This is a genomic window from Pseudomonas sp. LG1D9 (genome assembly GCF_002949995.1).
Lineage (GTDB): Bacteria > Pseudomonadota > Gammaproteobacteria > Pseudomonadales > Pseudomonadaceae > Aquipseudomonas > Aquipseudomonas proteolytica.
The window spans coordinates 6,049,750-6,106,991 of sequence record NZ_CP026881.1 but is presented as its reverse complement, the minus strand read 5'-3'; the positions used below and the strand labels follow the sequence as shown (position 1 = coordinate 6,106,991).

General features: G+C 63.0%; 49 protein-coding genes and 1 pseudogene (2 of these 50 only partly in view). 30 read left to right on the top strand and 20 right to left on the bottom strand.

Annotated features, from left to right (window positions below):
• Together C5F71_RS27950 and C5F71_RS27945 are read left to right on the top strand one after the other, a co-directional pair.
• Positions 1-226, top strand: the 3' end of a protein-coding gene (locus tag C5F71_RS27950) for a PLP-dependent aminotransferase family protein (RefSeq protein ID WP_104912543.1). It extends 1,223 nt beyond the left edge of the window; 226 of the gene's 1,449 nt are visible here — the last part of the coding sequence; its start codon lies off the left edge, out of view; the stop codon is at positions 224-226.
• Positions 227-389: 163 nt separating this feature from the next.
• A complete protein-coding gene (locus C5F71_RS27945) occupies positions 390-908 on the top strand; it encodes a cysteine hydrolase family protein (protein ID WP_104912542.1) in 519 nt (172 codons plus the stop codon).
• Positions 909-1,034: 126 nt separating this feature from the next.
• Here the strand turns inward: C5F71_RS27945 and C5F71_RS27940 are convergent, their stop codons facing one another.
• Together C5F71_RS27940 and C5F71_RS27935 are read right to left on the bottom strand one after the other, a co-directional pair.
• Positions 1,035-1,559 carry a ClbS/DfsB family four-helix bundle protein gene (locus C5F71_RS27940; RefSeq protein WP_104912541.1) on the bottom strand — a complete coding sequence of 175 codons (525 nt, stop codon included), beginning with the start codon at positions 1,557-1,559 and terminating at the stop codon, positions 1,035-1,037.
• 55 nt (positions 1,560-1,614) lie between these two features.
• A complete protein-coding gene (locus C5F71_RS27935; protein ID WP_104912540.1) occupies positions 1,615-2,604 on the bottom strand; it encodes a LysR substrate-binding domain-containing protein in 990 nt (329 codons plus the stop codon).
• Between the two features lie 305 nt (positions 2,605-2,909).
• Between C5F71_RS27935 and C5F71_RS27930 the strand changes: the two genes are divergently transcribed.
• Both C5F71_RS27930 and ycaC read left to right on the top strand, forming a co-directional pair.
• Positions 2,910-3,599, top strand: a complete 690-nt coding sequence (locus tag C5F71_RS27930) for an isochorismatase family protein (RefSeq protein ID WP_104912539.1) — start codon at positions 2,910-2,912, stop codon at positions 3,597-3,599.
• A 63-nt stretch (positions 3,600-3,662) separates the two neighbouring features.
• The gene (ycaC, locus tag C5F71_RS27925) at positions 3,663-4,289 is read left to right on the top strand and encodes an isochorismate family cysteine hydrolase YcaC (RefSeq protein WP_029300559.1); all 627 of its coding nucleotides are present in this window, start codon (positions 3,663-3,665) and stop codon (positions 4,287-4,289) included.
• A 158-nt stretch (positions 4,290-4,447) separates the two neighbouring features.
• Here the strand turns inward: ycaC and C5F71_RS27920 are convergent, their stop codons facing one another.
• The 11 genes from C5F71_RS27920 to C5F71_RS27870 form a co-directional block, all read right to left on the bottom strand.
• Entirely contained in the window at positions 4,448-5,785 is a 1,338-nt protein-coding gene (locus C5F71_RS27920; protein WP_070995695.1) for a cation:proton antiporter, read from the bottom strand.
• A gap of 23 nt (positions 5,786-5,808) precedes the next feature.
• Positions 5,809-7,290, bottom strand: coding sequence for an amidase (locus C5F71_RS27915; protein WP_104912538.1), 1,482 nt, complete (start codon positions 7,288-7,290; stop codon positions 5,809-5,811).
• A complete protein-coding gene (locus C5F71_RS27910; protein WP_104912537.1) occupies positions 7,287-8,957 on the bottom strand; it encodes an NAD(P)/FAD-dependent oxidoreductase in 1,671 nt (556 codons plus the stop codon). The genes C5F71_RS27915 and C5F71_RS27910 overlap by 4 nt, the downstream gene beginning before the upstream one ends.
• 63 nt (positions 8,958-9,020) lie before the next feature.
• The gene (locus C5F71_RS27905) at positions 9,021-9,662 is read right to left on the bottom strand and encodes a peroxiredoxin-like family protein (RefSeq protein WP_104912536.1); all 642 of its coding nucleotides are present in this window, start codon (positions 9,660-9,662) and stop codon (positions 9,021-9,023) included.
• A 19-nt stretch (positions 9,663-9,681) separates the two neighbouring features.
• Positions 9,682-10,446 (bottom strand): DNA alkylation repair protein, encoded by a 765-nt coding sequence (locus C5F71_RS27900; protein ID WP_104912535.1) that lies wholly within the window; start codon positions 10,444-10,446, stop codon positions 9,682-9,684.
• Complete coding sequence (locus C5F71_RS27895) at positions 10,443-12,080, bottom strand: FAD-binding oxidoreductase (protein WP_169870650.1); 1,638 nt, start codon at positions 12,078-12,080, stop codon at positions 10,443-10,445. Before C5F71_RS27895 ends, C5F71_RS27900 begins: the two co-directional genes overlap by 4 nt.
• A complete protein-coding gene (locus C5F71_RS27890) occupies positions 12,070-12,936 on the bottom strand; it encodes a class I SAM-dependent methyltransferase (protein WP_104912534.1) in 867 nt (288 codons plus the stop codon). Before C5F71_RS27890 ends, C5F71_RS27895 begins: the two co-directional genes overlap by 11 nt.
• 34 nt (positions 12,937-12,970) lie before the next feature.
• Positions 12,971-13,900, bottom strand: coding sequence for a GNAT family N-acetyltransferase (locus tag C5F71_RS27885; protein WP_070995700.1), 930 nt, complete (start codon positions 13,898-13,900; stop codon positions 12,971-12,973).
• 50 nt (positions 13,901-13,950) lie between these two features.
• Positions 13,951-14,463, bottom strand: coding sequence for a MarR family winged helix-turn-helix transcriptional regulator (locus C5F71_RS27880; RefSeq protein ID WP_070995701.1), 513 nt, complete (start codon positions 14,461-14,463; stop codon positions 13,951-13,953).
• Positions 14,464-14,582: 119 nt separating this feature from the next.
• Positions 14,583-16,328, bottom strand: a complete 1,746-nt coding sequence (locus C5F71_RS27875) for an ABC transporter ATP-binding protein (RefSeq protein WP_104912533.1) — start codon at positions 16,326-16,328, stop codon at positions 14,583-14,585.
• Positions 16,325-18,046 (bottom strand): ABC transporter ATP-binding protein, encoded by a 1,722-nt coding sequence (locus C5F71_RS27870; RefSeq protein WP_029300573.1) that lies wholly within the window; start codon positions 18,044-18,046, stop codon positions 16,325-16,327. The genes C5F71_RS27875 and C5F71_RS27870 overlap by 4 nt, the downstream gene beginning before the upstream one ends.
• Before the next feature lie 552 nt (positions 18,047-18,598).
• On the opposite strand from C5F71_RS27870, the gene C5F71_RS27860 reads away from it, so the two are divergent.
• The 3 genes from C5F71_RS27860 to C5F71_RS27850 are packed head-to-tail and all read left to right on the top strand — an operon-like array spanning position 18,599 to position 24,759.
• Complete coding sequence (locus tag C5F71_RS27860) at positions 18,599-19,483, top strand: ABC transporter ATP-binding protein (RefSeq protein WP_029300575.1); 885 nt, start codon at positions 18,599-18,601, stop codon at positions 19,481-19,483.
• Positions 19,480-22,584, top strand: coding sequence for a hypothetical protein (locus C5F71_RS27855; RefSeq protein ID WP_104912531.1), 3,105 nt, complete (start codon positions 19,480-19,482; stop codon positions 22,582-22,584). The genes C5F71_RS27860 and C5F71_RS27855 overlap by 4 nt, the downstream gene beginning before the upstream one ends.
• A gap of 33 nt (positions 22,585-22,617) precedes the next feature.
• Positions 22,618-24,759, top strand: a complete 2,142-nt coding sequence (locus C5F71_RS27850; RefSeq protein ID WP_104912530.1) for a TonB-dependent receptor — start codon at positions 22,618-22,620, stop codon at positions 24,757-24,759.
• 210 nt (positions 24,760-24,969) lie between these two features.
• On the opposite strand, the gene C5F71_RS27845 is transcribed toward C5F71_RS27850, so the two are convergent.
• On the bottom strand, positions 24,970-26,973 hold the full coding sequence (locus tag C5F71_RS27845; protein ID WP_256588036.1) for a TonB-dependent receptor: 2,004 nt from the start codon (positions 26,971-26,973) through the stop codon (positions 24,970-24,972).
• Positions 26,974-27,253: 280 nt separating this feature from the next.
• On the opposite strand from C5F71_RS27845, the gene C5F71_RS27840 reads away from it, so the two are divergent.
• Entirely contained in the window at positions 27,254-28,237 is a 984-nt protein-coding gene (locus tag C5F71_RS27840) for a helix-turn-helix transcriptional regulator (protein WP_104912529.1), read from the top strand.
• Between the two features lie 6 nt (positions 28,238-28,243).
• Here the strand turns inward: C5F71_RS27840 and tatC are convergent, their stop codons facing one another.
• Genes tatC through tatA form a run of 3 tightly spaced genes read right to left on the bottom strand, consistent with a single transcriptional unit; the run spans position 28,244 to position 29,498 of the window.
• The gene (gene tatC, locus C5F71_RS27835) at positions 28,244-28,990 is read right to left on the bottom strand and encodes a twin-arginine translocase subunit TatC (RefSeq protein ID WP_104912528.1); all 747 of its coding nucleotides are present in this window, start codon (positions 28,988-28,990) and stop codon (positions 28,244-28,246) included.
• Positions 28,987-29,283: a Sec-independent protein translocase protein TatB gene (gene tatB, locus C5F71_RS27830; protein ID WP_104912527.1), complete on the bottom strand. Its 297-nt coding sequence runs from the start codon at positions 29,281-29,283 to the stop codon at positions 28,987-28,989. Before tatB ends, tatC begins: the two co-directional genes overlap by 4 nt.
• Positions 29,283-29,498 carry a twin-arginine translocase TatA/TatE family subunit gene (gene tatA / locus C5F71_RS27825; protein ID WP_070995708.1) on the bottom strand — a complete coding sequence of 72 codons (216 nt, stop codon included), beginning with the start codon at positions 29,496-29,498 and terminating at the stop codon, positions 29,283-29,285. Before tatA ends, tatB begins: the two co-directional genes overlap by 1 nt.
• Before the next feature lie 161 nt (positions 29,499-29,659).
• Between tatA and gspK the strand changes: the two genes are divergently transcribed.
• From gspK to C5F71_RS27810, 3 genes are all read left to right on the top strand, one after another.
• Positions 29,660-30,625: a type II secretion system minor pseudopilin GspK gene (gspK, locus tag C5F71_RS27820; protein ID WP_104912526.1), complete on the top strand. Its 966-nt coding sequence runs from the start codon at positions 29,660-29,662 to the stop codon at positions 30,623-30,625.
• Between the two features lie 199 nt (positions 30,626-30,824).
• Complete coding sequence (locus C5F71_RS27815; protein WP_104912525.1) at positions 30,825-32,654, top strand: hypothetical protein; 1,830 nt, start codon at positions 30,825-30,827, stop codon at positions 32,652-32,654.
• Positions 32,655-32,664: 10 nt separating this feature from the next.
• Positions 32,665-32,976 (top strand): hypothetical protein, encoded by a 312-nt coding sequence (locus C5F71_RS27810; protein ID WP_104912524.1) that lies wholly within the window; start codon positions 32,665-32,667, stop codon positions 32,974-32,976.
• Between the two features lie 61 nt (positions 32,977-33,037).
• Here the strand turns inward: C5F71_RS27810 and C5F71_RS27805 are convergent, their stop codons facing one another.
• Positions 33,038-35,068 carry a PhoX family phosphatase gene (locus C5F71_RS27805; RefSeq protein WP_104912523.1) on the bottom strand — a complete coding sequence of 677 codons (2,031 nt, stop codon included), beginning with the start codon at positions 35,066-35,068 and terminating at the stop codon, positions 33,038-33,040.
• Between the two features lie 232 nt (positions 35,069-35,300).
• On the opposite strand from C5F71_RS27805, the pseudogene C5F71_RS27800 reads away from it, so the two are divergent.
• From C5F71_RS27800 to C5F71_RS27725, 16 genes and pseudogenes are all read left to right on the top strand, one after another.
• Positions 35,301-36,952, top strand: a pseudogene (locus tag C5F71_RS27800) (lipoprotein UxpA).
• Positions 36,949-37,377: a pilus assembly protein PilZ gene (locus tag C5F71_RS27795; protein ID WP_240160286.1), complete on the top strand. Its 429-nt coding sequence runs from the start codon at positions 36,949-36,951 to the stop codon at positions 37,375-37,377. Before C5F71_RS27800 ends, C5F71_RS27795 begins: the two are co-directional and overlap by 4 nt.
• Before the next feature lie 7 nt (positions 37,378-37,384).
• A complete protein-coding gene (gspD, locus tag C5F71_RS27790) occupies positions 37,385-39,334 on the top strand; it encodes a type II secretion system secretin GspD (RefSeq protein ID WP_104912521.1) in 1,950 nt (649 codons plus the stop codon).
• Between the two features lie 5 nt (positions 39,335-39,339).
• Positions 39,340-40,788, top strand: a complete 1,449-nt coding sequence (locus C5F71_RS27785) for a GspE/PulE family protein (protein ID WP_104912683.1) — start codon at positions 39,340-39,342, stop codon at positions 40,786-40,788.
• Entirely contained in the window at positions 40,788-41,990 is a 1,203-nt protein-coding gene (gene gspF / locus C5F71_RS27780; protein WP_104912520.1) for a type II secretion system inner membrane protein GspF, read from the top strand. Before C5F71_RS27785 ends, gspF begins: the two co-directional genes overlap by 1 nt.
• A gap of 29 nt (positions 41,991-42,019) precedes the next feature.
• Positions 42,020-42,478, top strand: a complete 459-nt coding sequence (gspG, locus tag C5F71_RS27775; RefSeq protein ID WP_371128903.1) for a type II secretion system major pseudopilin GspG — start codon at positions 42,020-42,022, stop codon at positions 42,476-42,478.
• A 2-nt stretch (positions 42,479-42,480) separates the two neighbouring features.
• Positions 42,481-42,930, top strand: coding sequence for a type II secretion system minor pseudopilin GspH (gene gspH / locus C5F71_RS27770; protein WP_070994188.1), 450 nt, complete (start codon positions 42,481-42,483; stop codon positions 42,928-42,930).
• Positions 42,927-43,292: a type II secretion system protein gene (locus C5F71_RS27765; RefSeq protein WP_029291117.1), complete on the top strand. Its 366-nt coding sequence runs from the start codon at positions 42,927-42,929 to the stop codon at positions 43,290-43,292. The genes gspH and C5F71_RS27765 overlap by 4 nt, the downstream gene beginning before the upstream one ends.
• Entirely contained in the window at positions 43,289-43,879 is a 591-nt protein-coding gene (locus tag C5F71_RS27760; RefSeq protein WP_070994189.1) for a type II secretion system protein J, read from the top strand. Before C5F71_RS27765 ends, C5F71_RS27760 begins: the two co-directional genes overlap by 4 nt.
• A 14-nt stretch (positions 43,880-43,893) precedes the next feature.
• Positions 43,894-45,003, top strand: coding sequence for a type II secretion system protein GspL (locus tag C5F71_RS27755; RefSeq protein WP_104912519.1), 1,110 nt, complete (start codon positions 43,894-43,896; stop codon positions 45,001-45,003).
• Positions 45,000-45,431 carry a type II secretion system protein GspM gene (gene gspM / locus C5F71_RS27750; RefSeq protein ID WP_104912518.1) on the top strand — a complete coding sequence of 144 codons (432 nt, stop codon included), beginning with the start codon at positions 45,000-45,002 and terminating at the stop codon, positions 45,429-45,431. The genes C5F71_RS27755 and gspM overlap by 4 nt, the downstream gene beginning before the upstream one ends.
• Positions 45,428-46,090 carry a type II secretion system protein N gene (gspN, locus tag C5F71_RS27745; RefSeq protein ID WP_104912517.1) on the top strand — a complete coding sequence of 221 codons (663 nt, stop codon included), beginning with the start codon at positions 45,428-45,430 and terminating at the stop codon, positions 46,088-46,090. Before gspM ends, gspN begins: the two co-directional genes overlap by 4 nt.
• 117 nt (positions 46,091-46,207) lie before the next feature.
• On the top strand, positions 46,208-48,772 hold the full coding sequence (locus C5F71_RS27740) for an EAL domain-containing protein (RefSeq protein ID WP_104912516.1): 2,565 nt from the start codon (positions 46,208-46,210) through the stop codon (positions 48,770-48,772).
• 80 nt (positions 48,773-48,852) lie between these two features.
• Entirely contained in the window at positions 48,853-49,794 is a 942-nt protein-coding gene (gene feaR, locus C5F71_RS27735) for a transcriptional regulator FeaR (protein ID WP_104912515.1), read from the top strand.
• Positions 49,795-49,907: 113 nt separating this feature from the next.
• On the top strand, positions 49,908-52,007 hold the full coding sequence (locus C5F71_RS27730; protein WP_070994195.1) for a PQQ-dependent dehydrogenase, methanol/ethanol family: 2,100 nt from the start codon (positions 49,908-49,910) through the stop codon (positions 52,005-52,007).
• A gap of 86 nt (positions 52,008-52,093) precedes the next feature.
• Complete coding sequence (locus tag C5F71_RS27725) at positions 52,094-52,948, top strand: transporter (RefSeq protein ID WP_029291130.1); 855 nt, start codon at positions 52,094-52,096, stop codon at positions 52,946-52,948.
• A 52-nt stretch (positions 52,949-53,000) separates the two neighbouring features.
• Here C5F71_RS27725 and C5F71_RS27720 read toward each other — a convergent pair whose 3' ends face one another.
• Complete coding sequence (locus tag C5F71_RS27720; RefSeq protein ID WP_029291131.1) at positions 53,001-53,336, bottom strand: helix-turn-helix transcriptional regulator; 336 nt, start codon at positions 53,334-53,336, stop codon at positions 53,001-53,003.
• Between the two features lie 58 nt (positions 53,337-53,394).
• On the opposite strand from C5F71_RS27720, the gene C5F71_RS27715 reads away from it, so the two are divergent.
• From C5F71_RS27715 to C5F71_RS27705, 3 genes are all read left to right on the top strand, one after another.
• Entirely contained in the window at positions 53,395-54,486 is a 1,092-nt protein-coding gene (locus C5F71_RS27715; protein ID WP_029291132.1) for an NADH:flavin oxidoreductase/NADH oxidase, read from the top strand.
• A 377-nt stretch (positions 54,487-54,863) separates the two neighbouring features.
• Entirely contained in the window at positions 54,864-56,033 is a 1,170-nt protein-coding gene (locus C5F71_RS27710; RefSeq protein WP_104912514.1) for a p-hydroxyphenylacetate 3-hydroxylase oxygenase component, read from the top strand.
• 63 nt (positions 56,034-56,096) lie between these two features.
• Entirely contained in the window at positions 56,097-57,038 is a 942-nt protein-coding gene (locus tag C5F71_RS27705; RefSeq protein ID WP_070994197.1) for a p-hydroxyphenylacetate 3-hydroxylase reductase component, read from the top strand.
• Between the two features lie 135 nt (positions 57,039-57,173).
• Here the strand turns inward: C5F71_RS27705 and nfsB are convergent, their stop codons facing one another.
• A protein-coding gene (gene nfsB / locus C5F71_RS27700) for an oxygen-insensitive NAD(P)H nitroreductase (RefSeq protein ID WP_104912513.1) crosses the window boundary here: on the bottom strand, positions 57,174-57,242 show its final stretch. 585 nt of this gene lie beyond the right edge of the window; 69 of the gene's 654 nt are visible here — the last part of the coding sequence; its start codon lies beyond the right edge, outside the window — the gene reads right to left on this strand; it ends in the stop codon at positions 57,174-57,176.

Here is a 57,242-nt window from a genome sequence, read left to right as displayed (position 1 = left end):
CGACGGCGATGATGTTGAACTGGCCCAACGTGCCCGGGCCATTGGTATCGCCGTCGAGCCACTGTCACAGTGGTACCTGGAGGCCAAGCCCAGGCACGGGTTGGTACTGGGCTTTACCAACATCGCCACTGCCGAGCAGGCGGCGACGGTGGCGCTTCGATTGGCTCAAGTGATCCAGGTTTGTGCACACGATCCCGAGAGGATCTGTGCTAGTGTCGACCCATGACCGACTATTGCCTGACCTCGACCACGACCACCACCACCGCTGAAGGCGGAGCGTGCGAGGTGTCGTGAGCCAATAGCCAACGAACTTCAAAGGCCCGCCAGCGATGGACAGGGCCTTTTTTCATGCCCTTGTGTCGCTGGTTCACACGCAAGGAGATGCACCTATGTACGCCCTTTTAGTACTCGATATGCAAGTGGGGTTGGTTCACGGCCCGCAAAAGCCATGGCGCTGCGAAGCGCTGCTGGACACGGTGAACGCCTTGATGGACAAGGCGCGCAACGCGGGCGCGCCGGTTTTTCTCGCTCGCCACACCGGGCCGGTGGGTTCAGCCATCGAACCCGGTAGCCCGTTGACCGAAGTCGTGCAGGAATTGAAGCTGCTGGGTGATGAAACGGTGTTCGATAAACAGCGCCCCAACGCCTTTGCATCAACTGGCCTGGCGGACAATTTGCGCGCCTGCGGTGCTACGGGCGTGGTGATCACTGGGCTGAAAACTCAATACTGCGTCGACAGCACCTGCCGTGCAGCACGCGATCTTGGTTTTGACGCCGTACTCATCGCCGACGGCCATAGCTGTTCAGACACGCCAGAGATCAACGCCCAGGACATCGTCGCGCACCACAATGCCACGCTCGACGGGCCGTTCTGCCGGGTGGTCCGGGCTGAGGAGTGGTGGTTCTAGCCGAGCCGCGCAGGGCGGGGTGTGGCGTACACCCATTCAGGGTCGTGGGTGAGCACTAGGACCCCGTCGCACTGCTGAGCTTCGACGGCCACCAGGCATTGCCGCCGTGGCCACGAATTACCGTCCTTATGCAGATTCAGGAGGTGGGCCTTGTGCTTTCAGCCATTTTCGCAAGCGCCCGCGTGCATTCTCATAAGTAGACGCGGTGTTGAACTGGATCATCCGCCCCATCGTCCAGTGCTCGTACCACGGGCATTCATAAAGCTCGGTATTGTCGCGGCTCTGGATGATGGAGACGATGCGCTGCTTTGCTGTGTCGAGTCGATCAAGCAGTGGCTCAAAAGCGATGCCCTCGTAGTCGCGGTAAAACTTCTGCGCAAGCTGGCCCAACTGGTTCCACTTGAAGCCGGTTTCCGGGAAGTCTATGGCGTTGCCAGCGGCGTCTGCGTCCAGCCACTTGAGCACCAATTCGTTCCAGCCCACCAGGTACGCGAGCAGGTTGGCGACGCTCATCTGCGTCCCCTTGGCATGCCCCTCCAGGCTGCATTCGTTGACCCGTTGCGTCGGCACCTGCTGGATGACGCTGAGCAGTTTTTCGTACTGGGTATTGATGGCATCAAGCAGTTCTTGTTTGTTCTGAGGGACCGCCATATATCACCTGTCATGCAGAAAATTCTATTCGTCAGAAGTGTGTCCAGCACGGGTATCAGCCATTCGGGGCGATCTTCCTGGGGGGATCGGCGGGCGGACCATTCAGAGGGGTGACGGCTGCTAGTGTTCGTTCGTGCGCCTGGCTTTGTTGTTGTGCCTCAAACGCCTGGGCCAGGAAGTCGATCAAGGTCCGTACTGAAGGCAGCAGCCCCCGCCGTGAAGGGAAGACGGCGCTGATCACGCCTTCGGTGGGTTGCCATTGCGCGAGCACGTGGACCAGCAGGCCCTGTTTTAACTCATCCTCGACCACCGCCAGCGGCAGGTTGGCGATCCCAACGCCCAGCAGCACCGCGCTCTTCAAGGTGGGCATGTCATCGCTGATCAGCCTGGGCACGTGGCTGATCTCAGCCGTCACACCTTCTGGGCCGGTCAGCGCCCACACGTACTGCAGCATCGGGTTGCCCCAACTGATGGTCGGCAGCCCTGATAAGTCAGTGGGGTGTTGCGGCAGTGGGCGCTCCTGCAAAAAACCTGGGCTTGCCACCAGTACCTGGGAACTCCTGGCGAGCAACTTCATCACCAGGTCACTGCTTTCCAGGGGGGGAAAGCACAGGTTCAGCGCAATGTCATAGCCCTCGCTGATCACATCCACCTTACGGTTGAAGCTCTTCACGTTGAGTTCGACGCTGGGGCACTGGGCCATGAACTGGCCCAACATCGGCGCCACCCAGTAATTGAGCAGTGCGGTGGTGCAGCTCAGGCGAATCACCCCACGCGGCTCTGCTTTGTTGAAGGCGATCAGGTCTTCGGCGGACTCGGCTTCGGCGGTCATCGCCACGCAGTGGCGGTAGTAGGCCAGGCCAATGTCGGTCACTTGGAACTGACGGGTGGAGCGCTGGATCAGGCGTGCCCCCAGCCGCGCTTCTAGCTGGCTGACCCGGCGGCTCAGGGTCGACTTGGGCATGTTCAGCGCCCGACCGGCCGCCGCGAAACCACCATGCTCAACCACCTTGGCGTAGAGGAAGAGTTCATTGAGGTCGAACATGGGGATCGTTCCATTTTTGAGATTCTGAAGTTTAATTCAACCACTACCGGATACCTAGCGTGATGACTAAGGTGGAGCGGCTGTTTCTTCCCGGCTGCCGATGTGCGGTGAAGACGGCAGCGGGCGGGGGCGTTCCATTGTTGGAATTGTCAGCTGTGGTCAGGCGCTTTGAAGCCAGAGGCCCCGGTAGCGAACTGATCTGTCGAGTCACAACCCATTCGTATCTGCACAGGACGTGCAGAGCTTGCCGGGAATTTGGCAGGCAATGACACCAGGGAGGTTCATCCACGCAAGAGGATATGCAAATGAGCGCTTCAGGTAACGCTGCAAACTTTAATGGTCAGAAGCCGACGATTGATCCCACCGACACCGCCATGTTGCTGATCGACCACCAGAGTGGCCTGTTCCAGATCGTCAAGGACATTGATGTTCCTCAATTGCGCGCCAACGCCATTGCCTTGGCCAAGGCGGCGACGCTGTTGAAAATCCCGGTGATCACCACTGCTTCGGTGCCTCAGGGACCGAATGGCCCGCTGATCCCGGAAATCCATGAATCGGCGCCCCACGCCCAATACGTTGCCCGCCGTGGCGAGATCAACGCCTGGGACAACCCTGAATTCCATGCCGCCGTCAAAGCCACCGGCAAGAAGACCCTGGTGATTGCCGGCACCCTGACCAGCGTGTGCCTGGCGTTCCCGTCCATTGCCGCAGTGCATGAAGGCTACAAGGTATTCGCCGTGGTCGACGCCTCGGGCAACCACTCGAAACTGGCCACCGACCTGACTGTCGCACGCCTGGCCCAGGCCGGCGTGGTGCCGATCGACATCATGGGCACGCTGTCGGAGCTGCAAGGCTCGTGGAACCGTCCGGATGCCCAGGAGTGGGCGAACGTCTATACCCAGGCGATGCCGCACTATCAATTGCTGATCGAGAGCTACATCAAGGCGCAGGAAGTGGCAAATAACCACGAAGAGCTAGACTCCCAGCGCAAGTAAATACGGCTGACCTTCCCCGGTGCGGCCCATTTCGGGACGCGCCTTTTTACCAGGAGCATCAAGATGTCTAAACCCTACGTTCGCTTGGACAAAGACAACGCAGCTGTCCTGCTGGTTGACCATCAGGCTGGCTTGCTGTCACTGGTCCGCGATATCGAACCCGACAAGTTCAAGAACAACGTTCTGGCCCTGGCTGACCTGGCCAAATACTTCAAGCTGCCGACCATCCTCACCACCAGCTTCGAAACCGGCCCCAACGGCCCGCTGGTGCCCGAGCTCAAGGCCCTGTTCCCGGACGCGCCGTACATCGCCCGCCCTGGTCAGATCAACGCCTGGGACAACGAAGACTTCGTCAAGGCCATCAAGGCCACTGGCAAGAAGCAACTGATCATCGCTGGCGTGGTAACCGAGGTGTGCGTAGCGTTCCCGGCACTGTCGGCCCTGGCCGAAGGCTATGAAGTATTTGTGGTGACCGATGCCTCCGGCACCTTCAACGAGCTGACCCAGCAATCGGCCTGGAACCGTATGTCGGCCAATGGCGCGCAGTTGATGACCTGGTTTGGCCTGGCCTGTGAACTGCACCGCGACTGGCGCAACGATATCGAAGGTCTGGGGACCTTGTTCTCCAACCACATTCCTGACTATCGCAACCTGTTCACCAGCTACAACGCGCTGACCGAAGGCAAATAGCCCCACCTCCTGTAGGAGCCGGCTTGCCGGCGAAAAACGTCAACGATAACGCGGGAAACCTGAAGAACCTCGGCGTGCTTGAGTTTTTCGCTGGCAAGCCAGCTTCTACAAAAGAGGCTGGCGAAAATCGTTAACGATAACGCGGGGTGTCTGGTCTCTTATTTCACCGCAGGCTGGCCCACCGGCACCCGTCGCTCCTCACTCGTCAGCAGGCGGATCAGCGGCGAGGCGATAAAGGTGCTGATAATGGCCATGATCACCAGCATGGTGAAGTACTCCTTGGGCAAAACACCCAGGTCATAGCCCACGTTAAGCACCACCAATTCCATCAGCGCCCGGGTGTTCATGCACACGCCGATCAGCGCGCTGTTGCGCGGTGTCTCGCCCAGCCAGCGGCTGGCGCCATAGGCGCCGAAAAATTTGCTGGCGAACGCTACCAGGCACACCAAAAAGCAATTGAGCAGCGCCGTGTCGCCGTTGAGCGAGCCGATGTCGGTGCGCAGGCCGGTGTAGGCAAAGAACACTGGCAGGAAAAACGCATTGACCAGGCCGCTGACCTTGGCATTCCACTGTGTGACAAAGGGCCGGTGGGTGTGCAGGGCGACGCCGATGATAAAACCACCAATGATCGAAAACACGCCGATCAGGTTGGTAATCACCGCACTGCCAAACAGCACGATCAGCATCAGGGATATGCCCTGGGCCGACAGTGGTTTGCGCTCCAGGTCGCCGATGATCCAGCGCAGCACCAAGGGCCGCACCACCCACAGCACCAACACGATAAACACCGCCAGCGCGAGGATCCTGCCCAGTGACGCCCACACGCTGAAGTTGGACGCGATGATCGACGTCACCCCACCGAGGATCAGCCAGCCGCACACATCATCGATGGCCGCCGCGCCAATCGTCAGGGTGGCCACGCGGGAGCGGGACAGCCCCAGTTCCATGAAGATCCGCCCGAGGATCGGCAGGGCCGTGATCGACAACGCCGTGGCAAAAAACAGTTGGAAGGCCAGCAGTGGCGGCTTGTCGCCGACGATCTGTTGCCAGAAATACTCGGCCACCAGGAAGCCACTGACAAACGGCACCAGCAGGCCACCCAAGCTGATGGCCATGATCGAGCGCTTACGCCCCTTGAGGTGGGCACCGAACTCAAATTCCAGGCCCACCTGGAACATCAGCAGAATCAGGCCGACCTGGGCCGTGGCGACAAAGGCGGTGGAGGTTTGCGGCACAAAAATGCTGCTCAGCAGCTCCGGGAAAAAATACCCCAGCAGGCTCGGGCCCAGGACCAGCCCGGCGAGAATCTCCCCGGCCACCGGGGTTTGCCCCAGGCAGCGGGTGCTGAGCCAGGAGATCAGGCGGCTGGCGCTGAAAATCACGATCAGTTGGATCAGGAACAACAGGGTCAAGTGCTCGGCCTGGGAACCCACGGCCGATTGTCCGCCCGCAGGCGCAGGGGGTTGGAGCGTGATAGCGCTGGTGTTGGTTTGCATGGGGTGTCCTAGTGCTTGAAGTGTTAGAGCGCAGGCTTGCGCCAACCGCCCAATTCCATTTCCAGAAAGCGCGCGGCTTCCAGTAACAACGCGTCCTGGCCCAGCCCGGCCACCAGTTGCACGGCCACCGGGCAGCCCTGGTCGAGGCGCCCGATGGGCACGCACAGGGCCGGAAAACCGAGAACATTGAACAGCGCGCAATAGCCGATATCGAACGGGTGCTTCAGGGCGCTGCCATGGGCCGGCGCCACGCTCGGGGTGGCCGGCAACACCAGAATGCTCTGGCCGTCGAACAGCCCGGCCAGGGCCTGCTGCAAGTGATCACGCTGCTTGAGGAACCGCGCGAGCCCCGGGTTGCCCAGCCGATCGCCGCAGCTGTCCATCAAGCTGGCAAGCAGTGGCCCCCGGGAGAACTGCGGCTTGCCCGCCAGGGCTGCAAAAAACGCCCGTGGATAATTCAGTGGCTGCCCATCCCCGAGGTAATCGGCCAGGTGAATGCGGGTCTCGCACTTGAGGACGGCCAGCCAGATAAAAAAGGCGTTGGTCAAACAGCCTTCATTCCAGGCTTGCACCTCCACACCCTGGTCCGCATAACGCTGGCCGGTCTCGATCACCCCGCCAGTCACGGCGGCCGAGAGTGGCGTGCCCCATTTGAGAGGGGCCGGCAGGCAGACGAATACACGCTTGAGCGGTGTCGCCTGGGCCGGTTGCTGGTAGCTCGAATGGATATTGCGGTCGATGCCGTCGCTGCCGGCGATGACCTCCAGCACTGCGCCCAGGTCCTCTGCGTACCGGCACAGGGGGCCCGCTGCAAAGTGGCTGGCAACGGCTTGGGACACCGGCAGTGACACACGCTGCTCATCCAGCGGCAGATGCCCGCTCAGCGGCACCAGCCCCCGCGACGGCTTCAAGCCAAAGATCCCATTGAACGCCGCCGGGATGCGGATCGAGCCGCCGCCGTCGGTGCCCAGGGCAAAGGGCACGCAACCGCTGGCGACCATCACAGAGTCGCCACCGCTGCTGCCACCGGCGGTGCGTGAGGGGTCGTAGGGGTTGAGCGTGCGGCCATACACCAGGTTGTCCGTCTCGGGCCACAACGCCATCTCGGCCTGATTGCCCAGGGCCAGGGGGATGGCGCCGGCCGCCAGCAGCCGCGTGGCGACCGTGGCGGTGCTGCGGGCGCGGCTGTTGCTGCGCAGGCGTGAGCCGCAGGTCTTGGGGTACCCCGCAAGGCCCAGGCCTTCTTTCATGGAGAAGGGCACACCGTGCAGGCGTCCCAATGGCCGCCCCTTGAGCACATCCTCTTCGGCCCGGCGTGCTGCGGCGCGGGCGTCGTCGAACAGGTCGACTGCCATGGCATTGCATAACGGCTGGACCTGCTCCAGGCGCGCAATGCATTGCTCGATCAGCTCCACCGGGGAGATCTGCTTGCCACGGATCAACCACGCCAGTTGCACGGCACTCAGTTCCAGCAGGTCTGTGCGGACCTGCGCCATGCCGTTCATGCGCGACGTACCAGGTCGAGGAAGCCACCGTCCTTGCCAAACGGCGACTTGAGCAACTCCGGCGACTCGCCATATTTGTAGAACAGCGAAGGGCGCAGGCGCAGGACCGCAGCCCGCGCCAGGTCCTGCACGGCGCCACAGCCATGGCGCAGCAACAACGTGAGGTGGCGCGTAGACAGCGACCACTTGACCATTTTCATCAGCCGCACCCGTAGCAAGGCCGAGCGCAGGTAATAGTTGGACGCGTAGATCGGCCGTGCGCGGTTGTCGGCCTTGTACAGGTCGAAGTTGATGGTGCGCGAATAGAGGTTGGGCATCATCGTCGGGCTCAAGCCCGGGTTGGAGCGGCGGATCTCTTGCAGCAGGCAGGCAAACGGCAGGGGCGAGGGTTGCATCTCGCGGGTGTAGCGCGGCAGCAGGTCGGCAAATTGCTGGGCCTGATGACCATCGAGAAAATCCCCGGTCATGTACATCGGCAACACCACATGGAAGTACGCCATGTTGGCGAACAGCAGGGTCCAGCCCATCATGAACGGGTCGTCCATCACCTCGTACCACTTGCTCCAGGTGTCCTGTAGGGCCAGTTGCGCCTGGATGTGCGATTCCAGGCAGTTGACGTAGGCGGGGGTCAGGCTGCCATGGATATCCTTCTCGATCATCGCCGCGACTTGCGGGATCTGCTGCGCCACATAGGCCAGCCCGGCGCTGTTGGCCGGGTCGAAGGTAAAGGCCGCGTCGCCCAGCAGGAACCAACCCTCGGTCGAGTAGTATTGCCGCGCCTCGTACATGTAGTTGTGCATGGCCTGGGTATCGACCAGCTGGCCCGACTCGATCAACTCGGTAATCACCGGATGGTCGGCCATGACCTTTTCCTTGAAGGCCTCCAGGGTGCTGATTTTCTGCTCGATCATGTCCGGCCGGTAGGTGATGCCGATGCTGATCATCTCGTTGCCATCATCGCTGCGCATCGGGATCATCCAGATCCAGTAGCCCTTGCCATAAAAATGATGGGTCACGTAGTACGGGTCGTAGCAGTGATGCTTGTCCTTGTGCGCGGTGATGCTGGACAAGATGCTGCGGTCGAAGTCCTTGAGCCTGAGCCAGAAGGTACTGCGCTGGTACGTCGCCTCTTTGTGCAGCTTGAGCTTTTTCGCCATGAAGCGATTGCGGCCGGTGGCGTCCACTACCCAATCGGCGGTCAGTTGCTGTTGCTCATCGGCGGCGCTGCGCAGGGTCAGCAGGTGGGTGGCGTGCTCACCGGCATTGAGGTCGACGGCGCTCACATCGGCCTCAATCATGTGGACCTGGTGATCACCGACAATCTTGCGCAGGTCCTTGTCGAAGCTGAAGCGGTTGAGGTTGTAGGCCGGCATGCGGATCACGCCCGGTGCCTCGTGCACCACGTAGTTGCGGCACTCGGGGTTGTTGCGCAGCTTCAGGTAATAGGTCAGGCCGTACTTGTGGTAGTGCTTTTCTTCCAGCAGGCGCCCCAGCCCCAGGCCCTTGAAGAAGTGGGTGGTCAACTCGACCGTGGACTCGCCGACGATCGGGCGCTTGCGGTCCGGGCGCCCGATCAGGATGACTTCGACACCCGGTAACCTTTTTTTGAAGTACAGCGCGGCCAGGTGACCGGCTACACCGGCCCCCATGATTGCGATTCGTTTCATGTCGTCAGTCCCTGAACAAGTGGGTTCGCCAAAGGCGTGGCTGCCTTCGGCGAGGGTTGCCGGTTATGCGCGGCTGGCGGCCGTGATCAATTGCTGTGGCTCTACCCGTTGCGAGTAGTCCACGTTGACGAAGGCAGCGCGGATCAGCCCGTCCTGGCCGATCACAAAGGCGCTGGCCATGGGCAAGGTCAGGGCGTCGGAGCCGTTGAATAGCTTGAGGTCGGCACCCAGGGAGCGGTAGACCTCATCCAGCTCGTCTTCGAGCTTGAACACGATGCCGTACTGGCGCGCCAGCTGGTTATCGGTATCGCTGAGCAACAGGTATTTGACGCCGAGGGCTTCGCGGGTCTTGCGCGAGAACTCCGGGGTCTGGGCCGACACCGCCACCAGGGTGGCGCCGGAGGCGGCCAGGTCTGCGACCATCTGTTGGTAGGCGGTCAATGCCTGGCCGCAGAAGGGGCACCACAGGCCTCGGTAGAACACCAGCACCAATGGGCCTTTATCCAGCAACTGACGCAGGTCCACATCCTGCTCGTCAGCATCCTTGAGCACCGCCAGGGGCGCCTTGTCGTTGGCCTTCAGGGCCTTGTCGCCCAAATGGCTGTCGAGCAGCGTCTGTAGCGATGCCTGGAACTTGTGCAGGACTTCGGCAGGCAACTGGGCCATCTGGTCCTTGACGGTTTGTAGCTTTTCCTTGAGCGACATTTGTGACTCCTGTTCACGTCTATTGAGAAAGGCTGCGGGTAGCCCGGGTAAAAATCCTGGTGGCGGCTTTGCCGCTGGGTGGGTGGCGCTCGAACAACTGCCGGACCCAATCCGGCCGGGTCTTGCTGGCGTCGTTGATCCAGTTGGCGACCGAGTCCTGGGCGTATTTGTCGGCTTCATCGAGCATGGCAATCAGCAAGGGTTCGGCCATCTGCGGCTCGGCTTTGAGCGGGGCGATGTGCTCGCACCAGACCCCACGCGGGCGCAGGATTTCAACGCAGAACCGGCGGATCAGCGGGTCATCGCTGTGGGCATGGCGGCGTAGCAGTTCCAGCGCGTGCGTCAGGTCCTGGGCCAGCAGCGGTCGCAAGGCAATCCAGGCCCATTCGCGCACGCCAAAATGCGCGTCGGTGGCGAACTGGAACTGGCTCAGCAAAGCCTGTTCCAGTTCGCTGTTGCGTTGGCAGTAGGCGTTGGCGAAAGCCGCCCAACTGCGCACGGTGTCCGACGGATGCTCCAGCAGCAGGCCCCAGGTGTGCCCGCGCAGGGGCAGGGCGGCGCTTTCCAGCCACTGCCCCAGTGCAAGGCCCAGGGCGGCGACTTTCTTGGAAATGCCCAGGGCCTGGCCGGCCTCGGCTGCGCTGTAAAGTGTTTGCGCCAGGGACGGTTCCAACTGCGCGCCAAGGGCCGTTGCCAGCGCTACCTGGTCAACGGCCAGGCACTCGCCCAGATTGCGGGTGGGCAGGCGGCCCTGGTCAATCAGGTCCTTGCGATCTTCACTCATCTCGATACCACCGACGCGGTCATGGCCTGGTCAGGCGTTGGGTTTGTGGCGCAGTAGCGCCCGGGTGAAAGCAGGTTGTCCGGATCCAATGCTGCCTTGATCCGCGCCCCGAGCTGCCAGGCAGGCCCCTGGGCGTCGGTCAGCAGGTGCATGAAGCGAGTGGGCACGCGATACGGCAGTACGCCCTGTGCCTTGCCTTGGGCGAACAGCTGGTGATAGCACTCATGGGCGCGGTTCGATGCCTGGGCATCCGAACGGTCGAACAGCAGCGGCACGGTGCAATCGATGGCACGGCTCGACAGGCTGGTCAGCGTCACCGGGCAAGGCATTTGCTGCTGGCGACACCGACGCTCCATGGCGTGCACAAAATCGGCGACTTCCTGGATTTTCAGCGGCAGGATCGGCGCGTACCAGATCAGCCCGCAGTTATCCCGCGCCGGGTTCAGGGGCGCAGCGGGCAGCGGCTTGGCGCCGGCGGTGTAGGCCAACGGCAGGGCCACTTCGCTGGGGTGGCCTTCCATCAAGTCGATGCCTTGCAGCATCTTGCCCAGGGTCCGTTGCCAGCGCTGGGACCAGCCGCCGGGCAGATGGCCCAGCAAGCGTCGGGCGGTGGTCAACTGACCACGGGTCTTGAACATCGATTTGCTGGCGAAAGCCTCAAGTTCACGGCTGATCATGTGTTTGAGCGGAGCGTGCTGGGCTTTCTGGCAATAGATCGAACCGACACCCATCCACGCGGGCAGGCCCAGGGCATCGGCGGCGGCCCGTTGCTGCTCTTCATTCATGCCCACCACCTGAGTGTCTTCGCTGGCCATGGTCAACAGCCGCGTACGGTTCATCAGGTTGATACCACCAATCTGCCCAGGGGCCAGATCCAGCATGCGCTTGATACCTGCCAACGCGGCTTCCAGCCCTTGCTCTTCATCCACCCAGAAATAAAACGGCTGGATAACCTCGGGCTTGCGCACCAGGGCAATCGACATCTGCGTCACCACCCCCAGCCCGCTCTGGCTGAACAGCCCGTCCAGGTACGGCCCCACACCCCATTTGAAGCAGGGCGCGGTGACCCCCAGGGCCATGGGCGAGCGGTACAGCGTACCGTCGGCCAGCACCGCCTCGATGCCGAGTACCGCCTGAAAGTGGTCGGTGTGGGGGGTGATGCCAAAACCGCGCTCCAGTGCATTGCCCAGCACGCTGCAGGTCGGGCCGGCACCGGTCACGGGTGTCAGCCAGGGCAAGTTGTGCTCTTGTAGATAACGGGCCAGATCGCCCTGGGTCACCCCAGGCTCCAGGGTCACCACCGACAGCTCCTCATCGAACCCCAGAATCCGGTTCATCCCGGATAAATCCATCAGCACACAGCGGGCGTCGCTGGTCGAGGCGCTGCCATAACCCCAGTTGTGCCCGGTGCTGATCGGATGCACGGCAACCCCATAGCGCCGCGCGATCACCATGCACGCCGAGACGTGCTCGGTTGAGCGTGGCGCAATCACCACGCGGGCATATGCGGGGGAGCACATGGTGTCTTGCGCGAAACGCTCGATGCTTGCCGGGTCGACGCGCACACCCGCGTCACCGAGCACCTCGCGCCATTGCTGCTGGGCAAGTGTCAGGTGGGCGGGTTCAAAAGGCACTGGCCAGGCCTCCCAGGCGCAGGAACAGGCGCAACTGGTTCACATCCGCCTGGCGACTGGCGGGCAGCGCAGTGTAGCGGCGGCGGAATTCGGGTTTCATCACCTTCACGCAGCGCCGCTTGGGCGTGCGAATCACCATCATCAACGGGCTGAACGCGGTGCTGTAGACCTTGGCACACGGGCCCAGGTAACTGGCGGCCAGGGTCTGGAACTCTTCCAGCGAGAACGCCGCGAGCAGTGAATTGCGATAGTCCAGCAGAGTTTCCGCGTCCGCACCGTCGCTGGCACGCTGGACAAAATAGTCGACGGACTCGATGGTTTTCAGGCGCCCAAAGTCATTCAGGTAAATCGCCCGGTCGTTGCGCAGTACCCGGGAGATATTGCGAAAAGTACCTTCCAACTGGCCAAGGTTTTCCAGGTGATGCAGGGCCATCGACGAGATCACTACATCCACGCTGCGGTCAGCGATCATGCTGAGCCGGGTCATGTCATCTTCAACCAGTTGCACGTTGTCGATGCCTTGCTGATGACACGCTTCGCGCGCCACTTCCAGCATCGACTGCGACAGGTCCATGCCAATGAACTCGGCCCGTGGGTTGAGCCGTGCGACTTGCAGCAACAGGGCCGCCGGGCCGCAGCCGATGTCCAGCACCACGTCGCCGGGCTTGATCAGCGCGCACATCTGCGCACAGTGATAAAGGTGGGTGCCGGACAAGGCCTGGCCCTGGGCGGCACTGTCGGCATAAGACGCCACACTCTGTTGTTCTTCCATGACCAGGGCCGGTTCGGGTATGCGCTCGAACGGTTGCTTGATCGTTATTTCCCTGAATATCGCGCGCAGCAATCCGCTGTCCATACTGCTTCCTCCATGAAATGACGTTTGAACGTGCTTACGCCAGGGCCAGTGCTCGCTGAACCCGTGGCGACAGGTTTCGGCCGTGCACGCCACAGCGCGCCATATGGGTCAGCACTTCTTGTGCGTCCCAGCGGCGTACGCTGCCGGTAGCGGGCAGGCGGATATGGGCGTAGTCACTGCGGCAGAAAAAATCGAAGAAATGCGTGCGCTGACCTTCGACGGCAAACCCCAGGGCAGGGCGCTCATAGGCCTGCTGGAAAATTGCCGGCGCGTTGCCCAGATCCAGACACAAGGGCAGCGACAGGGCATTGTTTAGCTTGGTGTAGGGCTGCACCCGGCCCATGGGCGAAAAGAACAATACATTGCGATAAAACGCCCCCGCCCGCGGATGCACGGCGATCAGCAAGCGCTGTACCCCGCGAAAATGCATGGCCCAGCGAAACATCGCGTTGTAGAGCATCAAGGGCACCCCTTTGCCCCGGTAACCTGCAGCCACCGCCAGGGTGCCGACCTCTGCCAGCCGGCCGCCGGCCAGGCGCTGCATGACGACCTCGTTGCCATGCACTTCTTCCAGGGGCAAACCGAGCATGGAGTCCTCGATCAACGAGACGGTGCCGACGATCTGTTGATCCTTGATCGCCACAAAGGTGGTGGTGCCCGGCAGCAGATGGAACGCCGAAAAGCGCATACCGGCCCGGCACACCGTGGAGATACCGCGCCGTGCATAGCTGTCGTTGACCAGGCGCAACGCCTCTTCCAGTTCGAACAGGCTTTGCACCGGGCGAAACTCAAAGCCTTCGATGGCCAGGGGATGACGGGCGATACGCTTGATAAACAAGCGCCGGTAAAGCGTGGGAGGGATATAGCGTTCCAGGGAAACCATGCTGTGGCGGATGACATCGACGCCACTGTGGATCCGTGGCTTCCTGCCGAAATTGGTCATCACTCGTTGACTGTGCAGCATCAAACACCTCCTTGTGTGACTACCGCGATTGAAGCAATTGAAACCCGGGCCTAATGCTCATCCGGCAGTTGCTGGGACAGTGCGTGGCTGGCCGAAATGCAATAGATCGACTCGGACAATGCCTGGCGCTGCTCAATGCTCAAGCCCTGGATGATGCCGCTGATCCAATCGGTGTGTTCGGCAAACACCTCATCGACCACGCGTTTACCGTCGGCGGTCAGGCTGATGATCAGCTTGCGCCGGTCGGTGGGGTCGGTCTTGCGCTTGATAAACCCGTCGCCCTGCAAGCCATCGAGCAAGCCGGTGACGGTGCCGGTGGTAATCGACAGGCGCGTCGCCAACTCCAGCGGCGACAGCTTGCCGCCGGCACTCTTGAGGGTGAGCATGATGACGAAGCGGCCCTCCGACAGGTTGTAGCGCGCCAGGCGGATGGCACACACACGATTGATCGCGGCCGCGGCCGACAGCAGCTCGAAGCACAGCTTGACACTGTCCCTGACCTCGGCTGGCACCCCATCAAGCTCGCGCAGCATGATGTGGTGTTTGTTCTCTAAAATATTCATAAGGCGCAGTTTATCTTGGCGCCTTACTAAGTCAACATTTTGTTTAATGTCGATGCTGGGCGCCTTCGTCATCGGGATGCGTGTCGCTTTATAGGGCGCCATCGCCGGCAAGCCGGCTTCTACAACGAGGGCCGCTCCTGTTTCAGTCGCCAGCCGCCGGCCCGTTGACGCTCGTGCCAAAAACCGGCGTAACGCCCGTTGTTAGTGAGCAACTGACGGTGGGTACCCGATTCCACGAGGCGACCTTCATCGAGCACCAGGATCTGGTCGGCAGCCATGATGGTCGGCAGGCGATGGGCGATCACCAGCACGGTGGCGCGCTGGATCAGCGTGCCAATGGCGGCTTGCACGTAAGCCTCATTCTGCGGATCGAGTGCCGCCGTGGCTTCATCCAGCAGCACAATCGGCGCGCGCTTGAGCAGGGCACGCGCCAGGGACACGCGTTGGCGTTCACCGCCGGACAGGCTGGCACCCCCTTCACCGACCGGGGTGTCCCAGCCTTGTGGCAGGCGCGCGACGATCTCATCGACGCCAGCCAATGTTGCCGCTTGCGCCAACTGCCGAGGGCTGGCATCCGGGTTGCCGACGCGGATGTTGGCCTCCAGGCTGTCGTCGAACAGATACACGTCCTGCATCACCAAAGACAGCTGCCCCATCAGGGCTTCGCTGGACAGCGCGCGCACATCCACGCCGCCCACCTTGACGCAGCCCGAGCTGGCATCGAAGAAGCGCATCAGCAGGCGGGTGACAGTGGTCTTGCCCGAGCCCGACGCGCCGACAATCGCGGTCATGGTGTTGGCCTGGGCGCTGAAACTCAGGTTCTTGAGCACCGGCGGGCCACTGGGGTAGGCAAAGCCCACGTGTTCAAATTCGAGGCTGCCGGGGGCGGTCATGGGTTGGCTGTGCGCCGGTTCCGCCAGCGGTGGTTGGTGCAGGATGCTCACCAGTTGCTCCAGGTCGTTGCCGGCCATACGCAACAAACCACTGCGCGCGGCGGCCTCCGCCAGGGGCCCGACAAACCGCGCGGCCAGGGCCAGCAAGGCCACCAAATCGATGGCGTCGATCTGTTGGGTCACGGCCAGGGCAATGCCCACGCCAACCAGCAGGGCGAACGCCAGTTGCACGCTCAGGCCTCCGGCCAGCAACTTGGGAAAGGTCTGCGCCAGCATCGAGCCCCCGGCCTGTTGTTGCGCGTGGTTGGCCGCCTGCAACGGCCGATAGCCGCCCTGGGCCTGGCCAAAGGCGCGCAGCACTTGCTGATAGCGGGCAAATTCCACCACGCGGTTGCCGGCTTCGCTGGCGGCGGCTTCGACCCGCGCGTCATTGGCGCCAATGGCATTGGCCGACCAGTGATGGGTGAAATAGATCAGCGGCGCGCACAGTACCGCCGTCAGCCCCAGTCGCCAGTCAAACACAAACAGGGTCAGCGCCACGGTGGCAGGTACCACCACGCCGGACACCACCGGGCCCAGATAATGGGCAAACAACCCGGTGACCATCAGCGTGCCGCTGGTGGCGCTGCGCGACAGTTGGCCGACCTTCTCGCTGTCGAACCAGCCCAGGGGCAGGCGCATCAGGTGCTGGCCAAGGCGCTCATGCAAAGTGGTAAGCACCAGCAGCGCCAGGGCGAACCCCTGCATCGCCTGCTGGTAGTGGGCAATGCAGGTCAGCACCACCATCGCCGCGAGGCCGGCGAGCCAGGTCATGGCCGTCGGCAGGTCGCCGGCAAACAGCGCGTGGAGGATCGGCACCAGTAACGCCACCGCCAAGCCTTGCAGCATGGCACTGGCCACCAGCCAGGCGAGGTAGCGATACAGGCGCGTGGCGTGGCCCGGGCCCAACAAGGTCGACAGGCTGCGGATCATAACGAGGCCTCCAGCGCGCTGGCGTGCCATAACCGAGAGTAGGCGCCGTTGGCCTGCAGCAGTTGCTGATGGCGACCACATTCCACAACGCGACCCTGATCGAGCACGACGATTTGGTCGACATCGCGAATACTCGCCAGGCGATGGGCAATCACCAGTACCGTGCGCCCTCGCGCCAGCGCAGAAAGCGCATCCTGGATCAGCGCCTCGGATTGCGGGTCGGCGTGGGAGGTGGCTTCGTCGAGGACCAGCACCGGGGTGTCCGCCAGCAGCGTACGGGCGATTGACAGGCGCTGGGCCTCGCCGCCGGAAAGAGTCGCGTCTTCGCCAATCACGGACTGATAACCCCGGGGCAGGGCCAGGATGCGCTGATCAATCTGCGCCGCGCGGGCGGCCGCCTGCAATTGCTCATCGCTGGCACCGGGGCAGCCCAGGCGCAGGTTATCGGCCACGCTGCCATGCACCAGTTGCGCATCCTGCAAAACAAAACCGACGTGCCGGTACAACTGGCCCGGGTCGATCTGCCGCACATCGACACCGCCCACCAGCACCCGGCCAGCGTTGACGTCATGAAAACGCGGCACCAACTTGGCCAGGGTCGATTTACCGGCACCGGAACTGCCCACTAAAGCGGTGATCGTACCGGCCGGGCAATACAGGTCGATGCCCTTGAGGATCGGGTGCGCTGCGTCGTAGCCAAACTCGACCTGTTCGAACCTCACATCGTGCCCCACCGGTTCGCGGCAGTGGTCCGGCGTGGGCAGTTCTTCTACGTTCAACAGGGCTTCGATTCGCCCGGCGGCGGCCTGGGCAGTGCGCTGGGCGGCCAGGCTCTGGTTGATCACCAGCAGGGACTGTGGAATGACCACCGCCACCAGCGTCTCGGCAAACAATTGCAGTGGGGTGATCCAGCCGCGACTCAACCACAGGCTGCCCACCCCCAGGCTCACCAGCAGAATCACCGGCACGCTCAGGGCCATGGACGAAATGGCCTCCAGGCGCAGCAAGGGCCGCACCCAGCCGGCGTACTGCTGGCTGAACTGGTTGACTGCCTGTTGATAGCCGCGATGGGCCTGGCCGACGCGACCGAATGCCTTGACTACGGCAATCCCGTGGACGAACTCGACAATGGCTGCGCTGATACGGGTCATGCTCTGGTCCAGCAACTGCATCTTGCTGCCGAAGCCGCGCATCATCAGGGCATAGGCCAGGCTATAGAGCGGCAGAGTCAGCACTGCCAGCAGCGCCAGTCGCCAGTTCAGGCTGGCCAGCCACACCAGCCCTGCCAGGGGTGTGACGATGGCGGCGGTACGTTCCACGGCGTGGTGGGCGATCAGGTGATGCAGGTCTTCAAGATCGTCCTGGACTACCTTGCGCACGGCGCCGGAACTCGACTCGGTGTACCAGCCCAGCGGCACGCGTGCGAGCTTGCCAACCAGCGCTTCGCGCAGGCTGGCTTGCAAGCGATGGTCGGCCAGGTGTGTCAGCCACAGGGCGGCGCCGCAGGCCATCCAGCCGACACTCAGGGCAATCACCACCCAGCCGGCGCACAGCCACAGGGCTTGCGGTTCGGCAGTGCCGGCCATTAGCAGGCGCGCCAGTTCGGTCAAGGCAACATAGGGCACCAGGTTCACCAAGGCCCCGACGGCGGCGAGCGCCACGCCAAGGCGAATCAGGTGGTTGACCGGGCGTTGCAGGGTGTCTAGGGCGCTAGTCATGGGGTTTCCGTTGGCGTTTACACGGGCACCGATGCTAATCGCTGTCACGTTGGCCGCTACCCGTATCGAGTCGATTGCCCCTCCAATCCGCATGCCGGTGTCGGGCTTGAGCACCGCTGCGGTGGGCCGCGGCGCTGGCGACTGCGCGATACGGTTGGAAATTGACTTGAATCGGGTAGAGCGCACCCGCGTGCGTGGCTACCGTCCCAGGCTGTCTCTCTCAAGCATAGGTATCTACACAACTTTGCCGTAACGCCTAAATCCAGGCAGATAGCCCAGTTGTGGCGAGCGGGCTCGCCCCGCGCTGGGCTGCGAAGCAGCCCCAAACCCGGCCATCGCGGTTTATCTGAAGAAACGCGGCGGGGCTTTTGGGGCTGCTTCGCAGCCCAGCGCGGGGCGAGCCCGCTTGCCACAGGGGAGTTCGTCAGTTTCTGAAAGTTGTGTCGATACCTATGCCTCTTAAGGGCAATCATTCCCAAACAAGTGCCGCCCGGCAGGCCCGCTGTCCCTGGATCGGGAGCCGGTATCGGCGCGCTGCCCATGGAGTTGCAGATGTCAGTCGATTCGGGTTTGCAGGTGCGCGGCCTGCGCAAGCGCTACAACAACGGCGTACAAGCGCTGCGCGGCGTGGACCTGAGCGTCGGCCCCGGTATGTACGGGTTGCTCGGCCCCAATGGCGCCGGCAAAAGTAGCCTGATGCGCACCTTGGCGACCTTGCAGCAGCCCGACGCGGGCAGCATCCATCTGGATGGCGTGGATGTGCTGGCCGACTCCAACCACCTGCGTCGCCGCCTTGGCTACCTGCCGCAACAACTGGGGGCATATCCGGGCGTCAGCGCACGCGACTTGCTGGACCGCTTCGCCTGGCTCAAGGGCCGTACCGATAGTCGCCAACGCCGCGCAGAAATCGAAGGCCTGTTGGCCAAGGTCAATCTGCAGGATGCCGCGCACCGTGCGCTAGCCACTTATTCGGGAGGCATGCTGCGCCGCTTTGGCATCGCCATGGCGCTGGTGGGTTCGCCGCGCTTGTTGATTGTCGATGAGCCGACGGCGGGCCTTGATCCGGCGGAGCGCAACCGGTTTCACCGGGTGTTGGCGGACGTGGCCGCTGAGTCGATTGTGTTGTTGTCGACCCATATTGTCGAAGACGTCGAGAACCTGTGCAGCCGCCTTGCGGTGTTGGCTGGCGGGCAGATCCTGGTGGAGGGTAGCCCTCAGGCGTTGCTGGGCGCGGAGCAGGGGCGCCTGTGGGCGGCGTCGTTTGGGCGCGGCGAAACCTTGCCGGCGGCCTTGCACGTGGCGGCCAGCCCCGAGGGCAGTCGGGTGATTGTGCAGGGTGAACGGCCGGCCGACCCACGCTTCATGCCCCACGCACCGCGCCTGGAAGATATTTATTACCTGGCGCTGGCCCAGGCCGGCGAGGCGGTCGACGCATGAGCACCTTCGCCCTGATGATGCGTGAAGCCTGGGTGGAAGTGCGCGCCGGGCTGCGCAGTGGTATTCCCTTGCTGGTGTTTCTGGGCCTGGCCGGCTACCTGTTGATGTCCCTGACCAATGCCGATTACGTGCAGAAAATGGGCGCCAGCGACATCCCGCGCAATGCCCCGAGCCTGATCTACTTGATGGCCTGCGGCTGTATGTTTTTCCTGTTTTTTGCCTGGGCCTGGGTGTTCGCCCAGCCCGCCCTGCGGGACCGCAAGGCGCAATTGGAAGAGGTGTTGCTGGCACTGCCGGTGTCGTTGCCGGCGTTGTTATGGGGGCGCTTCATCGGCGCCGCCGTGGTCGGTGGGCTGCTGGCCAGTTCGCTGATTGTCGGTTTCTTATTGAGCCCGGTCCTCGCCTGGCTGGGTTGGGTGCCGGCGGCGAGTATCGGCGCGCCGGCCTGGTCTGCGCTGGGTTTTGCCTGGGCCGCGTTGCTGTTGCCGGTCAGTACCGGCGTGGGCGCTCTGTATTACTGGCTGGCGCTGCGCAGTCGGGGCCTGGCCGCGCCGTTTGCCCTGGCGACGGTGTTGATGTTGCTGTGGATGTTCGCCGTGGTGGTGCTCAAGGGTGGGCATATCAACCCGCTGCTGGCGACCAGCCTCGATCCGTCGCTGTTCACTTTCGCCCAGGCCCAGGTGGAAACCTGGACCGCAGCGCAAAAATCCCAGGCACTGCTGGACCTCACGCCGGGGTTCTGGCTCAACCGGGGCCTGTGGTGTGTGCTGCCGCTGCTGCTGTTGGCCTGGTCCCTGGCCCGCGCGACGCGCCAGGGTTTGATGGGCCGGCGCAGCGGTGCGGTACTGGCAGAGCCACCGATGCAACTGGCCCTGGATGTGAGCTTGCCTGGTCCGGTGTTGGCCAGCCACTGGCCGCGGGCGCTATGGCTGGAAACCTGTTGGCAGACCCGCCAGGTGTTTGCACGCAAGGTCTGGTGGCTGGCCCTCGGCCTGCTGGTGGTGATGGGCGTGCTCAGCGGCCTTGTGCATGGGGTGTGGCATGCCCGTGGGCCGATGGTGCCGCGCGCTGACTTGACGTTGCCGCTGCTGGCCAGCGCGTTATTCCTGGTGATTGCCTTTATGGTGGCGGCGCTGGTGGGCCTGATCTGCCGGCGTGATGATGTACAGGGGCTGGGGGCAATGCTGCACGCCACGCCGGCGCCCGTGTGGTTGCGTACTTTCGGTCAGGTGCTGTGTGTGGTGCTCGCCACGCTGGCGCTGGCCTTGGTGCCTGGCATCGCCAGCCTGGTGATCAGCGCGGTGGTTGCGCCAGCCAGCCTGGCCCCAGGGTCTGCGCTGATCTACTCATTGTTGGTGTTCGCCCCGCCATTATTGGAGTTGGCGATGCTGACGGTGCTGGTGCATGCGCTGATCCGGCGGTCCGGCCTGGCATACGCCACGTCGATGTTGCTGACGTTTTTCCTGGTGCTCAATCACGAACTGGGACTGGTAAGTTACCCGGCCTATGAAATGGCGATCCCTGGCCACGTGGCGTTGTCGGCGTTGACCGGCTGGGCCCCATGGCTGGCCTATCTCGGCACGCTGGCCAGTTGGAAGCTTGCGCTGTGCCTGGTGCTGGTCGCACTGGCGGCGCTGGCAGTGCCCCGTGGACCGGAGCGGCGGCGTCTTGCCGACCTGGGGGCGCGGCTACGCGGCGTGCCCGGTGTGTTGCTGGCAGTGGGTGTGCTGGTGATGTTCGGCAGCGGTAGCGTGTTGCACCGCCAATTGGTGGTACAGGGCGATTACCAAACCGCTGCTCAGGCCCGTGCCGACAGCGCCGCCTGGGAGCAGCACTGGCTGGGCGGCGCCGGTGCCTTCCAGGTGGCCGGCGGGCAATTGCAGTTGCAGATCGACAGTGCCCAACGCCACGTGCAAGGGCAGTGGACCCTGGAAGGCGTGATCGCCGCCAATGGCCATCTGGATGCCGAGTTGCCAGCGGGTCTGCAGGTGACGGACGCCAGGGTGATGGGCCAGTCGGTGGTGGTTGAGCAAGCCCATGATCATCTGCGGCTGGCCCTGGGTGCCTGTGCGTCGAGCGGTTGCCAGGTGACCTTGCACTGGACCCTGAGTGCCAGCGGTTGGTCGAGCGAAGGCGAGGGGATCTGGCTGAGCCCTCAGGCGGTATGGCTGCAAGCGCGGCGGGTGGTACCGCGCCTAGGCCTGGACCCGGAACTTGGCTTGCGTGCGCCAGTTCAGCGTCTGGCTGCCGGCTTGCCTGCTGTGGCACCCGTGCTGCCCGAAGGGGCGGCCGTAGCCGCGCAAGCGGTTGCACCGGCCGGGGCCTGGCACTGGACCATCGACGCCCAGGGGCAGTCCCTCAGTGGTCGCAGTGAACAGCCGCTGGATTTCGCCTATGCCCTGACCTCGGCGACCGTGACCCATGAACTGGACGGTGTACGAGTACTGGCCGATGCCAGTCGCCAGACCACCGCCCGCGAGGTGCGCGAGGACCTCGCCGCCATGTCTGCCTGTGTCGCGCAGCATCTGGGCGCCAGTCCACCGGTCAGCGAGGTGAGCCAATGGCCCAGCGGCATGGGGGACAGTCGCCTGAGCAACGACCACCTGCTGCTGGCCCAGACCCCGGACTGGGACGTGGCGCCAGCCGGCGTCGGGCGCTGGGCACGACGCGCCCACATCGCCGAACTGTTGGCCCGCCAGCGACTGCTCAGCGCCAGCGACCTGCGCGAACAACCGGGTCATGTATGGCTGAGTCAGGGGGTTGCCGGAGCGCTGGGTTTGCTGTGTGTCGGCGAAGTCGACGGTCCCCAGGCCCGTGCCGCACTGATCGGGCTCAAGGCCGATGACCTGACCCGCTTGCTGGGCAGTGACGGCGAGCCGATCGGCACCCTGGCCAACGCCCGGCAGCAGGGCTGGGCCGCGCCTTATGCGGCCCTGGCCAGCCTCGACTGGGCTGCCAGCCAGAGCGCTGCCCAACTTCTGGACATGACTGCACAAATCCGTACAGGCCAGGGATGGCCCCCCTTGATTCAAGGGCTGCTGGGTGCGCCCTCGGATCAGGTGATCGCCCAGGCGCGCCAGCGTTGGGGCACGCCGCAATGAACCTATCCCTCTCTTATCTGCCTGGAGTTTTGCATGCTTGATCAGTGGCTACTCAAACCGTTACACCACCCGCAGGGTTGGCGCGCCAACGTCCTCACCCAAGCCCTGGCGCTGGCCTTGTCCAGCCAGGCGTGCAGCGCGTTTGCGGCCGACTACCAGCCTCCCGCGCAGGCCCTGGAGCTGGCACCGGTGACCGTCAGCGCGCGGTTGAACCAGGAAAGTGCCAGGGACATTCCCTTTGGCCTTTCGGTGCTTGACGAGCACACCCTGCAAACCCGGCGCCTGCGCACCCTGGAGGATGCGTTGCGCGGCACCCCGGGTGTGGATGTCAATTCCTGGGGTGGGGCGAATGACGCCAATGTGCGGATTCGTGGCGTGGGCTCGCTGAACCAGATGAGCATGGATGACGGCTCGGTGGTGCTGAACGTCGATGGCGTCCCGATGTCGGTGCGCAACGCAGCCATGGCCACCCTCGATGTGCAACAGGTCGAAGTGCTCAAGGGGCCTCAGGGCACCTTGCTGGGGCGCAACAGCGAGGCCGGGGCGATCAACGTCACCACCCGCAAGCCCACCCGTGAGGTCGAAGGCTATGTGCGGGGTGAAGTCGGCCAGCAAGGCCAGTTCATGAGCGAAGGCGCGGTGGGCGGTCCCTTGACCGAGACCCTGGCCGGGCGCATTGCGGTGCGTCGCAGTGGCTTCGATAACTGGGTCGACAACCAGCAGGATGGCGACCCGATGACCACGCCTCGCGACCTGGCCTTGCGTGGCAGCCTGCTGTGGGACAACGACGCCGGTACCACTGGGCTGCTGGTTGCCGAACGCCAGCGCGCCGAGCACTACGCCGGCCTGGAAATGCTGCGGCCCTTTGGCAACAGCCCACGCCTGGACTACACCCCCGGCGTATTTGACGGCAACCAGAAGACCAATGAGCGCTATTCCTTTGAGCTCAACCACGATCTGGCGCAAGCGCGGATCACCTCGATCACGGCCTACACCAGCACCGACTTCAAGGCCGTCAAGGGTTATGACCGCAACATCACCCGTGCACTGTACGGCTCACCCTTTGAATACCTCATTGAGGACTCGGCCCACGAACGGGTCTGGAGCCAGGACCTGCGCCTGGGCTCTCTGCCAGAGGCCGAAGTGTTCTGGGTGGGTGGGGTCAATCTGTCCCGTTCCGAGCGCAATTTCGACTCGAGCAACTTCACCAACGGCGCGCTTCAGCAACGTGAGTTCAGTACCAACAGCTACGCGGCGTATGGCGAGATCACCTTCCCGATTGCCGAGGACTGGAAACTCACCACCGGCCTGCGCCACACCTGGGATCGCAAGACCTACGGCGGTGAATATACGAGTGCAGGCAATCAGGCCAGCGACAGCCGCCAACTGCAAGACAACTACAGCACCGGGCGCGTGGCGCTGGCCTATGCGTTGACGCCGCAGACCAATCTCTATGCGGTGCTTTCCCGTGGCTACAAGTCTGCCGGCTTCAATGATTACGCGACCTCGGTCGCGGACAGTGAGCCGTACAAGGCGGCCAAGGTCAGTGCGGCCGAAGTGGGGTTCAAGCATGAAAGCGAGGGCGGTGCGTTGAGCCTGGAGGGCGCATTGTTCTTCACCCGGGTACGCGATGACCATTTGCTGGGGTATGACTTCAAGACCGTGGCCGTCAGTGCGGTGAATGCCGACACTCGCAGCAAGGGTGCCGAGCTGTCGAGCACCTGGCACGTTACTGATCAACTGACCCTGGGCAGTGCCGTGAGCTACACCAACGCGCTGGTGACCTCCGATGCGCCGGGTGTTTCTGGCGGCGACGTGGTGGCAGGCAGCCGGGTGCCGGACGTGCCGTTGTGGAGTGGCAATTTCAGCGTGGTCTGGCACAAGGATCTGCCCAACCTCCTGGGCCTGCCGGCACCGCAGCTCAATACATTGCTCAATTACCGCCTGCAGAAAAACCGCCCGGCAGACCCGCAGAACCACTATGACCTCAAGGGCTATGCCAAGCTGGACCTGCACCTGGGCCTGGAAAGCGGCGGCTCGGAAGTCTACCTGTGGGGCGACAACCTGCTGGATGCGCGCTATGACTTGTACGGTTCGTACTCCACCGACCAAGTACTGACCGGGATGCCGGCCAGGGGACGGTCGGCGGGCGTGGGTTACAGCTATTCGTTCTGACAGAGGCTTAGCCAACAAACCTTGTAGGAGCTGGCTTGCCCGCGGTGGCCATGAGTATCTACACAACTCTTTGATGGTTCTTGGGGTTGGGTACATATCCCCAGAAGAGAGAGTTGTGTAGATACTCATGCTGCGATGGCGTCGGCGCTGCCAAGGATGTTGGCTGACCTGCCGCCTTCGCAGGCAAGCCAGCTCCTACAAGGGGATTGATCAGAACTGATAGGTGTAGCCGACGCCCAGAGTACGACGGCGCGCGGGTGCGCCGTAGGCCACTGGGTCGCTGTAGAAACCATAGGTGTCGTAGGTCTGGTTCAGCAGATTGTCGGCATAGGCATATACCTCGCCGAACTTGCTTTGCAGGCCGGCGCGCAGGTCGAGTTTCTCGTAGTTATCCAGGTTGAAATGGTTCTGCGGATCGGCCGCCCGTTCGCCCACCAGGTGGTAGTTGAGGCTGGTGTTGAGGGTGGTGTCACCCAGGCCGGCGTAATTGCCCAATGGGTGCTCCCAGGCGACGTTGAAGTTGCCACTCCAGCGGGGTACATCCGGGGTCCGGTTGCCGGCGGCGACGTCACCGGCCTGGATGCCATTCACAGCACTGGTGATCTTCGCGTCGAGGTAGGTGGCACTGGCGGCCACGGTCAAGCCGTAGTCGAAGCGCCAGCTGCCTTCCAGTTCGGCGCCACGGCTACGGGTGTCGGCATTGAAGGCGTTGGTGGCGAAGGTTGCGGCGTCGTACCCCAGCAGATGGTCGTCGTGTACGCGAGTGAAGAACAACGCGCCGTTGAGGCTGCCACGATGGTCATCGGTTTGACTTTTGAAGCCCAGTTCGGCTGCCTTGCTGACAGCCGCCTTGTAGGGTTCGCTGTCGCTGACCTGTGACGCGTAATCATTGAAACCGCCGGATTTATAGCCTCGCGCCAATTGCACATACACGTTGGTTTGTGGGGTAAGCGCATAGCTCAGGGCGGCGCGACCGGTGCCGTAGTTGTCCGTGAGTTTGCGTGAGTCATTGACTGAAGCATTTGCAGAGAAATACTCGCCGTCATAGGTCTTGCGGTCCCAGGAGTGACGATAGCCGGTGGTCAGTTTCAACTGCTCGGTCAAGGGGAAAGTGACTTCGCCGTAGCCGGCATAGGTGGTCGTGGTGAAGTCGCGAAACTTGGCGCCCGAGGTGCCGTAGGTATTGCGCGGGGTGTCGTAGGTGCGCTCGTTGCGCGCGGCGGCCAGCCCTGTGACCCAGAACACCTCGGCGCCCGGCAGGGAGCTCAGGTGCACGTCCTGGCTCCAGGAGCGCTCAAAGGATTTGTCCACCACCCAGAACTCGCCGGGGGTGCCATAGAGAGCGCCCATCAGCTTGCTGTCATAGGCGATCAGCCCTTCGAAGTCGGCGGTGGAGGTGGCGCTGGTTGAGGTCAGGCGGCTGTTGGCGAAGTCATGTTCGACCTTGATCGCATAACGTTCGGTGGTCTTGTAGTTGTCGTCGAACAGGCCGGGAGTGAGGTCCAGGCTCGGGTCGCTGCCGTATGGGCGCAGCACCAGGGAATTGGTGGCGCGGGTGGTCTTCTGGCGCTCGGCGCTGAACAGCGCGCGGGTGTCGTCGTTGATATCCCACAGCAGGCTGCCCCGGTACGCTTCGTTGCGGGGTTTGGTCTGGGGGTGATGGGTCTGGTCGTTGTCGATCCAACTGTCGTACCCGGCCCGGCGCACCGCCAGGCGGCCGCTGACGTTGTCGGTAAGCGGCCCGCCCACTGCGCCTTCGGTGAGGAACTGGCCTTGCTGGCCGACTTCGCCGCGCACATAACCTTCCAATTCGCGAGTCGGCTGGCGTGTGGTGATATTCACCGCGCCGGCTTGGCCAATCGCTCCGGACAAGGTGCCCTGGGGCCCCTTGAGGACTTCGATGCGGTCCACATCCAGGGTTTCAAAACCCAGGCTGCGTGATGAAACCGGCACACCATCGATATTGAACGCCACCGAGCTGTCATCCATTGACATCTGGTACAGCGAGCCCACGCCACGGATCAGCACATTGAAATCATTGGGCCCGCCGGAGGAGTTGACGCTGACCCCGGACGTGTTGCGCAGGGCGCTCTCCAGGGTATCAAGGCGCTGGGTGCGCAACTGTTCGCCGCTGATTACGCTGAGGCTGATCGGTACTTCCTTGGGGTCCTCTTGCTCCATGCGCGCGGTGACGGTCGAAGCCGGCAACTGCACGGTTTGGCTGACCGTGTCGGCCAAGGCTGAATGAGTGAGTGTGCAACCGATAAGAGTTGTTATAGTATAACGAATGTACGGTGATCCACGGCTGGTCGTCGATGGGCTGGGTGCAGACATGATGGGGCCTTGACTGAGGTTTCGGGCAATGCGCGTCGCGGCGGGCGACGGCGGCTAAGGGAGCAACTGCAGCGCGTCAGATGCTAGTGATTATCAATTGCGCGCCTCTACCCCGATGTGGTCTGATTCGAGCCGTATCCGGTCAGCAAGGAGATCCAAGATGTCAGCCACTGAGGAAGAGGCGCGGGCGTTCATGCCGGTCTCGCGGATTATTGCCGACGGTTACGGGGGCGATTTCGGGCCCGGCAACCAGTGTCGGGTCACCCGCGTGACCTTGCAGGGCGGGCTGGATATCGTGCGCTGGCAAAGCACCTTCGAGCAGCCGGTAGAAATGCCCCTGCACGACGATAGCGAGCGCATCCACTTCAGTTTTACCAACCTGCTCAAGGGCAAGGCTTCCTGCAGCTTCCGCGATGGCAGGCGCCAGCGCCGCTATGTCATTGACCAGGGTTGCGGCAGCATCAGTTACGGGCGTTGCCGCGACGGCCTCTATCAGCAGCAGGGCGAAATCGACAACATCACGGTGATGATTCATCCCGACCTGTTGACCCAGTGGGACCTGGAGATCGATCCGAGCCTGTACAGCGCGCTGGCCTGTGACCATTGCTTTCTTGATGGCCACCGTAGCGGCGAAATGACTGCCACTGCCCACCAGTTATCCAATGCCCTGGCGTACGCGCCTGGCCAGCCTCGCAGCCGCTTGTGGCTGTATGGCCAGAGCGTGACTCTGGTCAGCCTGTTTCTGGAAGCGCGGCGTAGCGTGGACTGCGCCTGTCGCCTGAGCGCCCTTGATCGTCAACGCCTGCTGCGCGCCCGCGAGCGCTTGCTGCTTGACCTGGGCAAAGCGCCCAGCCTGTCTGAACTGGCCCGCGAATCCGGAATGAGTCAGCCCAAGCTGACACGCGGGTTCCGCCAGCTGTTCCTCAACAGTGTGTATGGGGTGTTCCAGCAAGCACGCATGACCCAGGCCCGCAGTCGCTTGCTGGAAGGTGACGAGTCGGTGATGCGCGTGGCCTCAGACCTGGGCTACGCCAACGCCAGCCACTTTGCCACGGCATTTCGCAAGCAATTCGGGATCAATCCATCCCTGCTCAAGCAAGGCGGGCGCAGCACCTCGTTGCTGCGGCCTTCCCCTGAGCCGTAAGGCGGCCTACGGCGCCTCTGTACGCGGCTTGTTCACGGACCGGCTGGCCAACAGCCCCAGCTCAAACAGAATCCACATCGGCACCGCCAGCATGGTTTGCGAAAACACGTCCGGTGGGGTCAGCAGCATGCCCACCACAAAGCAGCCGACGATCACATACGGCCGGCTTTTTTGCAGGGTCTGCACGTCCGTGATCCCGGCCCAGATCACCAGAAAGGTGGCCACCGGGATTTCGAACGCCAGGCCGAACGCCAGCAACAGCGCGAGGATGAAATCCAGGTACAGGGCGATATCGGTCATCATCGCCACGCCGTCCGGAGTCACGCTGGTAAAGAAACCGAACATCATCGGGAACACCAGGAAAAACGCGAACGCCATGCCCGCGTAAAACAGCACCACACTGGCGGCCAGCAACCAGGCGGCGGTGCGGCGTTCCTGGCGGTACACCGCCGGCGCGATCATGCCCCAGGCCTGGTGCAGCAACAGCGGGATGCTGATGAACAGGGCGATCATCATGGTCAATTTGAGCGGCGCCAGAAACGGCGAGGTCACCCCGGTGGCGATCATGGTTGCGCCGCTGGGCAGGAAGTCGCGCAACGGTTGCGAGACAAAGCTGTACAGCTGCTGGGCGAAGGGGAAGAGGGCGCAAAACACCAGGAGGATCGCCAGGACGCAGCGCACCAGGCGCGAGCGCAACCGGGTCAGGTGGCCCGTCACCGACAGGCGCGGGGCAGGCAAGGGCAGGTCGCTCATGGGGTAGGTTGTCCTGGGGCAGTGGTGGGTTCTGGCAGCGGTTTAGCGTCCAGGCGGATGCCGTCGCGCAGTTGCTGCTCCAGTTGCCGCAAGGGTTGCTGATCGATGCCCTGCAGCAGGTGTTCGTGGTCCAGTTCCTGGGTGACCTGGGCCTTGAGCGTATTCATTGCCCGCTTGGCCCGACCCAGCCACAGCCCGGCATTGCGCGCGGCAATCGGCAGGCGCTCGGGCCCCAGTACCAGCAGCGCCACCAGGCCCACCAGCAACAGTTCGCTAAAACCGATATCGAACATCAGTGCTTACTGTCGGCAGGTGGCTGAGGTTCGGTTTGCGCCTCAAGGCTGGTCTTTTGCGCCGCCTGGGCACCGGGTTCGCTGCCCATGGAGGAGCGAAAGCCCTTGATCGCTTCACCCACATCACTGCCCAGGCCCTTGAGGCGCCGAGTGCCGAACAGCATCATCACGATCAGCAGCACGATGACCAGTTGCCAAATCCCTATACCACCCATATCGACACTCCAAGCCATTGATTTGAAATATGAAGGCGCAGTTTGCCGAGGCTTTATGACGCTGCGGTGACGTTTTTGCGGGAATTGTGTGAGCCTGCCACCTGGTTGAAACATCCGGTGTGTTGACTGTCGCCAGGTTCTCCATAAAAGGTGGCGTGGCAATGGACAAGAAGCGGCAGCAGGGCGCGGCGCTGTTGATGGTGCTGGTGGCCCTGGCCATGCTCGCGGGCGGCATGGCCTGGATGGTCGAGCAGGGGCGCCAACAGGTCGATAGCGTGCGGCTGGTGCAGCAGCGCGTACAGGCGCGGGCGATCGAGCGCGCGGCGCTGGCCTTTACCGAACAGGCCCTGCAAGACCCGCTATGGCGCGCCAGCCCGTTGTTCTGGCAGGCCATGCGCGGGCAGCCGTTGGCTTATGACTTCAAGGGTGGCAAGGCGAGCATCCAGATTCGCGACCTGCACACCTGCTTCAACGTCAACGCGCTGATCGGTCCCGAAGCCGAGCGGGCCCAGCGCCAACTGGTGCATCTGCTGGGAGCCGACATGGCCGCCGAGCGCCTGGCCCAGACCCTGGCTGACTGGCTCGATGCCGACCAGCAGACTCGCCTGCAAGGCGCCGAAAGCAACGAATACCTGCGCCAATCCCCCCCGCGCCTGGCGGCCAATCAACGCATGCGCGATATCAGCGAGCTGAACCTGCTGGCGGTGCCCGACGCGCTCCGGGCTGTGCGCTATCCGCAATTGTGCAGCCTCGACGAGACTGCAGGCTGGCGGCTGAACGCCAATGCACTGAATCTGGAGATGCTGCCGCTGCTGGATGCGTTGTACGAAGGCGAGGTATCGCGTTCGGTGCTGACCCGGCTGATCAGCGCGCGCCCGGCAGGGGGCTATCGTGATGCGGGCGAACTGCGCCAGGCCTTGGGGGCGATGGATGATGCGATGTTCGAGCGGCTGAGTGAAGGGTTGCAGCTCAACGGTGACCACTTCCTGTTGCAACTGGAGGTTGACCTGGATGGCCAGCGGTTTCGCAGTCAGTACCGTGTCGAAGCCCAGGGTGTGGTGAAGTGGCATGCGCGAGTGCCGGCGCAGGGCATGCTGTTGCGCTCGCGGGAGCCGTTGCCACTATGAAAAGCCCACCCATTCTTACGTTCGTCGGTTATTAGATCGTCTGTGTGTGGAACGTCTATACCTCATTTAAGTAAGCATTATCGATTCAAAGAACCGACCCTGCGCTTGCGTTCGCTCGCTCAACTCGATCTGGAAGAGAGCCTGCGGGGTAGTCGTAAATTTTTGCATAGGGCTTGAAAGGACTACTCAGGACAGTCTTATGCGCGCGCCTATGCTCTGCATCACCTATCTTCTTACGCTGTGTCTTTTCTGGGTTGGCCATGCAGTCGCCGGCTCGTCCCCACCTCTTGTAGTCGTCCACATCGACCCGGTCTTTGGCCCCATCTGTGCTGGGCCTTTAGGGCCGGGGCCCTGCGATGATGTGCGGCGCTTCATCAAGGTCCAACAGGTTGCTGCGTCGATCAACTTACCCGTGGTCGGTATGCACCCCTATTTTGGGCCCATCTGCAATGGGCCACTTGGAAATGCACCCTGCCAGCAAATCGCATGGTTCCTGGCAGTGCGCCAAATTGCTGCGCAAGAGTTCCAGCTGCAACAAGTCGGCAACGTGTGCATGGGGCCGTTCGGACCTGCGCCTTGTGAAGCGCTGCGCGATTACTTGATGCAGGCGCAGCTCGGCGTTGATCCCTACCAGCAGATAAATCCCAGGGCAGTGCAGGTGGTAGGAACCCCAGGGGATCAGAATGGCGGGCCTTTGTGCCAGGGACCTTTTGGTCGGATGCCGTGTACGCTTGCCGGGCAATCGAGCCTAGATCGAATGGGCGTCTTACCTGCGCCCGGTTCGTTTGTGTTGCCGGCAGGGGTGAGCGATCCTGCGAAAATTGCCGCTGCGTGTGCCAGGCAGGTGAAGGTTGATGTGGCGGCGTTTGCCATATGCACTGGCCAGAAGATCGTTCTCCCGGGCAACCAGCAGGCTCTGCTTGATTGCGCCGTCAAGTCCAACGACACCCAAAGGTTCGCCTATTGTGCAGCGCCAAAACTGGGCATCAAGATTTCTGCTGATCAACGCAAGCTTGTTGGTTGCGCAATGGGCGCAAATGGAAGCGAAGAGCAACTCAAAGCGTGCGTGGGTTCAGCGCTGGTGGACAGAGCTCTGAACAGCGACGAGAAGGCGATACTGAACTGTGCCTCGAACGCAAACAGTGACCCCGCGAAGTTCGCGACATGTGCGTCAACGCGTGTCTTTTCCCAGGAGCAGAAAGCGGTGGTTGATTGCGCTGTCGAGTCTGCGGATGCAGCCTCTTTCGCCACCTGCGCAGCGCCCAACGTGGGCATAAAAATGTCCGACGAGCAACGGATCCTGGCCCGCTGCGCCATGCAGAGCCGTGGTGACACCGACGACCTTGCCGCCTGTACGGGCTCTGCTTTTGTGGGTAATAGTCTGGGCCCCAATGAGCAGGCAGTACTCAATTGCGCGGCCAGTTCCGCGGGGGATACTTCAAAATTTGCAAGCTGTTCAGCCAACAAGCTGTTGGGGGGCAAGTTAAGTCGGGAGCAGCAGGTTGCAATACAGTGCGCGGCGCAGGCACAGGGTGATATTTCCCTGGCGGCGACTTGCGCAGGCGCCAATATGTTCAAGATGCAGCTCAATCCAGAACAGCAAATTGCGGTCCAGTGCATCGTTTCTAGTGGGGGGCAGCCCTACGCGGCGGCTGGCTGCATGGCGTCCCGACTCACCGTGCGGGAACTTACCAAGTGCCTTGCTGATGGTATCGGAGGTGATGGCTGTTTTGGCGACTCCAATGATCTAGTCGGTCGAAACGGCTGGGTCGCTCGCAACATGGGGCAGATTGCTGGCGGCTCCGGTTCAGTGATCAATAATCCTGATCAGATATGGGGCGGCGACAACTCGTTTGTAAGGCATCCCCATCAGATTTTGGGGGGATCAAATTCTTTCGCCAGAAACCCGGGCCAGTTCTGGGGTGGGAACAACTCGATCTTCAACAACCCGGGGCAATTGCTTCCAAAGCCAAGGCCGCTTCAGGTTGGGTCGGTGGCTGGCAAACGCATCTGTCTGCCTTGGTGTTAAGGAGAACAACATGCCTTTTCTTAGAGATACGTTGGTTGCGCTGACATTGGTTGCCAGCACTATTGCGATGGCGAGCGCGGATACGCTGAAGTTCGAAGGCGTTGCTGCAATCGCCGCAGGAGCGATAAACCCACCGAACCCTGTAGAGGGTTGTAATCGCGCAAAGCAGGACGCCGAGCAGAAGGCGGTGAATGCGGGAACGAAGGGACTGGCGTCCTGGGACAGGCTTAGCATCGACAGTGACTGTTCGTTATCCCCCCAGGGGGCCACTGGAGCAGGTTTTTTTTATATCTTCAAAGCACGTGGAAACTTCCTAAAGTAAAGTCGCTACCTTGTGGCGAGCGGGCAAGCTCGCTCGCCACAGGTGCGTAGCTACACCTCTATCAGATCGCCAATTCCCCCCCATCGGCCCGCTGGATCACCACCGTGGATGCACGTGGACGCACAGTCCCAACCGTGACGTCCGTGGCAACCGTGGTCGACGGCCAGTTTTCCGGGTGCTGAATGTTGACGAACACCGTCTTGTTATCCGGGGTAAAGGTCACCCCAGTCACTTCCGAACCATTAGGCCCGACGAAGAAACGGCGCAGGTCGGCCTGGTTCTGGGCATTGACCGGCACTTGCTTGCCCTGGGCATCGACCATGTTGGTGGGGATTACCACCAGCATCTGGTCGTTGGTGTAGTCGGTCAGGGTTTTTTCGCCGTTGTCGGTCTGGATCCACATCACGCCACGGCTGTCGAAGGTCATGCCGTCCGGGCTGGCGAACTGGTTCAGGGTGGTCAGGCCGGAGCGGTTGAGGTCCGGGCTGCCAGCTGCGTTGGCACCAAACACAAAGATGTCCCAGGTGAACGACACCTGGTTATCGGCGTCATGCCAGCGAATGATGTGCCCGTGCTTGTTGTTCACCCGTGGGTTGGCGGGGTTGGCCACCGTGCGGCTGGTGTTGTTGGTGAGCGTCAGGTAGACGTCGCCATTGAGCGGGTTGACCGAGGTCCACTCCGGGCGGTCCATCGGCGTGGCGCCCACGGCATCGGCTGCACCGCGGGTGTTGAGGATGATCCCCGGCAGGTCGGTGAATTTCGCGCCCAGGGTGCTGCCGTCGGTAGTGCTGGTGGCCACGTCCAGCAGCAGCCAGTTACCACTGCCATCGGCGTTGAAGCGCGCCACGTAGAGCTTGCCGCTGTCCATGTACTTGGCGCCGGTGGCCAGGCGATCGCTGGGGTTGGCATCGGCCGGGTCCCAGAGGGCGGTGGAGACGAACTTGTACAGGTACTCGTTTTGCGAATCGTCGCCGCTGTAGAACACCACTGGCTTGCCAGCGGTGGTCAGGCCAGGCCAGCAACCTTCGTGACGGAAGCGACCCAGGGCGGTGCGCTTCACGGCGCGGGTCGAAGCGTTGTAGGGGTCGATCTCGACGATGTAGCCATAGGTGCTGGCTTCGTTGCGGTAGTCGTCGGTCGCGGTGGCGCCGCTTGGGGTCACGTTGAAGCGGCTGAACTCGCCGTTTACTTCGCTCGGGTCGCCAGCCACCGACTCCCAGCGATAGTTGCCATTGCCGGTGCCCACGCCGATGCGCACCTGGTCTGCCGGACGGGCGCCACTTTTGTTGACGAAAATCCCTGGCCAGTTTTCTTCGCAGGTCAGGTAGGTGCCCCACGGGGTGTAGCCGTTACCGCAGTTGTTGTTGGTGCCGCGGGTCTGGGTGCCAGTAGTGGAGAACTTGGTCTTTACGTGGTCGGTGCCTTTCATCGGGCCCGCCAGGTCCATGACCGTGGCGGTGGTGAAACGACGGTTCAACGGGTCGTTTTCCATCACCTGCCAACGGCCGTTGACCTTGGTGATGCGCATCACGCCAGCGCCGTGGGCGTTGATCTCTTTGCGCACTTCTTCGACCGGACGCACACCGCCAACCAGGGTCGGGCCAGCCGGGTGCAGGGCTTGCGCGTCGATGTATTCGTGGTTGATCGCCAGCAGGCCGTCGGTGGAGCTGCCGTTGATAGGGAAGAAGTGCATGCCATCGTGGTGCATGCCCACCGAGTTGGCCTGGTCGGTGGAGGTGTTGCTGCCGTCGCTTTTCCACGGGGCTGCGTTGCTGTTCAACGGCGTGCCCCACGGGGCCAGGACGTGGGCGGTGTAGCCGGCAGCCACGGTGCAGGCATCGGTGAGGGAGCCGGGGATCGAGTTGAAGCCCAGCTTCAACGCAGGCTTGGTGGGCGTGGTCGGGGTGTCATGGTCAGAGCCTCCGCCGCTGTCGAAGCAGCCCGTCAGGCCGGTGCCGGCAATCATGGCGATCGCGGCGCCGAGTCCGCCACGTACCACACTGCGGCGGCTCAGGTAGGCAGTGAGTACCGATTCCATCGGCTCATTGAGGCTCAGGTTGCGATTCTGGTTGTCGCCAGTCTCTCGACTCATTTCATCAGGTCCTTTGTAGATCACGATTTTTGAAAGGAGCCCGAACTCTAAGAGCCGAATGTGATGATTCGCGGTCGGTTTTGTTAAAAATGTATTTAAGTGTATTTGTTTTATTTCCTTTTGTTACAAGGATGCCTATTTCACTCCTGTTAAAAAACTGACATTAAACCGTCATTAATTGACCCCCACTATGCCGCCCTTAAAGAAGAGATAGCCCTAGGGTGAGAGAACAATGGCTTCAATGGTGCGGCGCGATGTATTGGGATGGATGACGCTGGGCGCCTGTGCGCCGTGGCTGGCCGGCTGCTCTAGCCTGGGGGCTGCGGCGGGGCCCGCGGACAGCCAGCCGGTCGACTTGTTGTACATCGCCGACACCCTCGATGCGCGCCTGCCGGGTCGCCCGGTGGTCCCCGCCACACGTCTGGGGCCGGCGACACGGATCGGCCAGGCGCCGTGGATCACCGGGGCCAATGCACGTTTTCGCCAAGCCGATGGCAGCCAGTTGGATGGCCTGCTGGATGCCTCCTTGAGTGACAGCGTACAAACCGGTGGCTATGCGGTACTCGGCGCGGTGCTGCAACGCCTGCGTGATGAAGCCGGGCATGAGAATAGCCTGACCCTGGAAAACGGCCAGTGCTGGAACGGCAGCGGCCTGGCCTACCTGACCCGTGGCTTGTCCGGGGTTCAGGGCAGCCAGTTGCTGGGCAGCGAGGTACGGGTCAGCAGCGATGAACGCGTGCTGTGGCCCGAACAATGCCAGGGCCTGTATCAGCAATTCGGTCATCCGGTGCTGGGCGCCGGCCTGGCCAGCGCCAGTGCGCAGCGCCTGGCCACCCCGGGGATGCAGGTGTTCCGCCGGGGGGGCGTGCGTATCGCCGTCGTCGGCATCACCGACCCTTATGCGCGGGACCAGCAAGGTTCCTTGAAGCAATGGTTGCACAGCCTGCAACCGGTGCTCACCCAAGCCCGTGAAGAAGCCGACCTGGTGGTGGCCCTGGCCGATGTCGGCACCGGGCCGGGGTTCTGGCTGGCGGAGCGCCTGAGCCAGGTGGACTTGATGTTGTGTGCCCGTGGCCAGGACCTGTGGCCGCAGCCGGTGGAGATCCTGCAGAGTTCCGGCAAACGTGTACCGGTGGTGCTGGGGGGACCCGGGCCAGCGGCGCGTTTCGCATCCGTTGCCAGGCGCAGGCGGGGCAATGGCGGTTTGATGCACGCTTTTTTCCGGCCCAGGCCAGTGCGTTGGATGCCAGCGCCCAGGCCCATGCCCAGCGCCTGCAACCGCGCCTGCAACAACAACGCGCCGCCCACGCGGCCTGGCTCGACCAACCCCTGGCCAAGGCCCCGGAAAACCTCTGGCGCCGCGATGTGCGCGCCGGCAGTTGGGATCGCCTGTTGCACCAGGCCCTGGCCCGCGAGCCCAAGAGCGCGGTGCTGCTACCGGGCCTGCGTTATGACAGCCCCTTGGCGCGCGGCCAGATGATCACCCGCGAACACTTGATCAGCCTCAGTGCCAGTTACCCGGCGCCGGTGGTCGATGTACCGGCGCAGCAGGTGCGCCAGGTCCTGGAAAACGGCGCCGAGCAACTGTTTGGCGAGCCGCTGCTGCTGGATAACAGCCAGGACCTGCCGCGCTGGCTCGGCCAGCCCTGGCAAGTCACTTATAGCCCCGGCGGTAAAAGGGTCAGTGAGTTTGCCGAACCTGTAGGCACCTGCCGCACCTTTGGCCTGGGCTTTGCCGCCGATGCCGGGCAACCGTTGTGGCAACACCTGGAAGGCTGGTTGCGCGAGCAACCGGCGGATTGGCAACTGGCGCCGTTGCAATTGCCCGAAGTGCGTTACGTGCAAGGGCACCCAGGATGGCATCCACGGAGCCTGCTCAGTTGAACCGCGCAGGCAGCCTGCTCAACGTGCTGCTGGTTACGTTGGTGGCCTGGCTCGCGGCGCAATGCGTGTTGCAACTGTGGCACGGGATCGCGCAGCCGATCGTGCCAACTGCGGCTCCCGCACCGGTCGCCGACCTGTTGAGCAGCCACTGGACACCACGCCAAGCGCCCAGCGACGACCTGCCGTTGACCACGCTCAAGGTCGATTACCTGGGCAGCCTCAAGGCCACACCCTTGCGCGCCACGGTGCTGGTCCTGCGCTTTGCGCAACAAGAACGCACGCTGACCCTGGGTCAGCGCCTGGCCCCGGGCATCGTCTTGCAGGACATCGATGAACGCGGGCTGATTTTCGACAATCAAGGGCAGCGCGAGCGCTTGCCATGGCCGACTGAGCGCCCGGTGATCGGCCTCAAGCGCAAGGAATGAACCGACGATGCACATGATCAATAAATGCCTGGGCCTGAGCGCATTGTGCCTGGCCTTGAGCGTGACCCCGGTCGGCGCCGAAGAAGCACCGGCCTTGTATGAAGTGAACTTCATCGATACCGAACTCACCGACTTTATCGACAGCGTATCGCGCATCACCAACACCACCTTCATCATCGACCCGCGGGTCAAGGGCAAGGTCACGGTGCGCAGCCTGGACATGCTCGGTAGCGAGGCGATCTACGACATCTTCCTCGCCCAGTTGCGCGCCCAGGGGTTTGCCGCCGTCAACCTGCCCAATGGCAGCGTGAAGATCGTGCCGGACCAGGCCGCACGCCTGGAGCCGGTGCCGGTGGAGTCAGCGCGCCAGGTTGCGCAAGCCAACGACGGCATGGCCACCCGGGTATTCAGCGTGCGCAACGCCGCCAGTGAACAGATGCTCAATATCCTCAAGCCGCTGATCGACCCTCGCGTCGGGGTGATCAGCCCATACCCGTCGGCCAACCTGTTGGTGATCACCGACTGGCGCAGCAACCTCGACCGTATCGACGCGCTGTTGCAGCAACTCGACCAGGTCAGCCAGGAGCCCCTGGAAGTGCTGCCCCTGGTCAACGCCAGCGCCAACGACACCGCGCAATTGATGACCCGCTTGCTGGCCCGCGAGCAGGGCGCCGATGGTGCGCAGGTGGTGGCCGACCCGCGCAGCAACGCCTTGCTGGTGCGCGGCAGTGCCGACAGCCGCCAGCGCGTGCGCGCGCTGCTCAAACAACTGGACCAGCCGCAAAATGCCTTGCGCCCGTCGAATACCGTGGTGATGTACCTGCGCCATGCCAACGCCGCCGAAGTGGTCAAGGTGCTGCGCGGCTTGAGCCAGGACACTCCCGGCGCCGGTGGCGAGGGCGTGGCCGGGGAAGGCGCGCCCAAGCAGATGGCGGCCAGCGCCTCGGGGATTCGCATGGAGTCGGAGGAGGGTACCAATGCCGTGGTGATGGTCGGCCCGGACAGCGAAATCGCCGCCTACCGCACCATCGTCGAACAGCTGGATATCCGCCGTGCCCAGGTGGTGGTGGAGGCGATCATCGCCGAAGTCTCCGACACCCGCGCCCAGGAACTGGGGGTGCAATGGTTGTTTTTGGGTGACTCGTTTGGCGGCGGCGCGGTGAACTTTACCAATGGCGGGACGAGCATCGCCGGCCTGGCGGGGGCCGCTGCCAGTGGTGACACGGCTGGCCTGGGCAAGCTGTTGGCCAATGTGCCCGGCGCCACCGCAGGCTTTGGCAAGCTCAACGGCGGCGGGCTGAACTTCCTTGCACTGCTCAACGCACTGAAAAGCGAAAGCGGCTTCAACCTGCTTTCGACCCCGACCCTGCTGACCCTGGACAACGCCGAAGCGTCGATCCTGGTGGGCCAGGAAGTGCCCTTTGTGACGGGCTCGGTGACGCAGAACAACACCAACCCCTACCAGACCATCGAGCGCAAGGAAGTGGGGATCAAGCTGCGGATCAAGCCGCAGATCAATATCGACAACACCGTGCGCCTGGACATCGTGCAAGAGGTCTCGTCGATTGCCGAAAGCACGGGCGCCAGCGATGTGATCACCAACAAGCGCGAGATCAAGACCAAGGTCATGGTCGAAGACAACGGCCTGGTGGTGCTCGGTGGGCTGATCGGTGACGAGGCCAAGAACAGTGACCAGCGTGTGCCGTGGCTCGGCGACATTCCGGGGGTAGGGCGGCTGTTCCGCTCCAACGCCAGCCAGCGCACCAAGCAGAACCTGATGGTATTTATCCGCCCGCGGATCATGCGCGATGGCGAGACCCTGGCCCAACTGAGCAGCGAGAAGTACCGCAACCTCAAGGTCAACTCCAACCTGGCATTGCCCGCAATCTCCGATAACAACGCCTTGCTGCGCCTGTTCCCGGCCAGCCGCGAACGCCTGGACGAGGGCGTGTGGTGAGTACGTTGTTGCCTTATCGACTGGCGCGCCAGGCGGGTTTGGCACGGGCGCCGGGCCCGCAGGGCTGGACCTTGTGCCTGCGCGAGGATGTCGACACCGACGCCTTGCAGGAAGTGTTGCGGGTGCATGGCCTGCCGACACTGGTCGAGCACCTTGACCCGGCCCAGTACGAACTGCGCCTGGGCGCTTTGTACCAGGCTGGCGAGTCAGCCACGGCGGCGTTGATCGAAGGCATCGGCGAGCAGGTTGACCTCGACAGCCTGATCAACGAACTGCCGCGTATCGAAGACTTGCTGGAGAGCGACAACGAGGCACCGGTGATCCGCTTGATCAACGGCCTGTTCGCCGAAGGCCTGCGCCTGCGGGCCTCGGATATCCATATCGAAACCTTCGAGCAGAGCCTGGTGGTGCGCCTGCGGGTCGATGGCCATCTGCGCGAGATCCTGCGCCCGCCACGGGCCTTGTCGGCGATGTTGGTGTCGCGGATCAAGGTCATGGCGCGCCTGGACATCGCCGAAAAACGCCAGCCCCAGGACGGCCGCATTACCCTGCGCTCCGCTGGGCGCGAGGTGGATATCCGCGTCTCGACCTTGCCCGGTATCCACGGCGAGCGCGTGGTGATGCGGGTGCTGGATAAACAGGCCAATCTGCTGGACCTGAATAACCTGGGGATGCCCGCCGAGGTGGAGCAGGCTCTGCGCGCCTGCCTGTCACGGCCCAACGGGATTCTGCTGAGCACCGGGCCCACCGGCTCGGGCAAGACCACCACGCTGTATGCCAGCCTCAATGCGCTGAACGATGGCTCGTGCAACATCCTCACCGTCGAAGACCCGGTGGAATATGCCATCACCGGCATCGGCCAGACCGCGATCAACCCCCGCGCCGGCATGACCTTCGCCAGTGGCCTGCGGGCGATCCTGCGCCAGGACCCGGACGTGATCATGCTCGGCGAAATCCGTGACCAGGAGACCGCGCAAATCGCCGTGCAAGCCAGCCTCACCGGGCACTTGGTGCTGTCGACGCTGCACACCAACAGCGCGGTGGGCGCGGTCACCCGCTTGCGTGACATGGGCATCGAACCGTTCCTGATCGCCTCCAGCCTCAAGGGCGTCATGGCCCAGCGCCTGGTGCGCCGTTTGTGCCATTGCGCAACGCCTGCGCCATTGCAGGCCGCCGAGCGCCAGCTGTGGCCGGAACTGGCAACCCTCGAACAGAGCTTTCACCCCCAGGGCTGCGACGACTGCCAGGGCAGTGGCTACAACGGCCGGATCGGGCTCTACGAATTCATCACCCTGGATGCCGGCTTGATCAGCCTGCTGTACGACGGCGCCAGCGAAGCGGCCATGCACGAATACCTGGCCGACAAGCGCCAGAGCCTGACCGCCATGGCCACCGACTGCCTGCGCCGTGGCGACACCAGCCTGGAGCAGGTCCTGCGTGCGGTGCGCGACTGATGCCAACCTACCGCTACCAGGCGCTGGACCTGCGCGGCAATCGCCGCAAAGCCAGTATCCAGGCAGAAAGCGAGCGCCATGCCCGGCAACTGCTGCGCGAGCAAGGCCTGTTCGCCCGTGAACTGCAGGTGCAGGGCGCTAGCCTGTCGAGCCCGCGTGGGCAACGTTTGAACCATGGGCAACTGTGCGAATTGACCCGCCAATTGGCCACGCTGTTGAGTGCCGGCATCCCACTGGTGGATGCCCTGGGCACCCTGGAACGGCAATTGGCAGAGCCGGCGATCCGCAACCTGCTGGTGGCGGTGCGCGGCGCCCTTGGTGAAGGTTTGAGCCTGGCCCAGAGCCTGCGTCGCCAGGGTGGGCAGTTCAACACGCTGTATTGCGCACTGGTCGAGGCCGGTGAGCGCTCGGGCAAATTGGCGCCGGTGCTGGAGCGCCTGGCCGAGCACCTGGAGCAAGTACAAAAACAGCGGCACAAGGCGCGCACGGCGTTGATCTACCCGGCGGTGCTGATCCTGGTGTCGCTGGCGGTGGTGATCGGCCTGATTACCTTTGTGGTGCCCAAGCTCACCGAGCAGTTCAGCCACACCGGGCAAAGCCTGCCGTTGATCACCCGGGTGCTGATCGGCGCCAGCGAAGGCCTGGTGATGCTGGGCCCGTGGTTGCTGGGGCTGGGTTTGCTGCTGGCGCTGGGGGCGCGGGTTTTACTGCGCCGGCCACTGTGGCGCTTGCGCCGTGACAGCCTGGCCTTGCGCCTGCCACGTATTGGCGTGCTGTTGTCGGTGCTGGAAAGCGCGCGGGTGTCGCGCAGCCTGGCGATTTTGCTCGGCAGTGGGGTGCCGTTGCTTGAATCCCTGGAGGTCGCCACCGCCACGGTCGGCAACCGGCAGATTCACCAAGCCCTGGAAACCGTGCGTGAGCAGGTCGAAGGCGGCGTGACCCTGTACCGCGCCCTCAGTGCCAGCGGGCACTTCCCGCCGATGCTGCTGAACATGGTCGCCAGCGGCGAGGCCAGCGGCACCTTGCCCGACATGCTGGAGCGGGTCGCCGACAACCAGGAGCGTGGGTTTGCGCGCCAGGTCGACCTGCTGCTGGCGTTATTCGAACCCCTGATGATTCTGCTGATGGGCGCGGTGGTGCTGTTCATCGTGCTGGCGGTATTGCTGCCAATCATGCAGCTCAATCAGGGCCTTAGCCTTTGAACAGACAACCTGAAACTGGAGAACTTGAAATGGAAAAGCACGCCATGCCAGGCAATCGTGCAGTCAAACGCCGCGAACGCGGTTTCACCCTGATGGAAATCATGGTGGTGATTTTTATCATCGGCCTGCTGATCGCGGTGGTCGCCCCCAGCGTGCTCGGTAGCCAGGACAAGGCCATGCGCCAGAAGGCCTTGGCTGACCTGGCGACCCTGGAGCAGGCGCTGGATATGTACCGCCTCGACAACCTGCGGTTCCCTACCTCCGAGCAGGGTTTGCAGGCCCTGGTCAGCAAACCGTCCCTGGAGCCGTTGCCTCGCAGCTGGCGCGCCGACGGCTATATCCGCCGGCTGCCCGAGGACCCGTGGGGCAACGCCTATGGCTACCGCACGCCAGGCCAGCATGGCCGGGTGGATCTCTTTTCCCTGGGGGCTGACGGCCAGCAAGGCGGTGAAGGCACCGATGCCGATATCGGTAACTGGGACCTCTAAGCATGCGGCGCAGTCGCGGGTTTTCGCTCCTGGAAATGCTGGTGGTGTTGTTGATCGTCGGTTTGTTCAGCGCCCTGGGCGTGGCCTTCCTCGATGCCGGCCAGGCGCCGATGCGCCAGGCCTTGGCCCAACTGGCCAACGAGGCGCGCAGCCAGGCCGCCCAGGCCCGGCATGCCGGGCAGTTGCTGGGCTTGCGCTGGAACGGCCGCAGCCCCGAGTTCGTGCGCTGGCAGGCTGGGCGGGGGGCGCCAGGATGGCGGGTCGAACCCTCGCGCGGCGCGCCCTGGCCGGCCGGCCTGCAACCTGACTGGCCCGTGAGCAGCGAGCCCCAAGTGATGTTCACCCCATCGGGGCTGGCCCGCCCGGTGTCATTGACCTGGCGCTGGGCCGAGGGCCGCCAGCGCTGGCAATGGCAGGCCGACAACACCTTGCATATCGCGACCCTGCCATGAAGCGCCAACGAGGTTTTACCTTGCTCGAAGTCATGGTCGCCCTGGGGATTGCCGCGCTGATGGCAGTGATGGTCAGCCAGTTGCTGCGCCAGCGCATCGCTACCCACCAGGCCGTCGCGCAGCATCGCCTGGGCAGTTTGTGCGCGCGGGAGCTGGAGACGCGGTTTGGCGTGGAGCAGTACTGGCCGCAGATCAATGTGGTGAGCGGTCAGTTGCGGCAGGGGCTTGGCACCTGTCATTGGCAATTGACCCTGGGCAATACCGGGGTCAATCGCCTGCGTCGTGGTGAGTTGACGCTCTTTGCCGATCCCGAGCAGCGCCAGCCCCTGGGCCAGTTCAGCCTGTTTCTGGTGCGCCCATGAAGGCCACGCAGCGCGGCTTGACCCTGGTGGAGTTGTTGGTGGCGATGGCCCTCACGGCGGTGGTCGGGGTGTTGCTGGCGGCTCTGGTCAATGGCTGGGTCAAGGTGCGTGAGCGCCTGGAGGAGCCCGGCGGCGAGCCCCAGGTACTGGAATTGTGCATGGCCCTGGAGCGCCGCTTCGATGCCCTGGTGTTGCGCCAGTTGTACGAGCAGCGCTTGCCCCTGGAGTTGGCCTGGCTGGAGTGGCAGCCGAGCCTGGGGCAACTGCAGTGGGTGGCCCTGGCCGCATGGCCGCCCGCCGACGGCGCATCGCGCGTACAACGCCAGCGCCTGTTGTTCGATGCGCGCCAGCAGCGCCTCGAGCTGTGGGTCTCGGCCGACCTGTACGCGGCCAGCAAGCCCCGCTGGACGCTCAAGGAGTCATTGGCGCCGGTCGCGCGCGCCACGTTCAGTTTTTATCAGGGCACGCGTTGGCTGGCCTTTCCTTCTACTGTTGCCGCCCAGCCCAATCGCGGCGTGCGGATCGAGTTCGAGCATCATGGAGCCCCTTATGTCTGTACCTTCGCCTTGCCCGATACCCAGCCGTGAGTGGGAGCACCGGTATGTTTGAGCGTCTGCGGGCCAAACCCCGGGAATGGTTGCTGATGCGTCCGCCAAGCCTCGCCGAAGGTCGTTGGCAGTGGCTGCACTACAGCGCGCAACGGGCTTGCTCAAGCGGCGCCTGGCCGCCACCGGCCGCACTGCTGCAACTGCCGGGCGCCTTGATTATCCCGGCGCTTGACTGCAGCCATTTCTGCCTGCCGGCACCGCCGGGTCTCAAGCGCCATGAGTGGCCGCAATTGTTTGAAGAGTACGCGCAGCAGCCCGCCGAAGCGTTACTGGTCAGTTGCCTGTCCCGCGAAGCTGGGCAGTTGGAGCTATTGGTGATGCAGCGCGAGCAGGTGCAGCAATGGCTGGCCGAGTGTGCCGCACTTGGCGTGCAAATTACCCACGGCTGGGCGGAGTTGCAGTTGCTGCCAGACGCCGAGCCGGGGCACGCGGTGCGTTGGCAGCGCGAACAACTGCTGTGCCTGAAGGCCCACTCCCGGCAATGGTTGGTGTGGCCACAGGCGTTGGGTGAGCGCTTGCCCCAGGCCTGGCGCGACTTGCCTGCGCAGACGCTTGCGGGCGACTGGCCTTCGCGGCTGTCGCGCCTGGAGCAATTGCCCAGTGTGCTGGAAGGCTCGCGGCCGACGCGCGTGCGCGCGCAGCGAGCGCCGATGATGAGCCGCTTGCAGCGCCACTTGCTGCTGGGATGCATGGTGTTGGCGGCCTGTTGGGGGGCGGTGTATCTGCTGCAGAGCGTGCGTCAGGTCGACGTGTGGAAAACCCAGGTCCGGGCGGTGGCCGGGCCCGCCAGCAACCCGCAACAGGCCCGTGCGGCGTTGGCGCGGGTGCAAGGCGCGGCGAACGAGTGGCAGGTGCGCCAGCAACAGATCGTGGCCCTGGAGCAGGGACTCTCGGCCTGGTTGCAACAGCAACCCGGCTGGTCGGTGACAAGCATGGCGTTTGACGGCAAGCATTGGCGCCTCGGCCTGCGCGGCAATGGCCCCCGGCCGGAGCCGACCCAATGGCAGGCCATTGCCCAACTCGCGAGTGCCCAATGGATGGATGAAGCACAGGGCGCTGGCGGGCAACTGCACCTGAGTTTTGATCTGGGAGAACAACCATGAACGCCCGGATGCAAGCGTACCTGACCCACTTCAACCAACTGCCGCCCAAGCGCCGCTATAGCCTGCTGGCCGGCTGGTCAACCGTTGTGCTGTTGCTGCTGGTGTTGCTGACGCGGCCGCTGTTGGCAGCCTGGCAGGATGCGCGCCAGTGGCAGGCACTGGCGCAGCAAGCCAGTGCGCTGCTACCGCCCGCAGCGTTTTCCAACGAGCAATGGCAGGCGCTGGCGGTGTCGCGCCAATGGGTGTTGACCCGTGTCGAACAGCAGGGCGATCGCTGGCAATTGCAAGGCGAGCTGCCCGGGCCCCAGGCCCTGCAACAACTGCTGCGCACTGTGCAGGAGCAGGGGGCACGGCCGCTGCAGTGGAGCCTTGAACAGGGGGGCGGCCAAAGATATGTCTTTAGCCTGGAAGTGGCGGCGCGGCCATGAGTCGCGCGCTTATCACGTGGGCCGTTCTGGTGTTTGCCCTGACCTTGCTGCTGGAACTGCCAGCCACCTTTGTCGCCCGCCAAATACCCTGGCCGGCGGGCTGGCAGCCCATCGGTGTCGCGGGCAGCGTATGGCATGGCCGCGCGGCGCGGGTCGGCGCCCTGGGCCCGGTGGAGTGGCACCTGCGGCCGTGGAAGGCGCAGGTGAACCTGGGCTTTCAACAGCGCATATGGGCGCTGTCGGTCCAAGGCTGGCCATGGAAGTGGCAGGTGCAACTGGCACCGCGCGCGGTCAACGCCGTGCCGGCGCCGATGTTCGTGCTGGACGGTCGCTGGGAAGGTCGATTGCAGGTTAATGGCGCCGGGGCCAGTTGTCGTAACACCGAAGGCCAGTTGGTGGGGCACGACCTAGCGCTGTTGAGCCCGTGGCTGGTCAAGCTGGGCAACGCCCGGATCGAACTACAGTGCAGCGATGGCCTGCGGCTGCTGGCGGATGTGCAATTAGCGGCCGAGCACCATTTCAAGGTCCAGGCCGCCGCAAAGCGGTTGCAGGTGGATGGGCAGGTCGAGCCGGGAGCCGCCGTGACCCCGCTGCTGGTGCAGGCGCGCTGGCTGCAACCGGCGGCGCAAAGCTTCAATAAGGTGCTGGGTAAACCCTGATCGTTCGATGGATCGCGAAATAGTGTCTATCTTCTATGGGCAGGCAGTCGCGCAGCTGTGTGTGCGTGGTGTGGTTTTCGGTGCGGGTTGTCAGGGCGCCTTGGCGCCTGGAGCGCTATGGAAAAGCTCAACGTTGATCCGAAGTCGTCGCTGGAAGGCAAAGTTTCCAATCTCTCTACCGCACGGGCTTATCTGCTCGCCTGTTCGCTGCTGTTACTGGCCATGTTTCTGTTGGTCGGGGTGCTGCTGGTTTCGATTGCCGATCACCTGAATCACGACGCTGGCGAGCACAGCCGGATCGATATCGAAAACGCTTTGCTGTCTGTCGAGCGGGTTGCCGGCGCTACGGTCAAGGACTATGCATTTTGGGGGGACGCCTACACCCACCTGCATCAGCAGGTGGATGTGGATTGGGCGTTTGTCCGCCAGAACCTGGGCTCGACGCTATTTGCCGACTTGGGCTTCCAGGGGGTCTTTGTTGTCGATCCTGCTGGCCGGACGGTGTATTCGGTGATTGATGGCCAGTTGCAGACCGTGGCCGTGCAGGACTGGTTGCACATCCCGATCGAGCCACTGCTGGCCCAGGCCAGGGAGGCCGCCGTCAACAGCCAATCGGTGAGCCGGTTGATACAGGCAGACGGGACGCCCGCCGTGATGGCTGCTGCGGCGCTGACGCCGGGCACCGACCCCGACGTGAAAGCCGACAGTGGGCCCGCCTCTGTGTTGATCTTCATTGCCAAGCTCACGCCGCAACGTCTGGCCGCGTTGGGCGAGGACTTTGGCGTGCAAGGCCTGCGGGTCGTCCCGCCTGGCGGGGCGCCGGCCGGCGTCCCGAGCCTGAGCCTCAGGGACAATGCCGGCGTGGTGCAATGGGACTCGGATGACCCGGGGCACCAGTTGCTGGTGCTGGTCGTGCCCCTGGTCACGGCCGCCGGGCTGATCTTCGCCCTGATGGCCTGGGTGATCCAGCGCCGCAGCACCGCCGCCGCGCGGATCATGGACAGCAACTACGCCACCTTGCAAGCCAGTCGTGCCGCGCTGTTGGTCAGCGAGGCGCGTTTTCGCGATGTGGCCGAGGCGGCATCCGATTGGATCTGGGAGCTGGACACCCATTTGCGCTTCACCTACCTGTCGGAGCGTTTCGATATGATCACCGGCCTCAAGGGCGCCAACTGCCTGGGGCTGGCAGCGGATGACCTATTGGCCTCGGATCAGGGCCTGCTGTCCAGCTGGTTCAAGGACCACGCCCATCGCCCGAATGCCATCGTGCAATGCAACTACCTGTCGGGTGACGGCGAGCCACGGATCTGCCGATTGTCGGTGCGCGAGATACCGGGGCAGGGGTATCGGGGCACCGCCAGTGATATCACCGAAGAGGTACAGGCCCGGCGACGCATTGAGTATCTGTCGCAACACGATGCCTTGACGGGGCTGGCCAACCGCTCGCGCATGCAGGAATTCCTCGAGGGCAAGCTCAAGGCGGTGCCGACCCTGGAACAGCCATTGGTCATGCTCAGTATCGATCTCGATCGCTTCAAACCGGTCAATGACCTGCTGGGGCACGCGGCTGGCGATGACGTACTCAACCAGGTGTCGCGGCGCTTGCAGGGCTGCCTGCGCGGTGACGACCTGGTTGCGCGCATTGGCGGCGACGAGTTTATGTTGGTGGTGGCGGGCATGAGTTCGCCGTTGGAAGTAGAAGGCCTGTGTCGGCGCCTGATCGACTGTATCGAGCAGCCGTTTTACATCACTGAACATGAAGTATTCATCAGCGCCAGCATTGGTATTGCCATGGCGCCGGTGGATGCGACCCTGGCCGAAGACCTGCTGCGCTATGCCGATATTGCGCTCTATGAAGCCAAGGAAAGCGGGCGCAATACCTGGCGTTTTTATGCGGGGGATATGAACGCGCGGATCATTGAGCGGCGCCAGCTTGAAGCCGATTTGCGCCATGCCATCAAGAACGGTGAGCTGCGCCTGGATTTCCAGCCGCGCTACCGCATCGAAGGCAAGCGCCTTGCCGGCGCCGAGGCCTTGGTGCGTTGGGAACATCCGCGGCGCGGGCTGCTGGGCCCTGACGTGTTTATCCCCATTGCCGAAGAAACCGGGTTGATCCTGCCGTTGAGCAATTGGGTGCTGCACGCGGCCTGTCAGGCGGCCGCTGGCTGGCCTGAGGATGTGATGATTTCGGTCAACCTGTCCTCTACCGAGTTCCAGCGCGGACACCTGGTGGCGCGGGTCAAAGCAGTGCTGGTCGAGACGGGTTTGAACCCGGCGCGACTGGAGCTGGAGTTGACCGAAAGTGTGATGCTCAACGACGAGAAAATCGCCTTGGACACCATGCAAGGCCTCAAGGCCCTGGGCGTGCGCTTGCTGATGGATGACTTTGGCACCGGCTATTCATCGTTGAGTTATCTGCGCTCATTCCCCTTCGACGGGCTGAAGATCGACCGCAGTTTTGTCGGTGGGCTGACCGCCAGCGGCGGCGATCAGTCGATCATCCAGGCGATTGTCGGCCTGGGCCGCGCGCTCTCGCTGACGGTGACCGCCGAAGGCGTGGAAACCCTCGACCAGCTCAAGGCGCTGAAGGATGTGCAGTGCGATGAGGCGCAGGGCTTCTACCTCAGCGTGCCGGTGAATGCCCAGGCGATCAGTGCGTTGATCACGGGCCGGAATGATTAGCAGCGCCTTACCACGCTTGCGCTGACCCTATATAGATAATATGTTAACAATATAACTATAAATGGTCTGTGGGAGGGGGTATGCCTGCCTTGTTGAACCCTTGCGTTGAGTTCGCCAACTGGAATCGTGACTTGCGTGCGGTATGCGGCAATTTCAGCACCGCGCGCTCAGATCGACACAGCCTGTTTATCGGCAGCGTCCATGGCCAGGATGTGTGTGGCCTGGAGTTGGCCCATATCCGCACCAATGCCGGGCTGATCAGCCGCGATCACACCCACGGCGATGGCGACGATGACCGCCATTGCTTTCTGATCCTGCAGGGCAGCGGGCACCAGCGCATCCGTCAGCAGCACCGGGTGATCGAACTGGGGCCGGACGATATCGCCCTGGTGGACTCGGCCCAGGCCTTCGAGATCGAGCCCCAGGGGCTGGTGCAGAATACCTCGGTGCACCTGTCACGTGCCGAGGTTACCCGCCAGTTCGGCCAGCAGCGCTTGTTTGGCAAGCTGGCGCGCAATAGCGTCGCCACCCATATGATCCGTGCACTGGTGCGCTCCCTGGAGGATGCGCAACTGAGTGAGGGCTATGGCGGCGAGAACGATGGCCCGGCCGTGGAGCAAGCCATGATCGGCCTGGCGGCTGCCGGCCTGGACGCGCGTGCCGAAGGCCAGCCGGGTTTTGCCTGCGTGGGGCAGGACGATATCTACGGCCTGGCCACGCGCCTGGTGGAAGCTTCCCTGCAAGAAACCGACCTTGGCCCCGAGTACCTGGCGCGGCACCTGAATGTCTCGGTGCGCCAGCTATACCGGCTGTTCGAGCAACGTCATGAAAGCATCGCGCGTTATATCCAGCAGCGCCGTCTGGAACGGGTGGCACAGGACCTGCGCGCTCGGGATTTGCGGCATGAGTCGATCACCCAGATCGCCTTCAAATGGGGCTTTGTCGACGCGGCGCATTTCAGTCGGGCCTTCAAGCGGCACTTCCAACATGCGCCCCGGGACTTTCGCCAGCAGCCGGTTTAGGCAGCGCTTTGGCAGGGAATGCCAAGGGCTTTGGCAGCCTCAGTCAAGTGGTCGCGGGTGGCAGGCCCTCTAATAGCGTGGCCAGAACCGATTAATGTTGGAGAACAATAACAATGAATACACGGAGCCTGCTGTTGGGCACGCCTCTGCTGATGGCCGCGTGCGCTTCGCTCGCCTTGGCCGGGCCGGCCCAGGTCGATGGGGCGCGCATCATCGCCGCCGACCAGGAGCCCGGTAACTGGATGAGCCACGGCCGCACCTACGATGAGCAACGCTACAGCCCCCTGGACCGCGTGAATGCCGGCAACGTCGGCCAGTTGGGCATGGCCTGGACCACCAAGCTGGATATCGACAGCGGCACCGAAGCCACGCCGCTGGTGGTCGACGGGGTGATGTACACCACGGGCGCCTTCAGCATCGTCTATGCGATCAATGCGGCCACCGGCGAGTTGCTGTGGAAATACGACCCGAAAGTGCCCGCCGAAAACCTCAGCCAGGGCTGCTGCGGCCCGGTCAATCGCGGCGTGGCGGTGTGGCAGGGCAAAGTCTACGTGGGCAGTTTTGATGGGCGCCTGATTGCGCTGGATGCGGGCACTGGCCAGCCGGTGTGGAGCGTGGACACGATCATTGACCGCAGCAAAAGCTACTCCATCACCGGTGCGCCACGCATCGTCAAGGGCAAGGTGTTGATCGGCAACGGCGGCGCCGAATTCGGAGTGCGCGGTTACGTCACCGCCTACGATGCCGACACCGGCAAGCAAGTGTGGCGCTTCTACACCGTGCCGGGCGACCCCAAGCTGCCAGCGGAAAACGCCGCGATGGCCAAGGCCATGAAAACCTGGGATGGCGACGGCTGGGTCAAGTGGGGCGGCGGTGGCACCGTGTGGGACTCGATGGCCTACGACCCGCAACTGGACCTGCTCTACGTGGGCACCGGCAACGGCTCGCCGTGGAATTACCGGTTCCGCAGCAATGGCAAGGGCGACAACCTGTATGTGTCGTCGATCCTCGCGCTGCGCCCGGACACCGGCGAATACGTCTGGCACTACCAGGTCACGCCACAGGACCAGTGGGACTTCACCGCGACCCAGCACATGATTCTCGCCGATATCAAGATTGATGGCAGCGTGCGCAAGGTCATCATGCAGGCGCCGAAAAACGGCTTCTTCTACGTCCTTGATCGCACCAACGGCAAACTGCTGTCAGCGAACAACTTCGTGCCAGTGAACTGGGCCAGTGGCATCGACCTGCAGACCGGGCGGCCAATCCTCACCGGCGCGGCGGACTATTCCAAGGAGCCGAAGGTGGTGCAGCCGAGTTTCCTCGGTGGGCACAACTGGCACCCCATGTCCTACAGCCCGAAGACCGGCTACGTGTACATACCGGCGCAGTACACCCTGGCCGAATTGAAGGCGGCCAAGGCCCCGCAGTTCCTGCCGAACAAATCGGTGGTCAACTTTGGCCTGGATGTGCCGGACCTGCCGGAAGACCCGAAAGTGCTCAACCAGATCCGTGATGCCTGGAGCGGTGAGTTGATCGCCTGGGACCCGGTGACGCAGAAAGCCGCCTGGAAACAACCCTATGTCAGTGCCGGCAACGGCGGCACCCTCGCCACCGCCGGCAATCTGGTGTTCCAGGGCACCGCCGACGGGCGGGTGGTGGCCTATCGTGCCGACACCGGCAAGCCACTGTGGGAGCACCGTGCCAATTCCGGCGTGATGGCGGGGCCGGTCACTTATACGGTCAACGGCGAGCAGTACGTGGCGTTTTCGGTGGGGTGGGGCGGGATCCTGCCGCTGTTGACCGGACCGCTGACCAACAAGGGCAAGGTACGGGCCGAGTCGCGGGTGATTGCCTTCAAGCTTGGCGCCACCGGCGAGCTGCCACCGCCCAAGGCCGCGCCTGTGCTGCCGACCACCCGCCAAGTACTCACGGCGACACCCGGGCAACTGGCCCAGGCGCGTGACATGTTCAACGGCCTGTGCGCCGGTTGCCATGGCTTGAACGCGATCAGCGGTGGGGTGGTGCCAGACCTGCGCTATCTGGACGACAACAAGCACGCGGCATTTCCAGCCTATGTCAGCGGTGCGTTGATCAATAAAGGCATGCCCAACTTCTCTGACATTCTGCAGCGCGAAGACATGGAGCTGCTGCGCCAATACCTGGTCAAGCGGACCCAGGACTTGCAGGCCGATCTCAAGACGCACCACTGACCCCTCGTTGAAACCTGCGCCTGGCGACTTCCCATGGAGTCGTCATGGCGAAGCTTTGCCTCCAATAACAATAAGATGGACTCGCCATGAAAACACTGAGCACGTTGACCCTCGGCACACTTTTCGCCAGCTTGGCGCCTCTGGCCCATGCCGACGTCAAACCCGACCCCGGCGACTACACGGCCTTGCCCCAGGGCACCGATGTGGTGGTGCTGTACCAGCAGAACCCGCGGGGCGACAAGGTCTACTCTGGCGGCAAGAAAGTCGCCGACAACCTTGACCTGGACATGACCGTTGGCGTGTTGCGCCTGATCCACTTCACCGAGTTTTTCAACACCGGCCTGACATGGGATCCGCAGATTGTCATTCCTTTCGGCTACCAGAAGATCGGTGCCAGCGACAGCAAGAACTCGGGGTTGGGCGACATCACGTTTGGCGGCACGGTGTGGACCATTGCGGATCTGGCCAACAACGAGCATCTGGGTTGGTCGGCGTTTGTCACCGCGCCCACGGGCAGCGACAAGAACCAGGGGTTTGCCCTGAGCAGCAACCGCTGGGCCGTGGATTTCCAGGTGGGTTATATCAAGGGGCTGACCGACAAAATCACCTGGGATGTGATTGCCGAGACGGAGTTCTACGGCGAACAGCGCGCCACCGATGCCAAGAAAGATCCGCTGCTGCAACTGCACAACCACCTGCGCTACAACTTCACCCCAGAGACTTACGCGGCGGTCTCCTATCGCCACAATTGGGGCGCCCGCGAGACGCTGGACCATGAAACCCTGGCCACCAGCCGCAGCAATGGCACGGTGGGCTTTACCGTGGCCACGATGCTGGGCAAACAGGTGCAGGTATTGGGGCAACTGATGCATGACACATCAGTGCGTGAAGGGGTGAAGATCGATAATTCGCTGCAGTTTCGCCTGGCGTATTTCTACTGACCCGAAGGCGCCGGCTTGCCGGCGATGGCGCCCGGAAGGGCGCCTGAGTTCCTCACTGCTGGGACAGAATGCACTCCAGCAATCCAGGAAACCGCACGGCCAGCACATCGGCCCGCAAGGAGTTCATATGGGTGGTGCCAACGCTGCGCGTATGCACCAGCCCCGCATCCCGTAAAACCCGGAAGTGGTGGGACATGCTGGACTTTGGACGCCCGCCGTCCAACTCGCCACAACTGGCTTCTTCCACCCCGGCCAGGCAACGCACGATGTCCAGGCGCACGGGGTCGCTCAACGCGTAGAGCAGGCGTTCGAGGGTCAATTCTTCAGAGGAGGGATGTTTAAAGGCTCGCATGAAACGAATGATAACAGGGCTAGCATTGATTACCATAGTTCGATTAAGATCGAACTATCGAATCAAACGTTACCCTCGTTTCAGGAGCATTCCCATGGCTGCATTGTTCGAACCCTTTACGCTCAAAGACGTTACGTTGCGCAATCGCATCGCTATTCCGCCGATGTGCCAGTACATGGCCGAAGACGGCATGGTCAATGACTGGCACCACGTCCACCTCGCCAGCCTGGCCCGTGGTGGCGCCGGCCTGGTGGTGGTCGAGGCGACCGCCGTGGCCCCTGAAGGCCGGATCACTCCCGGTTGTACCGGTATCTGGAGCGATGCCCATGCGCAAGCCTTCGTACCCATGGTGCAAGCGATCAAGGCGGCAGGCTCGGTGCCCGGCATCCAGATCGCCCACGCCGGGCGCAAGGCCAGTTCCAACCGCCCATGGGAAGGTGACGACCATATCCCCGCCGGCGACGCCCGAGGCTGGCAAACCCTGGCACCCTCGGCGATCGCGTTTGGTGCGAACCTGCCGAAAGTCCCCCAGGCCATGACCCTGGAAGATATCGCCCGAGTACAGCAGGACTTTGTCGATGCCGCACGCCGTGCCCGCGACGCTGGCTTTGAGTGGATCGAACTGCATTTCGCCCACGGTTACCTGGGCCAGAGCTTTTTCTCCGAACACTCCAACCAGCGCACCGATGCCTACGGTGGCAGCTTCGACAACCGCAGCCGCTTCCTCCTGGAAACCCTGGCCGCCGTGCGTGAAGTCTGGCCGGAAAACCTGCCGCTGACCGCGCGTTTCGGTGTTATCGAATATGACGGGCGTGACGAACAGACCCTGGAGGAATCCATTGAACTGGCCCGTCGCTTCAAGGACGGCGGTTTGGATTTGTTGAGCGTGAGTGTTGGCTTCACCATCCCCGACACCAATATCCCTTGGGGCCCGGCGTTCATGGGGCCGATTGCCGAGCGTGTACGTCGTGAAGCCGCTCTGCCGGTCACGTCGGCCTGGGGTTTCGGCACGCCGCAACTGGCCGAAGGGGCACTGCAGGCCGGTCATCTGGACCTGGTTTCCGTGGGCCGCGCACACCTGGCCGACCCGCACTGGGCGTACTTCGCCGCCAAGGAACTGGGCGTGGACAAGGCCTCCTGGACCCTGCCGGCGCCTTACGCGCATTGGCTTGAGCGCTATCGCTGAGGCACGCGACGCTATCGCAGGCAAGCCAGCTCCCACACTGATCCCGTTCCGACCCGGTCAAGTGTGGGAGCGGGCTTGCCCGCGATAGTGGTGGTTCAGGCGCTACTTTTCCGGCAGGTACACACAGCTATCGCAGGCAAGCAGCGCCCATTGGATCTTGTTCCACCTCGGCCGAGCCGTCGCAGTTTCTGCGGCGGCTTTTTTGTGGGCCATGGAAAGTACAATCTTCCATTTGGAACGTGCATTTTGCGCTGCGACCAAGCGCCACATACTGGTCGCGTCATTACGAACGTTCCCGGTTGTTTTATCCTGCCTTTGGCTTGAACAGGGCGCAGACGCACCAGGAATGGGGATATCCAATAATAAAGAGACAACCCATGAAAAAGCCAAACCCTCTGCTCGAAGACCTCAAGTCAGTCCTGCCCACCATTGCTGCCAATGCCTTCGCCGCCGAGCAAGACCGTAGCGTGCCTGCCGAGAACATCGCGTTGCTCAAGGGCATCGGCATGCACCGCGCGTTCTTGCCGAAGAAATACGGCGGCATGGAAATCTCCCTGCCGCAATTTGCCCAGTGCATCGCCCTGTTGGCGGGCTCGTGCGCAAGTACCGCTTGGGCCATGAGCCTGCTGTGTACTCACAGCCATCAGATGGCAATGTTCCCGTCAAAGCTGCAGGAGGAGGTCTGGAGCACTGACCCGGACGCCACCGCCAGCAGCAGCATCGCGCCGTTCGGGCGTACCGAAGAAGTGCCCGGTGGCGTGACCTTCAGCGGCGAGATGGGCTGGAGCTCAGGCTGCGATCACGCCGAATGGGCAATCATGGGCTTTCGCCGCAAAAACGCCGAAGGCACCCAGGATTATTGCTTCGCCGTGCTGCCGCGCAGTGACTACACGATTCGTGACGACTGGTTTGCCGTGGGCATGCGCGGCAGTGGCAGCAAGACCTTGATCGTCGACCAGGCCTTCGTCCCCGAGCACCGCATCCAGAAGGCCAAGGACATGATGGAAGGCAAGTCGGCGGGCTTTGGCCTGTACCCCGACAGCAAGATTTTCTTCGCGCCGTACCGTCCGTATTTTGCCAGCGGCTTTTCCACCGTCAGCCTGGGGATTGCCGAGCGTATGCTCGACGTGTTCCGTGAAAAAACCAAAAACCGCGTACGGGCCTACACCGGTGCGGCAGTCGGCGCTGCGACACCGGCGCTGATGCGCCTGGCCGAATCCACCCACCAGGTGGCCGCCGCGCGGGCGTTGCTGGAAAAGAGCTGGGACGACATCGCCGAGCACAGCGAACGCCATGAATACCCCAGCCGCGGCACCCTGGCGTTCTGGCGGACCAACCAGGGCTACGCCACCAAAATGTGCATCCAGGCGGTGGATCGCTTGATGGAAGCGGCGGGCGGCGGCGCCTGGTTTGAAACCAACGAGCTGCAACGTCTGTTCCGCGACGCTCACCTCACTGGGGCGCATGCCTATACCGACTACGACGTTTGCGCACAGATCCTGGGGCGTGAACTGATGGGCCTGGAGCCGGATCCGGCAATGGTCTGACCCACCACTCTTTACCTATAAGAACAATCAGGGCAGGGCCATCGGCCTGCCCGGGAGCCTTGCATGTCTACTGAAAACCCAAGCACCGCATTCGATACCCGCGCATTTCGCCGCGCCCTGGGCAATTTCGCCACCGGTGTCACGGTGGTGACCGCAGCTGATGCCCACGGGCGCAAGGTCGGGGTGACCGCCAACAGCTTCAACTCGGTGTCCCTGGACCCGCCGCTGATCCTGTGGAGCATCGACAAACGCTCGACCAGCCATGCAGTGTTCGAGACGGCCAGCCACTTTGCGGTGAACGTGCTGGCCGCCGATCAGATCGACCTGTCCAACAACTTCGCCCGGCCCAAGGAAGACCGGTTTGCCGAAGTCGAGTACCAGGCCGGCGAGGGCGGGGCACCGATTCTGGCCGACTGCTCGGCACGTTTTGAGTGTGAGAAGTTCCAGCAGGTCGACGGGGGTGACCACTGGATCATGATTGGCAAAGTGGTTGCCTTCGACGACTGCGGTCGTTCGCCATTGCTGTATCACCAGGGCGCCTATTCCATGGTGCTGCCGCACACCCGCATGACCCAGCGCGAGGAAGGCCAGCCACCGAGCAGCCATTTCCAGGGCCGCCTGAGCCATAACCTGTACTACCTGATGACCCAGGCGCTGCGGGCCTATCAGGCCAGCTACCAACCGCGTCAATTATCTACGGGCCTGCGCACCAGCGAAGCCCGGATGCTGATGGTGCTGGAGAACGACGCCGGCCTGAGCCTGGCCGAGCTGCAGCGCGAAGTAGCAATGCCGGCGCGCGAGATCGAAGAGGCGGTCAACAACCTCAAGCGCAAGGCCTTGGTACGCGATGATCAGGAGCGGGTCAAACTGACCACCAAGGGCATCGACGAAACCGAGTCGTTGTGGACCATCGCCCGTGAGCAGCAGGACAAGGTTTTCAGCCAATTCAGCGATGAACAGTTGGAGACCTTCAAGACCGTGCTCAAGGCGGTGATCCAGCATTGATAATGACGATAAAGTCGTAGCCTATCCCCTGTAGGAGCGGGCTTGCCCGCGATAGCGGTGGGTCAGGCACACCACAATCGCGGGCAAGCCCGCTCCCACAGGAATATGCGCTTGGCCGGCTGGTTGCCACCGCGATCAGATAAAGTCGAACAGAACCTGGGCAGGCAACCGGGATTTTGCCAGGCGGGCGTTGAAGTCTTCGTT

What these genes read in the sequence shown, in the direction of transcription:
- C5F71_RS27945 (WP_104912542.1), top strand. Translation starts at nt 390, where the DNA reads ATGTACGCCCTTTTAGTACTCGATATGCAAGTGGGGTTGGTTCACGGC.
- C5F71_RS27940 (WP_104912541.1), bottom strand. Translation starts at nt 1,559, where the DNA reads ATGGCGGTCCCTCAGAACAAACAAGAACTGCTTGATGCCATCAATACC.
- C5F71_RS27935 (WP_104912540.1), bottom strand. Translation starts at nt 2,604, where the DNA reads ATGTTCGACCTCAATGAACTCTTCCTCTACGCCAAGGTGGTTGAGCAT.
- C5F71_RS27930 (WP_104912539.1), top strand. Translation starts at nt 2,910, where the DNA reads ATGAGCGCTTCAGGTAACGCTGCAAACTTTAATGGTCAGAAGCCGACG.
- ycaC (WP_029300559.1), top strand. Translation starts at nt 3,663, where the DNA reads ATGTCTAAACCCTACGTTCGCTTGGACAAAGACAACGCAGCTGTCCTG.
- C5F71_RS27920 (WP_070995695.1), bottom strand. Translation starts at nt 5,785, where the DNA reads ATGCAAACCAACACCAGCGCTATCACGCTCCAACCCCCTGCGCCTGCG.
- C5F71_RS27915 (WP_104912538.1), bottom strand. Translation starts at nt 7,290, where the DNA reads ATGAACGGCATGGCGCAGGTCCGCACAGACCTGCTGGAACTGAGTGCC.
- C5F71_RS27910 (WP_104912537.1), bottom strand. Translation starts at nt 8,957, where the DNA reads ATGAAACGAATCGCAATCATGGGGGCCGGTGTAGCCGGTCACCTGGCC.
- C5F71_RS27905 (WP_104912536.1), bottom strand. Translation starts at nt 9,662, where the DNA reads ATGTCGCTCAAGGAAAAGCTACAAACCGTCAAGGACCAGATGGCCCAG.
- C5F71_RS27900 (WP_104912535.1), bottom strand. Translation starts at nt 10,446, where the DNA reads ATGAGTGAAGATCGCAAGGACCTGATTGACCAGGGCCGCCTGCCCACC.
- C5F71_RS27890 (WP_104912534.1), bottom strand. Translation starts at nt 12,936, where the DNA reads ATGGACAGCGGATTGCTGCGCGCGATATTCAGGGAAATAACGATCAAG.
- C5F71_RS27885 (WP_070995700.1), bottom strand. Translation starts at nt 13,900, where the DNA reads ATGCTGCACAGTCAACGAGTGATGACCAATTTCGGCAGGAAGCCACGG.
- C5F71_RS27880 (WP_070995701.1), bottom strand. Translation starts at nt 14,463, where the DNA reads ATGAATATTTTAGAGAACAAACACCACATCATGCTGCGCGAGCTTGAT.
- C5F71_RS27875 (WP_104912533.1), bottom strand. Translation starts at nt 16,328, where the DNA reads ATGATCCGCAGCCTGTCGACCTTGTTGGGCCCGGGCCACGCCACGCGC.
- C5F71_RS27870 (WP_029300573.1), bottom strand. Translation starts at nt 18,046, where the DNA reads ATGACTAGCGCCCTAGACACCCTGCAACGCCCGGTCAACCACCTGATT.
- C5F71_RS27860 (WP_029300575.1), top strand. Translation starts at nt 18,599, where the DNA reads ATGTCAGTCGATTCGGGTTTGCAGGTGCGCGGCCTGCGCAAGCGCTAC.
- C5F71_RS27855 (WP_104912531.1), top strand. Translation starts at nt 19,480, where the DNA reads ATGAGCACCTTCGCCCTGATGATGCGTGAAGCCTGGGTGGAAGTGCGC.
- C5F71_RS27850 (WP_104912530.1), top strand. Translation starts at nt 22,618, where the DNA reads ATGCTTGATCAGTGGCTACTCAAACCGTTACACCACCCGCAGGGTTGG.
- C5F71_RS27840 (WP_104912529.1), top strand. Translation starts at nt 27,254, where the DNA reads ATGTCAGCCACTGAGGAAGAGGCGCGGGCGTTCATGCCGGTCTCGCGG.
- tatC (WP_104912528.1), bottom strand. Translation starts at nt 28,990, where the DNA reads ATGAGCGACCTGCCCTTGCCTGCCCCGCGCCTGTCGGTGACGGGCCAC.
- tatB (WP_104912527.1), bottom strand. Translation starts at nt 29,283, where the DNA reads ATGTTCGATATCGGTTTTAGCGAACTGTTGCTGGTGGGCCTGGTGGCG.
- tatA (WP_070995708.1), bottom strand. Translation starts at nt 29,498, where the DNA reads ATGGGTGGTATAGGGATTTGGCAACTGGTCATCGTGCTGCTGATCGTG.
- gspK (WP_104912526.1), top strand. Translation starts at nt 29,660, where the DNA reads ATGGACAAGAAGCGGCAGCAGGGCGCGGCGCTGTTGATGGTGCTGGTG.
- C5F71_RS27815 (WP_104912525.1), top strand. Translation starts at nt 30,825, where the DNA reads ATGCGCGCGCCTATGCTCTGCATCACCTATCTTCTTACGCTGTGTCTT.
- C5F71_RS27810 (WP_104912524.1), top strand. Translation starts at nt 32,665, where the DNA reads ATGCCTTTTCTTAGAGATACGTTGGTTGCGCTGACATTGGTTGCCAGC.
- C5F71_RS27805 (WP_104912523.1), bottom strand. Translation starts at nt 35,068, where the DNA reads ATGAGTCGAGAGACTGGCGACAACCAGAATCGCAACCTGAGCCTCAAT.
- gspD (WP_104912521.1), top strand. Translation starts at nt 37,385, where the DNA reads ATGCACATGATCAATAAATGCCTGGGCCTGAGCGCATTGTGCCTGGCC.
- gspF (WP_104912520.1), top strand. Translation starts at nt 40,788, where the DNA reads ATGCCAACCTACCGCTACCAGGCGCTGGACCTGCGCGGCAATCGCCGC.
- gspG (WP_371128903.1), top strand. Translation starts at nt 42,020, where the DNA reads ATGGAAAAGCACGCCATGCCAGGCAATCGTGCAGTCAAACGCCGCGAA.
- gspH (WP_070994188.1), top strand. Translation starts at nt 42,481, where the DNA reads ATGCGGCGCAGTCGCGGGTTTTCGCTCCTGGAAATGCTGGTGGTGTTG.
- C5F71_RS27765 (WP_029291117.1), top strand. Translation starts at nt 42,927, where the DNA reads ATGAAGCGCCAACGAGGTTTTACCTTGCTCGAAGTCATGGTCGCCCTG.
- C5F71_RS27760 (WP_070994189.1), top strand. Translation starts at nt 43,289, where the DNA reads ATGAAGGCCACGCAGCGCGGCTTGACCCTGGTGGAGTTGTTGGTGGCG.
- C5F71_RS27755 (WP_104912519.1), top strand. Translation starts at nt 43,894, where the DNA reads ATGTTTGAGCGTCTGCGGGCCAAACCCCGGGAATGGTTGCTGATGCGT.
- gspM (WP_104912518.1), top strand. Translation starts at nt 45,000, where the DNA reads ATGAACGCCCGGATGCAAGCGTACCTGACCCACTTCAACCAACTGCCG.
- gspN (WP_104912517.1), top strand. Translation starts at nt 45,428, where the DNA reads ATGAGTCGCGCGCTTATCACGTGGGCCGTTCTGGTGTTTGCCCTGACC.
- C5F71_RS27740 (WP_104912516.1), top strand. Translation starts at nt 46,208, where the DNA reads ATGGAAAAGCTCAACGTTGATCCGAAGTCGTCGCTGGAAGGCAAAGTT.
- feaR (WP_104912515.1), top strand. Translation starts at nt 48,853, where the DNA reads ATGCCTGCCTTGTTGAACCCTTGCGTTGAGTTCGCCAACTGGAATCGT.
- C5F71_RS27730 (WP_070994195.1), top strand. Translation starts at nt 49,908, where the DNA reads ATGAATACACGGAGCCTGCTGTTGGGCACGCCTCTGCTGATGGCCGCG.
- C5F71_RS27725 (WP_029291130.1), top strand. Translation starts at nt 52,094, where the DNA reads ATGAAAACACTGAGCACGTTGACCCTCGGCACACTTTTCGCCAGCTTG.
- C5F71_RS27720 (WP_029291131.1), bottom strand. Translation starts at nt 53,336, where the DNA reads ATGGTAATCAATGCTAGCCCTGTTATCATTCGTTTCATGCGAGCCTTT.
- C5F71_RS27715 (WP_029291132.1), top strand. Translation starts at nt 53,395, where the DNA reads ATGGCTGCATTGTTCGAACCCTTTACGCTCAAAGACGTTACGTTGCGC.
- C5F71_RS27710 (WP_104912514.1), top strand. Translation starts at nt 54,864, where the DNA reads ATGAAAAAGCCAAACCCTCTGCTCGAAGACCTCAAGTCAGTCCTGCCC.
- C5F71_RS27705 (WP_070994197.1), top strand. Translation starts at nt 56,097, where the DNA reads ATGTCTACTGAAAACCCAAGCACCGCATTCGATACCCGCGCATTTCGC.